Source organism: Mesorhizobium sp. M1428 (genome assembly GCF_040317515.1).
GTDB lineage: Bacteria > Pseudomonadota > Alphaproteobacteria > Rhizobiales > Rhizobiaceae > Mesorhizobium.
This window is the reverse complement of the sequence record NZ_JAMYKT010000032.1, coordinates 1-54,497: the sequence shown is the minus strand read 5'-3', so window position 1 is coordinate 54,497 and position 54,497 is coordinate 1. Positions and strand designations below refer to the sequence as shown.

At 59.6% G+C, this 54,497-nt stretch carries 46 protein-coding genes and 19 pseudogenes; 47 read left to right on the top strand and 18 right to left on the bottom strand.

The features are described from left to right. Window positions 1-40: 40 nt before the first annotated feature. Both tnpB and tnpA read right to left on the bottom strand, forming a co-directional pair. On the bottom strand, window positions 41-196 hold the full coding sequence (gene tnpB, locus NKG60_RS28630; RefSeq protein ID WP_023743220.1) for an IS66 family insertion sequence element accessory protein TnpB: 156 nt from the start codon (window positions 194-196) through the stop codon (window positions 41-43). Beyond that, complete coding sequence (gene tnpA, locus NKG60_RS28625; protein WP_352976209.1) at window positions 193-546, bottom strand: IS66-like element accessory protein TnpA; 354 nt, start codon at window positions 544-546, stop codon at window positions 193-195. Before tnpA ends, tnpB begins: the two co-directional genes overlap by 4 nt. Here tnpA and NKG60_RS32365 point away from each other — a divergent pair. Both NKG60_RS32365 and NKG60_RS32360 read left to right on the top strand, forming a co-directional pair. Beyond that, window positions 462-878 (top strand): annotated as a pseudogene (locus NKG60_RS32365) (hypothetical protein); the annotation flags it as partial. The gene tnpA and the pseudogene NKG60_RS32365 sit on opposite strands and share 85 nt — an antisense overlap. Before the next feature lie 127 nt (window positions 879-1,005). After that, complete coding sequence (locus tag NKG60_RS32360) at window positions 1,006-1,188, top strand: hypothetical protein (RefSeq protein WP_502912343.1); 183 nt, start codon at window positions 1,006-1,008, stop codon at window positions 1,186-1,188. A gap of 181 nt (window positions 1,189-1,369) precedes the next feature. On the opposite strand, the gene ocd is transcribed toward NKG60_RS32360, so the two are convergent. The 3 genes and pseudogenes from ocd to NKG60_RS32355 all read right to left on the bottom strand — a co-directional run bounded on the left by ocd (window position 1,370) and on the right by NKG60_RS32355 (window position 5,158). Further along, a complete protein-coding gene (gene ocd, locus NKG60_RS28620) occupies window positions 1,370-2,383 on the bottom strand; it encodes an ornithine cyclodeaminase (protein WP_352976207.1) in 1,014 nt (337 codons plus the stop codon). Window positions 2,384-2,456: 73 nt separating this feature from the next. Continuing rightward, entirely contained in the window at window positions 2,457-4,151 is a 1,695-nt protein-coding gene (locus tag NKG60_RS28615; RefSeq protein ID WP_352976206.1) for a M20/M25/M40 family metallo-hydrolase, read from the bottom strand. 16 nt (window positions 4,152-4,167) lie between these two features. Then, a pseudogene (locus NKG60_RS32355) lies at window positions 4,168-5,158 on the bottom strand (transporter substrate-binding domain-containing protein). 105 nt (window positions 5,159-5,263) lie between these two features. Here NKG60_RS32355 and NKG60_RS28600 point away from each other — a divergent pair. The 3 genes and pseudogenes from NKG60_RS28600 to NKG60_RS28590 all read left to right on the top strand — a co-directional run. After that, window positions 5,264-5,677, top strand: a complete 414-nt coding sequence (locus NKG60_RS28600; protein ID WP_292665296.1) for an Lrp/AsnC family transcriptional regulator — start codon at window positions 5,264-5,266, stop codon at window positions 5,675-5,677. Window positions 5,678-5,940: 263 nt separating this feature from the next. Then, window positions 5,941-6,567: pseudogene (locus tag NKG60_RS28595) on the top strand (IS30 family transposase); the annotation flags it as partial. A gap of 35 nt (window positions 6,568-6,602) precedes the next feature. Then, window positions 6,603-6,904: pseudogene (locus NKG60_RS28590) on the top strand (integrase core domain-containing protein); the annotation flags it as partial. Between the two features lie 301 nt (window positions 6,905-7,205). On the opposite strand, the pseudogene NKG60_RS28585 reads toward NKG60_RS28590, so the two are convergent. Further along, window positions 7,206-7,565, bottom strand: a pseudogene (locus NKG60_RS28585) (transposase). Window positions 7,566-7,963: 398 nt separating this feature from the next. Between NKG60_RS28585 and NKG60_RS28580 the strand changes: the two are divergent. Together NKG60_RS28580 and NKG60_RS28575 are read left to right on the top strand one after the other, a co-directional pair. Further along, the gene (locus NKG60_RS28580) at window positions 7,964-8,995 is read left to right on the top strand and encodes a class I SAM-dependent methyltransferase (protein WP_352976214.1); all 1,032 of its coding nucleotides are present in this window, start codon (window positions 7,964-7,966) and stop codon (window positions 8,993-8,995) included. A 480-nt stretch (window positions 8,996-9,475) separates the two neighbouring features. After that, the gene (locus NKG60_RS28575; protein WP_352976204.1) at window positions 9,476-10,816 is read left to right on the top strand and encodes a hypothetical protein; all 1,341 of its coding nucleotides are present in this window, start codon (window positions 9,476-9,478) and stop codon (window positions 10,814-10,816) included. Window positions 10,817-11,132: 316 nt separating this feature from the next. Here NKG60_RS28575 and NKG60_RS28570 read toward each other — a convergent pair. Both NKG60_RS28570 and NKG60_RS28565 read right to left on the bottom strand, forming a co-directional pair. Continuing rightward, window positions 11,133-11,396, bottom strand: a pseudogene (locus tag NKG60_RS28570) (transposase); the annotation flags it as partial. A 742-nt stretch (window positions 11,397-12,138) separates the two neighbouring features. After that, window positions 12,139-13,176, bottom strand: a complete 1,038-nt coding sequence (locus NKG60_RS28565; RefSeq protein ID WP_352976202.1) for an IS110 family RNA-guided transposase — start codon at window positions 13,174-13,176, stop codon at window positions 12,139-12,141. Between the two features lie 687 nt (window positions 13,177-13,863). On the opposite strand from NKG60_RS28565, the gene NKG60_RS28560 reads away from it, so the two are divergent. The 4 genes and pseudogenes from NKG60_RS28560 (at window position 13,864) to ctlX (ending at window position 17,328) form a co-directional block, all read left to right on the top strand. Beyond that, window positions 13,864-14,601, top strand: a complete 738-nt coding sequence (locus NKG60_RS28560) for a class I SAM-dependent DNA methyltransferase (protein WP_352976201.1) — start codon at window positions 13,864-13,866, stop codon at window positions 14,599-14,601. Window positions 14,602-14,740: 139 nt separating this feature from the next. Further along, window positions 14,741-15,529, top strand: a complete 789-nt coding sequence (locus tag NKG60_RS28555) for a class I SAM-dependent DNA methyltransferase (protein WP_352976200.1) — start codon at window positions 14,741-14,743, stop codon at window positions 15,527-15,529. A 74-nt stretch (window positions 15,530-15,603) separates the two neighbouring features. Further along, window positions 15,604-16,149, top strand: coding sequence for a GNAT family N-acetyltransferase (locus NKG60_RS28550; protein WP_352976198.1), 546 nt, complete (start codon window positions 15,604-15,606; stop codon window positions 16,147-16,149). Window positions 16,150-16,406: 257 nt separating this feature from the next. Then, window positions 16,407-17,328: pseudogene (gene ctlX, locus NKG60_RS28540) on the top strand (citrulline utilization hydrolase CtlX). 873 nt (window positions 17,329-18,201) lie between these two features. On the opposite strand, the gene NKG60_RS28535 reads toward ctlX, so the two are convergent. After that, window positions 18,202-18,324 (bottom strand): hypothetical protein, encoded by a 123-nt coding sequence (locus tag NKG60_RS28535; protein ID WP_352976195.1) that lies wholly within the window; start codon window positions 18,322-18,324, stop codon window positions 18,202-18,204. A 50-nt stretch (window positions 18,325-18,374) separates the two neighbouring features. Here NKG60_RS28535 and NKG60_RS28530 point away from each other — a divergent pair, with 50 nt between their 5' ends. The 7 genes and pseudogenes from NKG60_RS28530 to NKG60_RS28500 all read left to right on the top strand — a co-directional run bounded on the left by NKG60_RS28530 (window position 18,375) and on the right by NKG60_RS28500 (window position 21,629). Beyond that, window positions 18,375-18,548 carry a hypothetical protein gene (locus NKG60_RS28530; protein WP_352976193.1) on the top strand — a complete coding sequence of 58 codons (174 nt, stop codon included), beginning with the start codon at window positions 18,375-18,377 and terminating at the stop codon, window positions 18,546-18,548. Window positions 18,549-18,594: 46 nt separating this feature from the next. Then, a complete protein-coding gene (locus NKG60_RS28525; protein WP_352976190.1) occupies window positions 18,595-18,807 on the top strand; it encodes a hypothetical protein in 213 nt (70 codons plus the stop codon). 807 nt (window positions 18,808-19,614) lie between these two features. Further along, window positions 19,615-19,725: pseudogene (locus NKG60_RS28520) on the top strand (transposase); the annotation flags it as partial. Between the two features lie 488 nt (window positions 19,726-20,213). Further along, window positions 20,214-20,504: a hypothetical protein gene (locus NKG60_RS28515; RefSeq protein WP_352976188.1), complete on the top strand. Its 291-nt coding sequence runs from the start codon at window positions 20,214-20,216 to the stop codon at window positions 20,502-20,504. A gap of 11 nt (window positions 20,505-20,515) precedes the next feature. Then, on the top strand, window positions 20,516-20,773 hold the full coding sequence (locus NKG60_RS28510) for a hypothetical protein (protein WP_352976185.1): 258 nt from the start codon (window positions 20,516-20,518) through the stop codon (window positions 20,771-20,773). Further along, window positions 20,760-21,004: pseudogene (locus tag NKG60_RS28505) on the top strand (Y4lK-related protein); the annotation flags it as partial. The gene NKG60_RS28510 and the pseudogene NKG60_RS28505, both read left to right, overlap by 14 nt. Window positions 21,005-21,356: 352 nt before the next feature. Further along, window positions 21,357-21,629 (top strand): hypothetical protein, encoded by a 273-nt coding sequence (locus tag NKG60_RS28500; protein WP_352976217.1) that lies wholly within the window; start codon window positions 21,357-21,359, stop codon window positions 21,627-21,629. Between the two features lie 426 nt (window positions 21,630-22,055). Here the strand turns inward: NKG60_RS28500 and NKG60_RS28495 are convergent, their stop codons facing one another. Continuing rightward, complete coding sequence (locus NKG60_RS28495; RefSeq protein ID WP_502912345.1) at window positions 22,056-23,858, bottom strand: ABC transporter ATP-binding protein; 1,803 nt, start codon at window positions 23,856-23,858, stop codon at window positions 22,056-22,058. A 188-nt stretch (window positions 23,859-24,046) separates the two neighbouring features. On the opposite strand from NKG60_RS28495, the pseudogene NKG60_RS28490 reads away from it, so the two are divergent. Together NKG60_RS28490 and NKG60_RS28485 are read left to right on the top strand one after the other, a co-directional pair. Continuing rightward, window positions 24,047-24,276 (top strand): annotated as a pseudogene (locus tag NKG60_RS28490) (hypothetical protein); the annotation flags it as partial. Window positions 24,277-24,623: 347 nt separating this feature from the next. After that, a pseudogene (locus tag NKG60_RS28485) lies at window positions 24,624-24,823 on the top strand (transposase); the annotation flags it as partial. 393 nt (window positions 24,824-25,216) lie between these two features. Here the strand turns inward: NKG60_RS28485 and NKG60_RS28480 are convergent. The 4 genes and pseudogenes from NKG60_RS28480 to NKG60_RS28465 all read right to left on the bottom strand — a co-directional run. Further along, window positions 25,217-26,209 (bottom strand): annotated as a pseudogene (locus NKG60_RS28480) (IS91 family transposase); the annotation flags it as partial. Window positions 26,210-26,504: 295 nt separating this feature from the next. Continuing rightward, window positions 26,505-27,665 (bottom strand): IS110 family RNA-guided transposase, encoded by a 1,161-nt coding sequence (locus NKG60_RS28475; protein ID WP_352976181.1) that lies wholly within the window; start codon window positions 27,663-27,665, stop codon window positions 26,505-26,507. Between the two features lie 75 nt (window positions 27,666-27,740). Then, window positions 27,741-27,956: pseudogene (locus NKG60_RS28470) on the bottom strand (transposase zinc-binding domain-containing protein); the annotation flags it as partial. A gap of 12 nt (window positions 27,957-27,968) precedes the next feature. Next, window positions 27,969-28,829, bottom strand: coding sequence for a tyrosine-type recombinase/integrase (locus NKG60_RS28465; protein ID WP_352976178.1), 861 nt, complete (start codon window positions 28,827-28,829; stop codon window positions 27,969-27,971). Here NKG60_RS28465 and NKG60_RS28460 point away from each other — a divergent pair. Continuing rightward, window positions 28,786-29,616, top strand: coding sequence for a Spy/CpxP family protein refolding chaperone (locus NKG60_RS28460; RefSeq protein ID WP_352976177.1), 831 nt, complete (start codon window positions 28,786-28,788; stop codon window positions 29,614-29,616). The two genes, NKG60_RS28465 and NKG60_RS28460, sit on opposite strands and share 44 nt — an antisense overlap. A 68-nt stretch (window positions 29,617-29,684) precedes the next feature. Then, complete coding sequence (locus NKG60_RS28455) at window positions 29,685-30,107, top strand: response regulator (RefSeq protein ID WP_352976175.1); 423 nt, start codon at window positions 29,685-29,687, stop codon at window positions 30,105-30,107. Window positions 30,108-30,122: 15 nt separating this feature from the next. Here NKG60_RS28455 and NKG60_RS28450 read toward each other — a convergent pair whose 3' ends face one another. Then, window positions 30,123-30,359, bottom strand: coding sequence for a hypothetical protein (locus NKG60_RS28450; RefSeq protein ID WP_352976173.1), 237 nt, complete (start codon window positions 30,357-30,359; stop codon window positions 30,123-30,125). Between the two features lie 569 nt (window positions 30,360-30,928). Between NKG60_RS28450 and nifH the strand changes: the two genes are divergently transcribed. The 21 genes and pseudogenes from nifH to NKG60_RS28345 all read left to right on the top strand — a co-directional run bounded on the left by nifH (window position 30,929) and on the right by NKG60_RS28345 (window position 48,207). Next, a complete protein-coding gene (gene nifH / locus NKG60_RS28440) occupies window positions 30,929-31,822 on the top strand; it encodes a nitrogenase iron protein (protein WP_352976172.1) in 894 nt (297 codons plus the stop codon). Window positions 31,823-31,920: 98 nt separating this feature from the next. Further along, window positions 31,921-33,423 carry a nitrogenase molybdenum-iron protein alpha chain gene (gene nifD, locus NKG60_RS28435; protein ID WP_352976170.1) on the top strand — a complete coding sequence of 501 codons (1,503 nt, stop codon included), beginning with the start codon at window positions 31,921-31,923 and terminating at the stop codon, window positions 33,421-33,423. Between the two features lie 128 nt (window positions 33,424-33,551). Continuing rightward, window positions 33,552-35,093 (top strand): nitrogenase molybdenum-iron protein subunit beta, encoded by a 1,542-nt coding sequence (nifK, locus tag NKG60_RS28430; protein ID WP_352976168.1) that lies wholly within the window; start codon window positions 33,552-33,554, stop codon window positions 35,091-35,093. Between the two features lie 63 nt (window positions 35,094-35,156). After that, on the top strand, window positions 35,157-36,647 hold the full coding sequence (nifE, locus tag NKG60_RS28425) for a nitrogenase iron-molybdenum cofactor biosynthesis protein NifE (protein WP_352976166.1): 1,491 nt from the start codon (window positions 35,157-35,159) through the stop codon (window positions 36,645-36,647). Window positions 36,648-36,656: 9 nt separating this feature from the next. Next, window positions 36,657-38,039 carry a nitrogenase iron-molybdenum cofactor biosynthesis protein NifN gene (gene nifN / locus NKG60_RS28420; RefSeq protein ID WP_352976165.1) on the top strand — a complete coding sequence of 461 codons (1,383 nt, stop codon included), beginning with the start codon at window positions 36,657-36,659 and terminating at the stop codon, window positions 38,037-38,039. Continuing rightward, complete coding sequence (nifX, locus tag NKG60_RS28415; protein ID WP_352976164.1) at window positions 38,005-38,502, top strand: nitrogen fixation protein NifX; 498 nt, start codon at window positions 38,005-38,007, stop codon at window positions 38,500-38,502. Before nifN ends, nifX begins: the two co-directional genes overlap by 35 nt. A gap of 17 nt (window positions 38,503-38,519) precedes the next feature. Further along, window positions 38,520-38,999 carry a NifX-associated nitrogen fixation protein gene (locus NKG60_RS28410; RefSeq protein WP_352976162.1) on the top strand — a complete coding sequence of 160 codons (480 nt, stop codon included), beginning with the start codon at window positions 38,520-38,522 and terminating at the stop codon, window positions 38,997-38,999. A 27-nt stretch (window positions 39,000-39,026) separates the two neighbouring features. After that, complete coding sequence (locus NKG60_RS28405; RefSeq protein ID WP_352976160.1) at window positions 39,027-39,812, top strand: response regulator transcription factor; 786 nt, start codon at window positions 39,027-39,029, stop codon at window positions 39,810-39,812. 104 nt (window positions 39,813-39,916) lie between these two features. Further along, window positions 39,917-40,804, top strand: coding sequence for a universal stress protein (locus NKG60_RS28400; RefSeq protein ID WP_352976158.1), 888 nt, complete (start codon window positions 39,917-39,919; stop codon window positions 40,802-40,804). Between the two features lie 652 nt (window positions 40,805-41,456). Further along, a complete protein-coding gene (locus tag NKG60_RS32350) occupies window positions 41,457-41,717 on the top strand; it encodes a FixH family protein (protein ID WP_502912344.1) in 261 nt (86 codons plus the stop codon). Between the two features lie 439 nt (window positions 41,718-42,156). After that, a pseudogene (locus tag NKG60_RS28390) lies at window positions 42,157-43,276 on the top strand (TlpA disulfide reductase family protein); the annotation flags it as partial. Window positions 43,277-43,657: 381 nt separating this feature from the next. Further along, window positions 43,658-43,930, top strand: a complete 273-nt coding sequence (locus NKG60_RS32345; protein WP_502912346.1) for a hypothetical protein — start codon at window positions 43,658-43,660, stop codon at window positions 43,928-43,930. Further along, window positions 43,864-44,163 (top strand): DUF269 domain-containing protein, encoded by a 300-nt coding sequence (locus NKG60_RS32340; RefSeq protein WP_502912342.1) that lies wholly within the window; start codon window positions 43,864-43,866, stop codon window positions 44,161-44,163. The genes NKG60_RS32345 and NKG60_RS32340 overlap by 67 nt, the downstream gene beginning before the upstream one ends. Then, window positions 44,151-44,354: a CCE_0567 family metalloprotein gene (locus NKG60_RS28380; protein ID WP_352711427.1), complete on the top strand. Its 204-nt coding sequence runs from the start codon at window positions 44,151-44,153 to the stop codon at window positions 44,352-44,354. The genes NKG60_RS32340 and NKG60_RS28380 overlap by 13 nt, the downstream gene beginning before the upstream one ends. Beyond that, window positions 44,351-44,668, top strand: a complete 318-nt coding sequence (gene fdxB / locus NKG60_RS28375; protein WP_352976156.1) for a ferredoxin III, nif-specific — start codon at window positions 44,351-44,353, stop codon at window positions 44,666-44,668. The genes NKG60_RS28380 and fdxB overlap by 4 nt, the downstream gene beginning before the upstream one ends. 65 nt (window positions 44,669-44,733) lie before the next feature. Next, window positions 44,734-44,850, top strand: a pseudogene (locus NKG60_RS28370) (exopolysaccharide production repressor protein); the annotation flags it as partial. A gap of 16 nt (window positions 44,851-44,866) precedes the next feature. After that, entirely contained in the window at window positions 44,867-44,956 is a 90-nt protein-coding gene (locus tag NKG60_RS28365; RefSeq protein WP_352976212.1) for a helix-turn-helix domain-containing protein, read from the top strand. A 459-nt stretch (window positions 44,957-45,415) separates the two neighbouring features. Beyond that, complete coding sequence (locus tag NKG60_RS28360) at window positions 45,416-45,685, top strand: helix-turn-helix domain-containing protein (protein WP_352976153.1); 270 nt, start codon at window positions 45,416-45,418, stop codon at window positions 45,683-45,685. 74 nt (window positions 45,686-45,759) lie between these two features. Next, window positions 45,760-46,554, top strand: a pseudogene (locus NKG60_RS28355) (DUF1403 family protein); the annotation flags it as partial. A gap of 327 nt (window positions 46,555-46,881) precedes the next feature. Further along, complete coding sequence (scpB, locus tag NKG60_RS28350) at window positions 46,882-47,487, top strand: SMC-Scp complex subunit ScpB (protein WP_352976151.1); 606 nt, start codon at window positions 46,882-46,884, stop codon at window positions 47,485-47,487. 519 nt (window positions 47,488-48,006) lie between these two features. Then, on the top strand, window positions 48,007-48,207 hold the full coding sequence (locus NKG60_RS28345; RefSeq protein WP_352976216.1) for a hypothetical protein: 201 nt from the start codon (window positions 48,007-48,009) through the stop codon (window positions 48,205-48,207). Window positions 48,208-48,248: 41 nt separating this feature from the next. Here NKG60_RS28345 and NKG60_RS28340 read toward each other — a convergent pair. Both NKG60_RS28340 and NKG60_RS28335 read right to left on the bottom strand, forming a co-directional pair. Continuing rightward, a pseudogene (locus NKG60_RS28340) lies at window positions 48,249-48,362 on the bottom strand (DUF982 domain-containing protein); the annotation flags it as partial. A gap of 740 nt (window positions 48,363-49,102) precedes the next feature. Next, window positions 49,103-49,347, bottom strand: a pseudogene (locus tag NKG60_RS28335) (hypothetical protein); the annotation flags it as partial. A gap of 835 nt (window positions 49,348-50,182) precedes the next feature. Between NKG60_RS28335 and NKG60_RS28325 the strand changes: the two are divergent. Next, window positions 50,183-50,479: pseudogene (locus tag NKG60_RS28325) on the top strand (transposase domain-containing protein); the annotation flags it as partial. 16 nt (window positions 50,480-50,495) lie between these two features. Here NKG60_RS28325 and NKG60_RS28320 read toward each other — a convergent pair. Then, on the bottom strand, window positions 50,496-50,687 hold the full coding sequence (locus tag NKG60_RS28320; protein ID WP_352976148.1) for a hypothetical protein: 192 nt from the start codon (window positions 50,685-50,687) through the stop codon (window positions 50,496-50,498). 234 nt (window positions 50,688-50,921) lie between these two features. Between NKG60_RS28320 and NKG60_RS28315 the strand changes: the two genes are divergently transcribed. The 3 genes from NKG60_RS28315 to NKG60_RS28305 form a co-directional block, all read left to right on the top strand. Next, window positions 50,922-52,490, top strand: a complete 1,569-nt coding sequence (locus NKG60_RS28315) for a carbamoyltransferase C-terminal domain-containing protein (RefSeq protein ID WP_352976147.1) — start codon at window positions 50,922-50,924, stop codon at window positions 52,488-52,490. Between the two features lie 574 nt (window positions 52,491-53,064). After that, window positions 53,065-54,048, top strand: a complete 984-nt coding sequence (locus NKG60_RS28310) for a D-alanine--D-alanine ligase family protein (RefSeq protein ID WP_352976146.1) — start codon at window positions 53,065-53,067, stop codon at window positions 54,046-54,048. Between the two features lie 166 nt (window positions 54,049-54,214). Next, window positions 54,215-54,497, top strand: a 283-nt coding sequence (locus NKG60_RS28305; RefSeq protein WP_352976144.1) for a helix-turn-helix domain-containing protein, incomplete at its 3' end; no start/stop codon positions are given.

Below are 54,497 nucleotides of genomic sequence, written 5' to 3'. Positions count from 1 at the left end.
TGTGGCGGAGGCAAGCTGGGTTGGCCGGCCCTGACGGGCGTCAGGGCGGCTCCGCCACATAATCTCGCCCGACGCATAAATGCGGATCCCGGCCCAACGTCTCCTGAACCTGCAGAGCGAGGCCTTGCATTCCGCGACGCATATCGGTCCGGCCGACCGCCAACCAGATCCGCACCTGGCTCGGAACCGGGATCATGAAACGCCCAGCGCCTTCACCATCGCTGCCGCCAGTGTTGGCGGCGTGGTCAGCGGAATCCGCAGCCGCACCTTGCCGGCGACCTCCAGCTCGATCACCACTGGGGATGCCGCCGGCCGCGAAACGGCGACAGGCTCATCGGGAGCCACGACAACTTTGGCAAAGCCCGTCTCGCGGGCTCTCACCGTGCGGCGCCACTTATAGATCAGGCTGGTCGCGACATCGTACTGACGCGCTACCGCCGCCACTGTGGCCCCGGGCGCGAATGCCGCGGCCAGTATCCGGCACTGATCCTCTTCACGCCAACGACGACGACGCTCAGGCCCGGTCAATAACGTCACATGGCTCATGCTGTGCTGCTAACTTCGCTCGTAAGGGCGACCTTAAGAGCGCAGCCTCGCTACCGTGCCGTCCTCTCGCAAGGCGGCCTTCGCCGGAGGTCCGTATCAGCCTTGAGGGCGACAGCATGCGCAAGCAACAAGTAGCGCCCCTCTTGACCGGCGCCAAAACAGCGAAATCAATCACCCATAAATGCAACAAGGCACCCGAGGACCAACGTCATCAAACTGTCCGCGACTTACCGGAATTGTTGTCCGGTTTTTGCGAAATGCGCAAAGAGATCCAGACCCGCATGCTCGAGGTCTGCCAGAAGATCGCTGAGGACCACGTCCTCGTCTCGAGGGCGCCGATGGCGCGGCACGGACACCGGCTTCTCCTTCGAGCCGTGTTCCGCGTCAGCATTCCCGCTTCCGACGGCACGGCATTCAATCTCAAAAAGACAGGTCGAGTTTCTGGCAGAGCACTACGGATTGGCTCCTTCGGACTTCGGACGCGAGTTCCGCACCGCAAGCGAACGGTTCCGGATCACCGGCATCGATCCAAAGCGGCCACGCTACCCGATCTCCGCCGAGCGAATTCCCGACCGCAGAGGATTCAAATTTACCGCCGAAAATGTCGCCATGCTCCTCCAAGCTAAGGAGAACAAGCCGTGAAGTTCTCTGATCGTTCCGCAAGTTGGGCCAAAATCGCAGCTTCGGGCCGATTAGGCCTAGTAGCGCGACTTTGCTTTCCGAGCGTTGCCCCTTAAGCGGCTTCGTCAAAGCCCTCGACCATCAGCCGCTCAACGGCGACCGCAAAAAAATGGTGTACTCGCCGGATTCGATTAAACGAAGGCTACACTGCGCGAAGGTGCGCCTCGCAACGCAGCAGCATGCCGTAAAGATCACGCGGCTCGTCGGGGTCGGCCAACAGATCGAGATCGACATAAAGCCCGGTTTCTTCGAGCTTGCTGCGCACATACCGCAGCGCCGAGAAATCCTCGATAGCAAAACCCACGCTATCGAATAGCGTAATGACCCGCTCAGACTGACGTCCTTCACGCTTGCCAGCGATAACTTGCCAGAGTTCGTTCACCGGATAGTCCGCATCTAACTGCTGGATTTCGCCTTCGATGCGGGTTTGCGGCGGATACTCGACGAAGATGTCCGAGCGCAGCAGAATATCCTTGTGGAGCTCGGTCTTGCCGGGGCAGTCGCCGCCGACTGCGTTGATGTGGACACCCGGACCGACCATGTTGTCGGACAGGATCGTCGCGTACTGCTTGTCCGCGGTGACTGTCGTAATGATGTCGGCGCCCTCGACTGCCTCCTGAGACGAACTGCATGCCTTGATCGTGACGCCCTTGCCGGCAAGGTTCCTGGCGCAGCGCTCGGTCGCGCTCGGGTCGATATCGTAGAGGCGAAGTTCGGTCACGCCGACGATTGCCTTGAAGGCAAGCGCCTGGAACTCGCTTTGCGCCCCATTGCCGATGATCGCCATGGTCTTCGAGTTGGGACGGGCCAGATGTTTCGCGGCGATCGCCGACATCGCCGCCGTGCGTAGCGCAGTCAGAAAGGTCATTTCAGAAAGCAGCATCGGGTAGCCGTTGCCGATGTTTTTCGGATGGCCATTGACATATTTGAAGCCGTAGAGCGTTCCGTCGCTCGTCGGCATCAACTCGATCACGCCTTCTTTCGAATGCGACGCCACACGCGGGGTCTTGTCGAACTGTTCCCAGCGGCAAAAGTCCTCTTCGATCACCATGGCGAGCTCAGTGAGAAAGGTTTCGATTCCGACCTTCAGCACCAGCCTCATCATGTGGTCCACGCTGACGAAAGGTACGATGTTCAGATTGAAATGAGCAGTCATTGAATTCGATCCTTTTGGTTTAGCCCCTGCGCTCATGGCCAGGTGAGGCGGCTGCCTCACCTGCCTCGCAGCGTCATTTTCCTTGGCTGTTGTCGGCGAGGAATGTTCTGGCGATTTCGGAGACGAGATCCGGAAGCACCCCGAATGCGTAGGGCTCATGCACGCGTTCGAACTTCTGGTGGAACTCGCGACCCCAGGGACCGACATTGACCGTTGGGAAGCGCTGCGCATTCTCCGGCGGCCGATCGATCAGCCGCGAGATCGGCGTGTTGTCCGAAACGACCTGGTTCCCGCTTGCGGCCAAACCAAGGAAGCTCATGTCGGAGATGCCCTGGAAATGCGGCTTCCAGACCAGGCTGCGTTCGGGATCGTTGCCGAGACCTGCTCGCGCCTTCTCGATCGCCTGATGCAGCGCGCGGTCGTTTAGTTCGTTGAGGCGCAGACGGCTGGAGGGATAGTGGAGCCCGGAAAGGCCGATGACGATTGTGGGGCCGGACAGGCGGGCAATCCCGACCAGCCATTCCGTCAGTTGCCGCGTGAGCACCAGCGGATTGTCAATATGGGAAAGCGCTTTTTCCTGCTGCGCATAGAGCGCGTCGAAGCCTTCGCCGGAAACCTGTCCAGCCAGAGCGCGCAATTCATGGAATGTCAGAAGGCGCGGCCTTGCCGGAGTGGAGCCCGCGCTTCTACCGACGAGCCTGCCATATTCGGCAGACCGGGAGGCGAAACGGTCCACGGCTTCGGTGGCGCCGGACAAGACTTCCTGGCGGAAGCGGTCGAACAGTTCGTCCGCGGTCATCGCATGGTAGAGCCAGTTGAACGCGATCCAGAACCGCTCCGGCGTGGTCACTTCATATCCATCGCGCAGGTCCTTGGCTTCCAAGCAAATCGGCGGCGGCGAAATATCGTTCTCATCGCGATCCGCAAGCGCAGCGTTGCCTTCCAGGCGCGCCAGAATCCCGGTGGCCATGGCCTGCGCGCTGACGCCTTCGAACGGATAGCTGGCATGAGAGCTGCAGCCGATCACCAACGCAAAGGGCAGAAGCTTGCCGATGGTGCCTGCGTAAACGACGCGACCTTCGCTGCCATCACCCTGATCCGAGGTCACGTCCAGATTGATGCCGGCGGCAACCTCGATGTCGAATGCTGCCGCGAGGCTCGGCAAGGCATCTCGAAACGAACGCATGCCGCGGCTTTCACGTTCTTCGTCCGGCGTGGTAACGAGCATCAAATTGCCCTGCCGATCGGGGTCGGCGGCAAAGTCCTCGAGGCAGGCGATCGCAACCGCGAGGCCGCTCTTCATGTCGAGCAAGCCGCGACCGGGCAGGAAGTCGCCGCTCAGCAGATCCTGCAAAGCGCGCTCCTCCTGCTCGGAGCGGTCGTCTCGCCCCGAAAGGTTCTCGATCAATGCGTCCTTCAATTTAAGGCAGTCGCACGCCAGCGGCTTGAGTTCGTGATAATTGTCGGTCGAGACCGTATCGAAATGCCCCGCCATCACGAGCGTGCGCTTGCCCGTGCCGCGAACCAGGGCGACGACATTGCGGGTGAGTGGATCGCCATGGCTGTCGACCAGACGCAGGTCTTCGGGATGCTCGCGGAAGTAGGGAAGCTCGCTCAGAAGTCCCTGCAACTGATCGGCGAACTTGGCTTCGCCCGACGTGCCGGTTTCGCTCCGCCACGACGTAAGGCGCAGCGCAAGTTCCCGAGCAAGCTTGCTGTCGATCCGGGTTCCGGTTCGAGAAACACTCTTTTGTTGTACGTTCGTCATCCAGTTTCTCAGCTTTTCAGTTCGGCAGGTGTTTGCGAAGGAAGGCGCGCGTACGCTCCTCAAACGGGTTGGACAGGACCTGACGGGGATCGCCCTGCTCAACGACAACCGCCGCCATCCATGAACAGGACGTGATCGGGCACTTCGGCGGCGAACCGCATCTCGTGCGTCATGATCAGCATGGTCATGTGTTCGGCGGCGAGCTGCTTCGTGACCTGGTTGACTTCGGGTCGAGGGATCAAACAGGATGACTTCGGCTGCATAGCGGATGTCCTGGCCGCCGATCCACTTTTTCGAGATGCTTCGTACGTACCGTCAGCCATCATATCGTTCAGCGCCTTCTGCATGGCGGCGGCGAGCTCCGGATTGTTTTTTGCGAACTGAGATCCCGATATCGTAGCGGGGAAGGTTGTCGTCCATGACCTGTTCGACCAGCGCGTTGCTCTTGGGGATCGCCACGAACACCGGACGTCATCTGCAACGATGGCATCGTGGGACGATCCTTGTAGTTCCGGATTTCGAATATGTTTTGATCGCGCGCCCATTTCTCGGCAGCCTCGCCCAACGTGACGCCGACCGGCTTGCCCTTTAGCGCGTCGACGGTGACGCCGGCGCCCTTGCGAACGAAGGCAGCAAGGCCGGCCGGAGCGGTAGTAGGGACCGACGAAGTCGATGGCCTTCTTGCGCTTTTCAGTGATGCTCATGGAGCCAATGATGGTTTCATAGCGACCGGTAACGAGACCGGCGATGATGCCGTCCCATGCGGTCGTCACGATGTTCGGATCGGCCTTCAGGCGGCGAGCAATCTCGGAGCCAATATCGACGTCGAAACCGACCACTTTGTTGTTTTTGTCAACGAAGCTGAAGGGTTGAAACGCGCCGCAGAGAGCAACCGACAACTTGCCGGCGTTTTCGATCTTCTGCAGGTCATCCGCCTCGGCAGCGGTGAAGGGCAAGCAGATTGCAGCAGCCACCAGAACAGCGGAAAAAACTCGGTTCAGTTTCATGCGGAATCGTAGAACGTTTACGGGGAACAAAAAAGAACACAAGGTGCTTGATATTCTCAACAGGTGCCGAAATAGTAACTAGAATGACGAAATTGGAAGTAGTCCATGGACGATCTCGATAGGCGGCTGATCGCAGAATTGCGCATCAATGGCAGGGCTTCGGTGCCGCAGCTTGCGCAGCTTCTCGGAGTCGCCCGAGCAACAGCCCAGAAGAGACTGGATCGTCTTATCGCGGGCGGACATATCAAGGGGTTCACGGTTCGTCTGAAGGACGACATCAGCAAGGATCTGATCAAAGCATTTATCCTGATCACGGTAAGCGGCTCACCACGGCCCGCCGTTGCAGCTATCAAGCGGCTCCCCGGGGTGGCGTCGCTTTCCAATACGAATGGCGTTTGGGATGTAATCGCTGAAATCGAGGTTGCCACGATGTCAGAATTGAACGAGCTCATCTCAACCGTTCGGGCGACAGACGGCGTCTCGAAGAGCGAAACCTTTATCTTGCTGGGCCCTGCATGATCTGGCTGGGCCCTGCATGATCTGGAGCCGGACGTTCGTGTGATTCTGACGCAATGACAACCGATAGCAAACCTGAGGATTACTCCTAGTTTCGAGCTTCAAGACCAAAAGTGACCGACGCAGATTTGAATTCGAAGATCTTCTCTGCGGTGGCATGAATCTCCCCGGGATCGACACGACACCGACCATTCTGACGTATTGACCAGAGAACAACTCGGCGGGAAAATTGGACGCCCACATTCGCGGAGACTTCGGTGCCCATTGACACAGGAAGGGTGCTGCGGGTGCCGAGGGCGCGAGTACGAACGCGCGGCAAAGGCTTTGTTTCGCCGGAGATCATGATCAGCCAGCGTCCTGCTGAAGCAGTCGATCGGGCGGAGCCAGGGCACTGGGAAGGGGTGACCTCATCTTGGGCCTCGGCAGCTCGGCGATAGGCACGCTGGTCGAGCGCACAACGCGCTTCACGATGCTGTTGCATCTTCCGCGCCTTGTCGGTCACGGTGACGCGCCGCGCGCGAAGAACGGGCCTGCGCTCGCTGGGCCATGGTGCTGAGGCCGTGCGCGACGCGAGCACGCGCACCATCATCACCTTGCCCGAAGAGGTCCGCCGATCGCTTACCTGGGATCAAGCCGAGATGGCTCAGCATGCACGATTGAAGATCGATGTGGGCGTCCAGGTCTACTTCTGCGATCCGCAAAGCCCGTGGCAGCGCGGCACCAACGAGAACACCAATGGACTGCTGCGTCAGTACTTCCCGAAAGGAACCGATCTGAGCGTGCACAGCACCGACGAGGTCGCCGCCGTGGCCGCCGCTCTCAATGCCAGGTCGCGAAAGACGCTCGGCTGGAGAACGCCAGCCGAGGCCCTTGACGAGTGGCTGATGCAGGTAAACAAAATCCGCGTTGCGCGCGACCGCTTGAATCCGCGCAATACGTCTCGATCAAATACACCGAGCGGCTGGTTGAAGCTGGCATCGAGCCCTCGGTCGGAGCGTCGGTGATTGCTTCGACAACGCGCTGGCCGAGGCGATCAACGGACTCTACAAGGCCGAGGTCATTCACCGGCGCGGGCCGTGGCGCTCCTTCCAGGCGGTCGAGTTCGCAGCGCTGGAATGGGTGGACTGGTTCAACAATCGCCGGCTGCTGGAGCCGATCGGCAACATCCCGCCGGCCGAAGCCGAGGAGCGCTACTACGCCATGCTGGAAGAACAGGCCATGGCAGCGTGATTCTCAAACGAGACGGCCTCCGGCAAACCAGGCGCGGTTCATAAGAGTCGCGATCCACCTCAGCGCGCTTTCGCCACCCGCCATTCTGCGCGACGCCAAGCTAAAAACGCTCTGCATTATGGGCAGATCTAGTAATGGGGAGCTGGCTTGCCGGCATCGGCATTTTTCGGTGAATTGTAGCGCTCATTGTCTCCATAACGGCGCGGTCCTGCGCCTCCGTAGGCTCGGCCACCAATGGCCGGTCACAAACGGAGACGAACATGCGTCGCAATCAGGATCGGCAGGCGCTGGCCCGCGACAATCATACCGCCCCTCGCAGCGCTCGGACCGAAGCTGCAACCCGCTCCACCGCCACATCACCGAACCTGCGCATGACCTCAGCGCCGATTTCAAACCTCCAGTTCCCAACAGGGGGGTCAAATCCTCACTTCGCTTGACAGCAGCCGCAACACCTTCGGCAGTGGCAAAGCTGACATGAGATCCGCCAGCAGGCTCAGAAGGCCTTGGCGCGCATGCCGCCGCCAATCCGAAGGCTGATGGGAATAAGCCCATGCCGCCGCGCAACGCCCACAACCCGTGCGCCAGGCTGAAAACTCTCAGCTACGATCCGGGCCTTTACATCATCAGGCCACCGCCGGTTCCCCCAACAAGGTTGGACAATCTCGCAACGACCAACAAATCATCTGCACCATCCGCCATGCCAGCCTCCATCTGTTTCCGAAGGCCTTCTGGCAGACACGTCACGCGTGATAAACGTGCAAAATCAATGGGTGCAGACGGAGCATACGGCGCTTCACCCTTTGTCGGATGTTCGACGATGTCGGATATGAGACACGGCGTTAACAGAGTTATCGCATTGTTCTGAATGATCTTTCATTTGGCACGACACATGCATCGCCATCCGCAAACTCACTGCAGCGCAGATGCGGCAGTTCTCAAGTAACCAGTGTTCTCCAATGATTTGTCGTTCCGGCACACTGAGCGGCAATCGGAGATACAGCCGCACCGTGCTCTCGGCGGGAAGCGGTGACGACGATAGAGCGTGTAACGGTGAGCGAAATGGGATCGCAGATAGAAGACTTTTTCCTAGAATGCAATAAGGCACCGCGATTGAATGAAATGGCCGAGTTCTTTTCGGCGACCGCTGGGGGACGATCAGGAGTTCCGATCAAGTTTCCGAGCGTTGATACACGCCTTTTCCAGGGGGATGTGTCGCTGGAAAGCTTCGCTAACGTGCATCGCCAGCTTTGGGGCCATTTCAACCCTCATTTTTTTTGCAGTATTCCTTATAGTCTTGAGGAGGAGGTCCGCCTTGGCGATGCATTCTTACGATATGGATGTGCTATTGGGAATGTTGGCAGCCCAGCTCGATTCTATGTACTGGGCGGCGCCGAAGGCACACTCGCTCGAACGGTGGCCACGTTAGGGAAAGGAAAGATTCAGACGCTTTCGTGCAGTCCGAATAAGGAAAACGAGGAGAGCTTCTTTCTTCACGGACGACCCGCGCACGCAACTTTCTTCCTCGGCCCATTCCATCACTTGACCAGGAGCCGAATGGCGGAGACGCCGGAACTCAGTCATTTTTCTGACAGGTTCGATATCATCTTGGAGGATACAACGTTTCAAATGTATTCTTCTAATCGCACGGCGCAGATTGGCTTTGTGAAACGTCATTTGAAAGACGACGGGGTATTTCTCTTCTTAGAAAAATTTTCGCAAGCTGAGTCCGGCGGGTATTTGCGTCGTGAGCTTCAGAAAGATCACGGATATAAAGCGCGTTTCTTCAATCCCGATGATATCAAAAGGAAAAATGAGGTCATTCTCAAACAGATGAACCTCAACGAGACGACGCTTGATGATATGTCAGCAGCATTGGCCGCGTATTTCAAATATGGCTGCGTGACATGGAACTGCGGCAATTTCTACACGCTTGCTGCCAGCAACAGCGCGGACAATTTGCGGCGCCTAATTTCAACGATGGCGCCGCCCTGCATTCCAAATGAATATGTCTACATAGAAGCTCCCGCTTCTCTGCCGGGATTAGCCTTTGATCTATCACCATTCCGAAGCTTGGGAACGTCCACTATATGAGTGAAGCCGTTCAAGGGTCGACGCCTCCTGCCGTGCATCGTTTACGATGGGCGCTTTCTTGCCCAGTACCCTTGCGTCAGCATCGGCGGCTTTGGCGCAGTCGACCGGCGATTGGCTATCGCGTGCGATACCAGCGGATGCCGGTGCCCGCCGGCCGGAATCTGCATCGATGCCAATCTCCAGCGCATAATCCCGTTAACCTTCATTGGGTGGATGAACGGCAGTCCGAACCCTGACAATGGGATCGGGTTTGTTGTGTATGGGCCAATCGCATTGGCCGATGTTGGAGCAGGCGTCCGTGGCCTCCGGTACTTGGCGTCATCATGGTCGAGGCATGGGCAGCCGATAATCATCCGTCGACTACGTAAACCTGATTCAAGAACCACGGGATGAAATGCAATGAAATCGTTGCCTCCAAACTCCGTAGCCGAAGCGTTGGTGTGGCTTATGCCGTACATTTCGCGGTACTCGACACTCCCAATGCGTGCGTATGCGCATGCCGTTTATGACGCAAAACCAGCCGCTGCCGATCCTATCCGAATGCATGCTCTGAAGCAGATGGAAATGCTACTTGCCGATCGCGCCTTACGTTTGGGTTATGGGCATCAACAGATTGAAGAACTCGGCAAACAGCTTCGCAGCCGACCGGTCATTCAGACCGGTCCACATTGTCATCTGATTTTTGAACCCGATGCGTTCTACACACATATCTTTAGTGCCGCGGGCCTTCGCTCACGTAACGACAGCTGGTATGTGTGCTATTCGGCTTCGACTGTAAAATTCACCGAAAGCGCCAAGAAAGGGCCCGGTTGGCTGCGAATAGGTGATCGAACCCTCAATGTATTCGGATTGTCGCGCAGCAAAATGGATCCATTCAGTATCTGCGGCCGTCACGCACAACAGCGGTTTGCACTGACGAGTTCCGAACAGCCGACCGCCGCTAATCAATTGATCGAGCAATTGCAAAAGGCCTTACCAAACGGCGAGTTTCCTTCGGCCGCCGATGCTATCAAGACAGCCAATCAGAGCCTCTGGCGCCGCTTCTGCGTATCGAACTTACAGCTACTGCAAATTGACGATCTGGACGTGGCGGACCTTGTTGCCCAGCATCTTCGCGAGCCGTCCTCATGGCTTTCGTCAACGCTGTTCGGACAAGGCTCTTTTGCGAAAAGCCTGCTTACTCATTTGAGGTCGTTTGATTGCGGCCAATGGGCCGGCTGGGCGAAGATGACAACCGACTTCTTTTGGCATTTGTCAGAAGGGCGCATCTTTCCCCTTCGACTGCACGGTGGCGTGTTTGTGAACGCAGGCGGGACCTTCTCGCTGCGATGCGCACCTGACGCGCTTCTCAAATCCTTGGATGAGCGTGAGATCATACCCAGTCTGTTCCTGTCATTCTTGGTGACGTCAATACTTCCTGGACTGCGGGTGCTCGGCGGCAGTCGCCAGATCGTCTACTATCCAATTATGCGCCATGCCTTCTTGTCTGCCCTCGCCGACTTTCCGTCACCTGCAAATCATAGCCTAGCCGCCTCGGTGAGGTCCGATGAAGAGCCAAGTATGTGGGGGCATCGCACGATCTCGCCTGGGCCTATCGATCCGTTCAGTTTGATCGCGCAGTCTGGTTCGTCCTGTTTTGAGCAGTTGATCGACTGCTATGGCGGGATGCCTTTGAGCGAGGCATGGGGCAGCTTACCAGCATTCAATGGCGATCCCCTATGGCAAATGCTGTGCGAGCGGCTTGCTCTGGCAACAGATCGCCCCATGTGGCTCCTTGGCGATCGGCAGTCAGATCGCCGCGTAACTTCCTGTTTCCTTTAATCAGTCCGCGATTTTCCTTGTCTCAGTCTGAGGGTGCACTCCACAGCTGTCCGCGAATTAGCTAGCGGAATGGGTGTGCGCGAATTTCTGAAACACGCAGCTCGGGAATAGTGATGACGAAACAGTCGATCAGCATGCCGTAAGCTCTGTGCAAAAAAGCGGGCTTTGTGCCCGAACCGTTTATTGGGAACGGCGTGCGCGGATCTCATCATGGCCTGGCTGCAACAGCAGTCCACTCGCGAGAGGCCGGATACATTTATGCAACTGGAATCGTCGGCGGCGATGTCGCGAACCCTTGCACGGACGGCGCGGACCATACATTTTTTGCGGCAACATCCTTCAGGATCGCGTTGTCGAGCATCTGCTCGGCCAGGAGCTTCTTCAGCCGGGCGTTCTCATCTTCCAGAGCCTTCAGGCGACGGGCGTCGGACACGTCCATCCCTCCGAACTTGGCCTTGAACTTGTAGAAGGTCGCTGCCGAGATGCCATGCTTGCGGCAGACATCAACCGTCTTCGCGCCGGCCTCCTGCTCCTTCAGCATCCCAATTATCTGTTCCTCAGTGAACCGCGAGGGTCGCATCGTCCGTCTCCGTGATCGACGTACTCTACCCAAATCTGGAGGAAGTTCAGGGTCTCAGGTCAGGCGCTTTCTCCATCATCTGTTTGAGCAGGCGCCGGAGCTCCTGGTCGCAGGTGAACTGGCTCGAAGGTTTGCCGCGCTGCCGCGCTCATCCGCGGCGATGACGGTGCGGCCCTCGACCAATGGGTCGCCGATGCCGCCGGCACCGAATTGGATGCTCTGGCCAGGGGCATCAGACGCGACATCGACGCCGTCAAAGCGGCCATCACCCATCCCTGAAGCACAAGTCCGGGTCGAAGGTCGCATCAACCGCCTCAAGACACTCAAGCGTCAAATGTACGGACGGGCCGGATACCAACTGTTGCGAAGCCCCTGTTGGCAGCCGCCTTAACGCTCCAAGCGGAGATGGCGGAGGCCGGAAGCACTGACCTGCACCAAAAGTGCGGAAGGATCCCAATTGTCGCGCTTCTCTATTCGGCGTGTTGAGGTCAAGCGCTATCGAGCTTTTCCGTGTCTCCGGCGTTCTGACGTCTTTCGCAGGGCCTTGCTTCTCTCCGGGATCGGCGTTTCGCCCTCCCAGTATGGGGTCAGGAGAATGAGGCGGCACAATCTACACATCGTCCTGGTCGGGGTGCGACCGGCACTAGCGCGACAACGAACTCGCCTCATCCATCGTCCCGCGAAGGACGTCCGTCCGCCAGCAAGCGGAACTCTCTGTCTCTCTCCTTCCCAGCCTTCTGGATCAGATGGCTGACGCCATGGTTTCCCGCGTCCAGTGGAACTCGGTGCCGTCCAGCCACATGCGATGCATGACGACTCCCAGGCGACGTGCGAGCGAGACAATTGCTTTGCGCATCCCGCGCCGCTTGGCGACGTTCATCGCCCAGGCCTTGAGCCACGACCATTTCGTCACGCGAGTCATCAGTGTTTGGGCAGCCTCATAGAGCAATGTTCGCATCATGCTATCCCCGCAGAGGGAGATGCATCCAACGCGCTTGCTTTCGCCGGACTCGTCGAGCTTCGGCGTCAGCCCCAGGATCGGCCCCACCGCCTTCGAGTTTCTGAACCGCTGTGGAATGTCGATCGTCGCGGTATACGCGAGCCCCACCACGGGGCCGACACCGGGAACCGTCATCAAGCGACGGCAGGTCGTCTCATTCCTAGCGATCGTGAGCACATTTTTGTGCAGGCGAGCAAATTCGGCACGCAGCTTCCGCCGGGCGGCCAGCAGCGGCTCCATGATCTCCTTGAGGTCGGGCATGCCTTCGACGAGCTCGCAAATCCGCTCCTCGAACTTCACCGTTCCCACAACACCGACCTTGAGGCCGAAGTTGCGCAGAAGGTCGCGGATGTCGTTCTCGATGGCGATCGCCTTTCCCTGCAGCAGCTTGCGGGCCATCAAGAGTGCCCGCCGCTTCTGGCTCGTGAGCGTCTTCACATGCACCGGGCGGTACAAGTTGACCCGCATCATCTGCGCGATGCCGCGCGCGTCATTGCGATCGGTCTTGTTCGGCTGCGCCTTCAGGAACGCTTTCACATGACGCGTCTCGATGCAGATAACCGGCAACCCGGCGCACGCCAGCCCCTCGAAAAGCCATTGCGACAAGGGCCCGGCCTCGAGACCGACCTGTTCAATGTTCAAGGTAGGATCCTTCAGGACGGCGAGGAGATCGTCGGAGTGGCTGACGACCTTCACCTCGCGACAAATCTTGCCGGTCTCGTCGACAATGCAAACAGAGGTCTCTTTCACCGAGACATCGAGGCCGATAAAGTGCTTCATGCTGCGCTTCCTTTCCTGATGCTTGTGGCTGTTTGGACAGACCACGTTCTATCATCAGCTCGAAGCGCAGCACCTTCTTGCATCACCGTTGAAGAAGGGGCGTAAGCCGAATACCCCATCTACACGGCCGGTGCGAAATGGGTGCGAGGACCATCTGCGGCTTGTTTTGCGGGCCGTACGCTCAGCATGATCCAGACGGCGACAACAGTCCCTTCTTCTTCAGTTCGCCGTTCGCCACGCCAGGTGTAAATCTGCTGCCGCGTCACATTGTGCCGATGACCCACCTCCGTTACCGTTAGCCCCAGAAACCCCAATCGACCTGACAATGTCGAGGTTCTGTTCATCACTCATCGATGCCGCCGCTCCTGCCCAAGAATTGTCACACGCATCGCAAACCTCGCCTAAGACACGTCGCAAGACGTCGTTAAACACGTGTCTTAGGCCATCACGACGATAGCGGCAGGCGGTGACGATCGGACGGTTACTTCGGTTGTGTGGTTGTGTCGGAAACCAGTCAAAACCTTGCAGTAGCGAACAGCAGAATCGGGCACGCAAAGCCACCTTATTGAACCAGAACCACTTTTCGCGTTGGCATAGATGTTGCGCTTCGACTCGTGACGTTCACTCGGACGACTAACGTATGGAAACAAGAGAAGAACTCACGAACCCCAAACAGGAGGCCCCCAAATGACTGACGACTTCATCTACGGCGAGAATTGGGCTTCAATGTATGAAAAATTTACCGTCATGCGAGGTAAGAGTGATGAGGTCGGCGAGACCGTCGCCTTTCTTGAACGATTTTCCAGCGGAGGGAGTGCTCTTGAACTTGGTGTTGGCGACGGACGCGTCGCGGTGCCGTTGAGCGAGCGCGGCGTCAGGGTCGAAGGTATCGACAATTCGGACAGCATGTTGAAACTTCTCGCCAAGCGCACCGATCTGATCAAGTTTTGGAAGGCGGATATTGCGAATTTCAGGTCAGAGCAACGCTACAACCTCGTGTATTGCGTTTGGAACACGTTCACGCTGGCCGTCACGCGCGAAGCGCAAATAGCTTGCCTCCGATCTGCCGTGGAGACGTTAGATGATGGAGGGGTTCTGGTGATAGATGTGGGCGTGCCGCCCTTGGATGGTCTCGTCAGCGGCCAGAAAACTAGTACTCTGCTCGTGGATCATGAGAATACGGTCCTCAATGCGGCCGTCCACGATCCACTAAATCAGACCTTCGTTTCAACCCTCCTCTGGTTTTCTGGTACATCGGTCAGACGTTTACCGCATCGCGTTCGTTACGTTTATCATCAGGAACTCGATACCATGGCCGAATGCGTTGGGCTGGAGCTAGCGGAGCGTTGGGGAGATTGGGCGGGAGGTGCGTTCACCCAAGGGTCCAGACGTCACATCTCAGTTTACCGCCGAACTAGCCTTTAGCCCGCGACTTTCGGGGCCGATCTTGGATGGGTGATCTCCAAAAGGCGTAAGACAAGCCCCGATTCGGATATCGCTTTGTGTTGCTGGGCTATCGCAGCTTCAGAATACATCCTGATAATAATCATTACGGAGATGCATCATGGATAATGTCCGGCGAGAGAGTGATGATGTGTACACGGATTTTGGTGACCATTGGGGTGATGTATATGACGATTGCGCGGATGCGCTAAACAAAACTGTAGAGACCGCGAAGGCCGTGGCATTCTTAGCGGGACTTGTCGGAGGGGGTACAGCGCTAGAACTCGGATGCGGTAACGGACATATCACGTTGCCGCTAGCCAAGGCGGGACCGCAAGTCCACGGTCTCGACAACTCCACTTGCATGCTGTCGTTACTTGAAGAAAAGGATGACCAACAATTAGTAAAAACACATCACGCCGATATGGTGAACTTTGATCTAGACAAACGGTTCGACCTTATTTATTGCGTAAATAATTCATTTACGCATATGCTGTCGGCCGACCGCCAATTGGGGTGCTTACAGTCCGCAATGAACGCCTTGGATGATGGTGGGCATTTCGTCATACACCTGAGTTACCCAAACACTAATGACTTCACAGGTGTTGGCAAATACGGTGATCAACGGACGACTGTTTTTCACGTAGACGAACATCGCACCCTGGTCCGATTTACGCGCCACGATCGGCATAACCAGCTGTTTATTTCGCAAGATCTTTGGATCACCCCAGGGGGTATACGCACTCTGCCCACCAAGCTCAGATACGTATATCCTTCGGAACTGGAACTTCTCACTCGTTTCGTCGGCTTGGAACTGGTTGAGCGTTGGGGTGATTGGGAGCGGCGGCCAGTTGACACCTCATCCTGGAGCCACGTGTCGGTCTATCGAAAACGTAGACCGATCGCCTGAAGGAAGCCTTTGGGGATGAGCGAATAGCGGGCGTGTAAACCCATGGGCTGTTGCCGCATAATCGGAGAACAGAAATGACAAGATATGAGACATCACGATTGATCCTCACACGCCTTTTCTCCGAGCACGAGGACCTACTGTTCAACCTCCATAACGATCCGCTTGTCCAAGAGCTTCTTTATGATAGCAAACCCAAGAGCATAGAGGACGTTCGCGAAATGGTCGATACGTCTCTGGCCCACTGGAACGAACACGGTTTTGGATTTTGGATGGTGTATAAGAAGACCGATGGTTGTCCCTTATTCATTGGCCGCTGCGGTTTGCGTGTCGTTCAAGGCACCGACAATATTGAATTGGTTTATGTGTTCTCGCGGGAAGGAGTGGGGCAGGGCATGGGCCCAGAGGCCGCGCGCTTTGGGATCACTCATGCTTTAGCTAACTCAACCAAAAAAAAGATTGTTGCGTTCATTGCGCATCACAACGAGCGATCTAAGCGAGCAGCCAAAAAGATAGGGTTGCGCTACGTTGACGATCGGTACCGCAACAATGAATTGTTGCAGTACTACGAAATGTCCCGCGAAGAGTATTTTTCGCGGCCGCACCCCAAGTATACAGCATAGATGTCATGCGAGGTGTTATACCGCGATTATTTGCTACGGCAGTTTTGATGTTCTCCCCCTAGATCTATTGTGAATGCCTGAAACGGTCGACAGCGTCGGCTCCGCCAGCGAGGACTTTTCGGCGCTACCCCAGGTACGAGAGCGGCTTTCCGGAGAGGATTTCTGCCAGCGCCTCGACATGATCGATGACCTACATGACCCGCGCCGCCCTCGCGGCCTGCTCCAATGCGTTCGCTAACCCGATCGGAATCTTTCCCATGGCAGCACGTACAGGATTCTCGGTTCAGGCCCCTTCCGCCGTGGTTATGGTCCGTCCGCATCGTTTCACGGTCAATATCGAGACTGCGGCCGACAATCGCTTTCAAATATCGCATGATGATGCTGGCGATCTGTCGCCGCTCGCCTATGCGGAGATCACTCGCGCCGCTGCGCTGCTTCGAGAGCAGGGCATAGTGGTGCATTTGTTCGAGAGCGAAGACAGCGACGCTCCGGATTCAGTGTTTCCGAACAACTGGTTTTCAACCCACGCTGGCGGTTACGTGGCGATCTACCCGATGAAGGCCTTGAGCCGCCGCCGTGAGCGCCGGAGCGATATTATTGACATGCTGAAGAGCCGATATAGGGTGCAGGAGGTGATCGACTATTCTGGCCTTGAGCCGGATGGGCTCTTCTTGGAAGGTACCGGGTCGATGGTGCTCGATCATATTGATCGGGTCGCCTATGCGGTAAGATCTGAGCGCACCGATCCAATCGCACTTGAAAAGTTCTGTGCCCAGTTCAGTTTTGAGCCGATGGTGTTCTCGGCGAAGGACCCCAGCGGGTTCGACATACGTTCTGATGTGCGTCGCGACCGATTTTGCCATGATCGGGCTCGACATGGTCACGGACTTAGAGATACGGCGCGAAATCGTCCATCGGCTCGGACGCACCGGTCGCCGGGTAATAGAGCTCACCAACGCACAGATTGAGAAGTTCGCAGGTAATTCGATTGAGCTCCTGGGCGCGGACGGGCGTATCTTGGCCCTGTCGACGACCGCCCTCTTGGCATTGACGACGGACCAGATCGACATCATCGGCGAGAGCGCGCGGCTGCTGCCGCTAGCAATTCCTACGGTCGAGCTGGCCGGCGGTTCCGTGCGATGCACGATTGCTGGCGTGCACCTCACGCCCCGGGATTAGACGCGGTCCGTCCGCTCCGACCAACCCCGCGCGAACGGCTGGCGCTGCCAGCGCCTGCAACGCTTACGGGCGCAACTGCAACTCCCGCCCATTGGTCGCGAACACGCGATACGCGCGGGCGATTGCGCGCGCCGTGCCGACGCCACCTCCCGACGGCACATCGAGATCGCGCGCATAGATGCGCTCCTAGTCCTGACATAACGCGGCACGAGGGTTCGCGATGAGCGCGCGACGGGTATTCGAGCGGCGATTGAACGAGTCGAGCGTTGCTGGGTTTGGCATCGTTCGACCCAGCGGTGATTGGGCATGGCGACGCATATTTATCGGAACGCCTCGATCATTACACCTACACCGGCCGGATGGCTCAAAACCGATGCCGCTCGCGCCCGATCAGCTCGCGACGATTGTGCGGCAGGCGATCGCTTCGACTCGAGGGGGGAACGCGCCGCTTCTGGCTGACCTTCCCGCATGAGGTGGCGCGCAGCGGCCGCCGAGGTGGCCTCGCCTTAATCGAGATATTTGCCGAGGACGAGCTCGACGGCGTGAAGCCGGCGGAGCTTGGCTTCTCTGCTGGTCGGCAGGGTCGGGTCAACCGGCGCGACCGCCACCTTGGTTCCGCGCGTGGTCCTCGACCTCGTGCTAGCAGTGACGCCGTAGCTCTCCATCCTGCTCCTGGAGGGCATCGTCGAGCCGCAGCTGCGGCCCCACGCCGTGGTGTTGGGTGTTGGCCGCGGATACGGCCGATTACCGAGCGGTTTCCGAGCGCCTGGGAGAGCGGATTCTCGAGCTGTGAACGAGGTCTCTGATAACACGGCGGCGCTCCAGCGCATCCTGCCCGAGCACGAGCGGGAGCGCCGGTTCACGAGCGCCACTTCAGCAGGACGCGGTAAGCGCGACCGACGAGGCGGCATCGATCTTCTTGCGGGGCGCGACACGGCGCTGGCGACCGTGCCCCTCCGCGAGGACGCGGTCATTGAGCATGACGCGCGCTGTCATCGACAGCGACGTAACCGGGCGCGCGACCTTCGCCCGGGCGGACAGCTCACATGTGGACCGCCAACCACCGACCGCTCGAACACCTGGTAGGCGTCGACCTGATCTACCTAAACGAGAGCCGCGGCGCGCTGCTGATGGTCCAGTACGAGATGATGGAGCCCCAGCCGGGGCGGAAGGACCGTCGAGGTCAACGGCTGATCGTTCGGGCGCCTCAAGGAGCCTGAATGGCTTGTCCGGATCGACGACCAATTCCGCGACGACGTCGCGCGGATGAGGCGGTTCGACCGCGACCTGAGCCGACGGGCGACCATCGGCTGCACCCGGGCGACGTTCCTCTTCACACTGGTGAAGCGCAATGCCGCAGTCACGACCTCCGGCATCCTGCTCAGCCTGGGGCACCTACAGGACCTCGCCGAGCGCGGCGAGCTGGAGGGACCGAAGGGCGGGCTCAGAATCAACTACCGCCAGCTCGGCGGCCACTAACTGCGCGGCGAGGGATTCATTTTAGCTGGTGCGCTCAGGCTACGTCGGCACGCGCGGAGCGACGACGGACCATCCGCTTACGCTCATCCGGGCCACGCTCAGCGATGAGCGCGCCGTCGTCCCAGCGCTCCAGTCGGCGGTGCCGCGCGATTAAACGACGGCCGCTTACGGGATCGAGAATCGCAACGCTGAACAGCCAACATGAGGCGCGAAGCGGCATTTAGCGTGAGAGCAAGGTCTCCGCTGGGTCTGGCCGTAAAACCTCAGCGCGCGCGGAAGAAACGAGGAACGTCGTTCCTGTCCTGGCATAACCTTGAGGATGCTCTTGCCGCTTGGGAGGCACAGCAACCGCGGGCCACGGCCGCCGCCCCGCTTCGCGGTTCGGTCGCCACTTCGGACTGTTGTCGTTGTCGGCCTTTTCCGTCGAGCTGCACCTGGTAGCTGACCTCGAGCTTGGCAAAGGAACGGAAGCGAGAAGGCGACGGAGATTTTCAACTGGCCCTTGTGGGACAGTTTGGCGATTTGCCGAGTACCGACGAAGGCGGCGGCCGGTCTTCTGGCAGAAGGTTACGAGTGTTTTGATGAGGTAGATCCCTCCAAAGTGGGCGCAATCGCGAAGCTCGAATACGGCTGGAACTTGCCACGTGCATCGCGAAGCGGTCGCTGCGGAGCGGAGAGGAGAACCCTTTAGGGTTGCGCGCCGGGGCAGGGCCTGCCGTATCGTGTGCAGCATAAGGATTGCGAACTGCCACTTTGGAGCTGCCGGATAACGCGCGGCCTTCGTAGCCCCGGCCGTAGGGGCGCCCCCTGGCGCAGTGGATCACCAAATGGCAGGCCAAATACCCGAAGCTGGTCAACTGGGTGGAAGATAACATCGAGGAGACGCTGAGCTTCTATCGGCTGCCGCTAGCTCACCACGCGTCATGTCCTCGATCATGCGCCGGCGAAGCGGGCTCAACTCGGCCATCTCATTGCTCCTGTTCTCAAGGTTGCGCTTCAACAGCAGCAATCCTTCAAAACAGAAGCGTCATCCGCAAATCGGTGCACCAAATGCCGCGTCAGCGGCTTCGTTCAATCCCACGACTCTTACAAATCTCATCCCGCTCTAGCTGAGACCATCAGCAACTCGTATTGCCCGAGCTGGCGCACTATTTCGGGCCGGTCTGTAAACGGGCGATAATCCCAATTTGGTGTACTGATGACGGCGTTCTGGCCGGCGCGGTCACCCGGATGGGCGGAGACTGGCTGTAGGCAAGGCTCCGTGCCGAAGGCAAAGAGCGGTTTCGCGAAGCGACGCGCCCGTAATTCTGGCAGGCCCATTAGATTCCAAAGGTGGCATCCAGTCAACCAATTCGGTTACATTGATTCGAACGGACACCGAAGATCAACGTCACTTGGCAGGAGCAATGGCAGGACCTTCTTTCGAAGAATGGATTTCTCACCTCGGGTTACTGCAGATCGACGATCCGCAAACTGACAAGCCGGTCCATCGGAAAACCAGCTTCGGCGAACTGGAGTTAAGCGCCGAGATCGAAAAAAAATCAGCACCAGCCTTCGCAACGCTTCGCGACCGAGGGAAAATCCCGCGATCGAAGCTGGCGCCGATGCTCGGGCTCAGCGAACAGGTTTATAATCGCTACGAAACCGCGGTTTTGGGGCTGACTGTGGCCGGCTCTTTCACATCTGCGAACTGCTGAGCATTTCACCGGTGGAGATCCTGTACCCGGTCGCGCCGCATCTTTGGGGTGAAGACCAGGCCGAAGCGGAAACTCGTATGGCGATCGTTGAAAAGCTGGCGAATTTCGACGGGCTCACGCTTCAAGCCATTCTGAGCTTTCTTCACCACCCGAAGACGAAGGAGACTGACGAAGGCGGCAACGGCTATGACGGCGCGGCGCCAGCCGCGCCCTTATTCACTTCTGCTGTTCATGGTAGAAACGGGAGTGATATTCATGGCGGCAAGTAACATGCGGCTCATGAAGGCGAGCGAGGTTCCGGCGTTTGTTGATGCGATCATCAAGGCAGGCTGCGACATCCGCGCCATCGGCCATCACGGACATGTGCTCGGGGACGTCGACCTGTCGCCGGCAGAACAGGACGTTGTCATGCCGAAGGTAAAGAAGATCGAGGAGACTTACGGCGATCGCGATTCCTCATGCTGGAAATCGTTGCCTACCTGCGATCGATCGGCCGGTATCCCGGCTCGCCGGCGACGCACTGGTCGGCTGAAGCCTGCGACACCCTCTCCGTCAATCTGAGAAAGGAGACTCCGGCCACTGCCTATTGCGGGTCAAGGTGCTGGAACAAATTTGACCACTGTATATTCTCTCGACATGAGCGAGACCCGCGGTCATTTGCCTCGATGACGCCGTCCGGCGCGAGCTTGCCGTTGCCAGGGCGAAGCGAAGCAACAGCTGGGAAGTCCAACAGCTGGGGCGACACCATGGATGATCGTGAGACATTGGGGGCAATTCGCTTGTTCAACCGCACCGGCTCGATGTTTGCCGGTGTTACCTGCTCGATGCGCCGATCTGACCCGGCGAACGCTGTTGGGTACACTTAAGTATCCTGTTTCCTACAAAGCTGTTCGCAATCCGGAAATTACACCCGTTCTCATCGGTGGCACCAGTAACGGACGGCTTGTCGACCGCGACGCATCCAAGCCCCCGAAGTGCTACATGGAAAGCGAGCAAGAGGTGCTGGACTGGAGTATTGAGCCGCTATCAGAAAACGATCGCACCGCCTTCACAGGATTCAATCCGCAGAAGGGGCACACGGGGCCGCTCGTCACAAGTCGTTGGACTGTAGCATCATGGATTTAGCCGACGACATTGCATTCGGTGTTCACGATCTAGAGGATTCACTCGCCCTCCGCCTCATCACCAAAGAGGATTTCGAATGTTATGTGCCAGAATCGAACTGCGCGCCATATCTGTCTGTCACGACTCAAGGAAAGGTATCCGGACGAATCTCGCAACGACGTCTATGGAAGTTTCGTTGGCATCTCTTTGGCGACAGCCGGGGGCGGAAGCACGCGATCAGTCGCCTTGCCGGCTATTTTGTTGACAATTGTATCTTGAGGAGGCCAGCGAATTTCGCGAGCCGCTTCTTCGCTTCCGGGCGGGAATGCGACCCGAGGCAAAGACCTTCCTGAAGGCCGGCAGTCGCCACCCGCGCTTGTTCGGTAAGCGCTTACACGCCACGCGCCTCCGGCAACGGGCCTGCGCATCGCACAATCCGGTTGGCGCTCAGGCAAGGCCCTTCACTAGATCCAACGCCTGCCGTTCGAAGAGGTGGCGGTAAATGCCGCCATCGAGACCGATCAGGGTGGCATGATCGCCGTCCTCGATGATGCGGCCACGATCGAAGACGAGCAGCCGATCGAGCGAGCGGACCGTCGACAGCCGGTGTGCGATCACAAGCGTGGTTCGACCTACCATCAACCGATCCACCGCTTTTTGAATGAGCACCTCGGATTCCGAATCGAGGCTCGATGTGGCCTCATCCAGGATAAGGATCGGCGCGTTCGCGAGGAAGGCGCGCGCGATCGCCACGCGCTGGCGCTCCCCGCCGGAGAGCTTCAAACCCCTTTCGCCGACCAATGTCCCATAGCCCTTCGGCAGGGGCGCGATGAATTCGTGCGCACTGGCCAGCCGTGCCGCTTGCTCGATCTCTGCCTGGCTCGCGCCAGGCCGGCCATAGGCAATGTTCTCAGCAAGCGACCTGTGAAACAGGATGGGCTCCTGCTGCACGATCGCGATTTGCGAACGAAGCGACTCTTGGGTCACCTCGGAGACGTCCTGGCCGTCTATCAGGACCCGGCCGCCGCTTAGGTCGTAGAGTCTCTGGATGAGCTTCACGAATGTTGTCTTGCCGGAACCGGAGGGCCCAACCAACCCGACCCTTTCGCCAGCCTCAATCGACAGCGAACATTCGCTATAGAGCGGCAGGGGATGGTTGCCGTAGCGGAAATGGACGTTCTCGAAATCGATGCGACCTTTCGTGATCCGGATCGGCTTGGCCTCGGGACGATCGGCAACATCCAGCTGCTGGTTGTGGACGGCCACGAGTTCTTCCATATCATTGACCGAGCGTTGCACGTTGCGGACGTGCATGCCGGCATCACGCAGATAGCCCTGGAGGACGATGAAGGACGTGAGAACATAGGCTATCTCGCCAGGCGTTGCCCGTCCATGGGACCACAGAAGCAGGGCATATCCGATCACTGCCACCCTGAGAGCAACCAAAGTGACGCCTTGGGTTGAGCCAATGATCGTTCCGCGCACCCAACTCCGGCGCGTGCGGTGCCGCCATTTGGTCATGATATTTGCAAGGCGCTCGTCTTCGCGGGCCTCGGCGCCAAAGCCTTTGACCGCAGCGTTGCAACTAACCGCGTCCGCTAGCGCGCCGCCGAGCCTTGTGTCCCATCTGTTCGCAAGGCTCGCCGCCGGCGCGACATAGCCGAGCGACAGCGAAATCGAAAACGCAAGGTAGATGAGAGAGCCGCAAGCAAAGATCAGACCCATGACCAGCCAGTGCCAGCCGAGCAGCGCCGTCGAACCTACCAAGATGATAAAGGACGGGAACAGCGCGATCAATATGGTGCTGTTTAGGAGCTCAAGCGCCCACATGCCGCGCGTTATCTTGCGCACTGTCGAGCCGGCGAAGCTGTTCGCATGCCAGTCTGTCGAAAAGCGCTGGACGCGATGGAACGCTTCGTTCGCGACATCGGACATCATCTTCAGCTCCAGGTCGTTGAGGCCAATTAAGGCGACGTGGCGCATGGCAATGGCACCGAGTGCTAATGCAATCAGTACAGAGAAGGCTGCAATGGCTGAATCCCAAGCTGGTGCTGCCACAATAGCGTCACGGGAAACAGCGTCGATGAGACGGCCCGAATAGAGCGGCATCAGCACGTCAGCCAGCGCGGAGGCGAGCATCGCGGCCTTGATCATCGCGAGCCGCACTGGCTGCCTGCTCCAGTGGCGGAAAGCAAAATTGAAAACGTCGCGACAAGTGGTGCCGCGCCCATGGATGGGAGAACGTTTCATAGTTTCCAAGCGGGCGCATCAACACGCTCGGTCCCAAGGAAGTTGAATGACAAAACTGGAATTTTCGACATCACCCACCACAACAAGATCGGTGGGCAGCCCCTGCTGCCCCTCAACGGTCAGCATCAAAAGTTGTGCCAACTACAAAAGAAGGCTCAGAATTTCTGCATGTTGCTCAACGCGTGGATCCCGCGGAGAGAACGAAGGATGTCATCCGCGTGTGGCGTGGCTTGAGGGCAGGATTGCGTATCCCGCCTACGAGAGCAAATGGGCATGATCAACCTCGTCCAGACAGGCTTCTTTCCAGAGGGATCGAAGGTCCTCTACGCGCGTCTCAACGGGCGCGCCGATAAATGGTTATCGCTGCACCTTTCGCTGGCTGACGCTCGAGCCCAATTTGAGTCAGGGCCGACGATGACGTGTCGGTAATTCGACAATCCCGACAGCTCAGGTGAGCATTGGTAAAATGTTTCTGGCGTTACCCTCACTTGGCACGGTGTTTGCGGATTACTCGTCGCGAGTTAAAAATTCATTTGCCGTTCAGTGAAGTTCGCGCTCACAGAGGGCACTATGGAACTTCACAGATGGACTGTGTCACTGTGCGTTCCTGCGGAGCCTGCGGCCGCCTAAAGAGCTGCCAGACCCATGTCGCGGCCATAATAGAAGACAAAACCAGGAGAACGGTTGAACGGTTTGCGCTTCATTGATCTTTTGTCGGTTCCTGGGGCTGGTCCTGTGCGGCAACGCTGTGACTGTTTACTTCCGAACGCCATCGAGGCGCTGAACTCACAGCTGCGGCGGGCCGTGCGAACGCGCGGTCACTTTCCCAATGACGACGCCGCAATGAAGCTGCTATATCTGGTTCTCAACCACGCCGCCGAGGAATGGAAACGCGCCCCGCGCGAGTGGTTCGGGCCAGGACACAATTCGCCGTCGTCTTCGGCGAAAGGTTCGTCAGGCAATGACGACAAAGCTTGAATCACGATCAAGCCAGAATGGGAATCTGGAGGCTTCTGTGAGGTCCGCATGCTCAACGGAGCACACCCGCTAGTCTTCGGACCTCATTGCAAGCCGGATTGAACGAAGCCGCGGGACGGTCTGGCACTATGGGGATTGTAGCCTGGAGGAGCGGCCGGGATCGTCGGTGCCAGGCTGGTGAAGGGCATTCACGATGCGGCGACAGCGAAGGATGGTACCGTGGAAGACGGAACCGGGATGGCGCGAGCCGTCGGATAGGCTGCAGTGCTTTCTATCGCGGGGCTGGCTGCTTGCGGCTTTGTGCGGCGGGCCAAGGGTCGAGGTGCCGGCGCGCATGGCGACGGATACCGACCCGGGTGATGTGGACGCACCCGGCGTGATCATGAGGTGTCGTTCCAGAAGGGGCGCGGCGGTGCCTGGCCGCACCGCCAGATGGCGAGCGCGATCATTGGCTCTCCGCAGCAGGGGCAGCGATGCGCCGCCGCAAGGCGCTCGGCGGCGACAGCGGCGCTTTCGGTATCCGATTTGAGCTTGTTCTGCTGCGATCCGGCCAGCAGCCTGTGGCACAGGTCGAGCTTGGCGGCGCGATTACCGTTGGCGAGGAAGCCGTAGTGGCGGATGCGATGGAAACCGTCGGGCAGCGTGTGCAGGAGAAAGCGACGGATGAACTCGTGCGCGTCGAGCGTCATGATCTTCGTCTTGCCGCCGTGGCGGTAGTCCCGCCAGCGGAACGCGACCCGATCGTCGGCCGTTCTGATCAGTCGGGAATTGGCGATGGCGACGCGATGGGTGTAGCGGCCGAGATAGGCCAGCACCTGCTTCGGCCCGCCGAAGGGCGGCTTGGCGTAGACGACCCATTGATAGCGACGAACCTCGGCGAGCAAGCAGACGAAGGCATCAGGCTTTGCCAGGTAGGCGAGATCGCCGAAGAAGCCCAGCCGACCCTCATCATAGGCCGCTCGGAGTTCCTCCAGAAAGAGACGGCGGAACAGGCGCGACAGCACACGCACGGGCAGGAAGAACCCCGGCCGGCAGGCGACCCATCGCCCTCCATCGAGGGAGATGCCCCCGCCCGGGATGATGCAATGGAGGTGGGGATGATAGGTGAGGTTCTGGCCCCAGCTGTGCAGCACCGCGATGAGACCGATCCCAGCGCCGAGATGTCTGGGATCTGCGGCGATGGTGCGCAGCGTCTCGGCGACCGCCTTGAACAGGATCGTGTAGACCGCCGCCTTGTTTTGGAAGGCGATCGCGGCGATCTCGGCGGGCAGCGTGAACACCACGTGGAAGTAAGGAACCGGCAGAAGCTCGTCCTGCCGCGCGGCGAGCCATTCCCGGCAGGCCTTTCCCTGGCACTCACATGGGCGGACTCGGGTCAACCGGATTGTGTACGGCTTACGGCTTCATGGATTATCTCCTGGAGTTGCTACGGATCCGAGGTTGAGCCTGTTTCCAATACGAGCATTTCTGGCTCGGTTGAAACTCACATACGGTCGCCGCCCCAGGGCGGCTGCACCCTTATCCCGCATACGGCGGCTAGGCTCAGGAGGACGTGACCATTCTTAGGGGCGGTTGTTGAGACCATATGCCAGGCCGGTTCGTCCACCTGGATCCGCCGGGGCTGATCAGGCCCCGTCAGATGGCGAAAGAGGTTTGGTTGGCTTCAGATCAGGTCGGCTTTATGATGGCGCCCTCCATCACCACTCCGGCGGTCGCATACTGCCACAGTGCGACCAGCAGTTTACGTGCCAAGGCGACGATTAGCGGCTTACGCAGCCGCCCACCGTTGCGCTCGACCCGCTGTTTGAACCACTGGCTGAGGGCCGAGTCTGGTTGGTGTCGCAGCCACAGCCAGGCCATCTGCACCATCGTTCCTCTCAGCCGCGGATTGCCCGCTTTTGAGACGCCTTGCTCGACAGAACCGCTCTGCCAGGGCGTTGGCGCAAGCCCGGCATAGGCCGCAAGCTGCCTTCGATTGTCGAAATGACGATAAAGACCTTCAGACCAGAGTACGTTGGCGAACTCAGCGCCCACCCCCTTCAGCTGCAGCAGTCTCACCACCGGCGCCGGGTCGTTCGCCTTGGCCCGATCCAACAGCAGATCGTCGCGCGCCGCCTCGACCTTTTGCAACTGCTCCAGGATCAGCTCAAGCCGGTCGAGCTCACGCACAACCTGTGCCTTCAGGTGGAAAGGTAAGGCGCGACCATCACCCGTTTGCAGATCCTTGAGCCTGGCGCGTCGGTCGCGACGCAGCGGCTCATAGTCACCGACGCCCTGGGCGAACAGCAGCCCCTTGATCCGGTTGACGTGCTCCACCCGCTCGGCGATCAGCGTCTTGCGCTCCCGGCAGAGTCGGCGGCGATCCTCTTCCTCGGGGGTCGGCGGCCTGACCATGGAGCAGACCCGCGGCTCGCCACGCTTGTAGGCCAGCAAGGTCCGTACCAGGGTCTCGCCGTCGATCTTATCGGTCTTCGCCCGTCGGCGCCGCCGTGACACCAGGATCGAGGCGGCGTCGACCACGTGGCTCTCGATCGCTTCGCCCTGAAGCACCCCATGTATCCAGAAGCCGTCTAGTCCAGCTTCCTGAATGACAATAATCCGGAAGCGCTCGCCGGTTCGTGCCCGAGCCTTTTCCTGGAGCGTCGCAAACAGCTCCAGGAGTCCCGCAACGTGCCCGCCCCGCAGAGAATGCTTGGACATCTTCTCCCCGCCACCCGGCGACAGTGAAGTGATCAGCCAACTTGATCGAGACAGTTCCATCGAAACAAAGATCGCGCCAAGATCAATGCGGATAGCGGCCGGTTCCGGCCGATTTGCAACCTGTTGCATTGTCGTCTCCAGAATGAGTGGGTTTAGCAACGCCATTCTGCCGACGGCAGGTCGCTATCCACCAGCCCATAGGATCTTGGAGCAATGCCGGTTGCGACAGGAATTGTAGGCCACGCGGATCGCCCCGCAGGACCGGCAGCCCTCGACATGGCCGCCCAGTTCGGCGGTCCGGCACAATTCGATGGCGCTCATCGTTCGGCGCTCGACGCGTCCGAGATGACCGTCATGAGCCTGCCGATACGCCTCGCCATAGCGGCGGAAGATATCCGCCACCTCCAGTCTCGCCGACATGGGCGGAACCGATCAGCCCGGCGGCACGACTTCGATGTTCAGCCGGTCGAGCGGGCTTGTCGTGCGCCGGATGAGGCCGTTCGAGACCTTGGTATAGCGCGCCGTCGAGGACAGATTGTTGTGGCCGAGCAGCACCTGGATGATGCGAATGTCGGTGCCGTTCTCCAGCAAATGCGTGGCGAAGCTGTGCCTGAGCGTGTGGACCGTCACACGCTTGTCGATGCCGGCGGCCGCACGCGCCGAGCGGCAGGCCGAATACAGCACCTGCACGTCGATGGGGCGATTTGCATTCCGGCCCGGAAACAGCCAGCCCTGTGGCTTCGCCAGCCGCCAGTAGACGCGCAGGATGCGCAGAAGCTGCACCGACAGCATCACGGTGCGGTCCTTGCCGCCCTTGCCGTGCTCGACCCGGATGACACCGCGTTCGCTATCGATGTCGCTGACCTTCAGCCCGACGGTCTCCGAAGCGCGAAGGCCGGCAGCATAGGCCGTCGTCAAGGCGGTGCGCGTCTTCAGGCTCGGCACCGCCTCGAGAAAGCGGACAACCTCGTCGGCGCTGAGAACCACCGGGAGCGTGCGTGGAACGCGGGCATAGGCGATCCGCTCAGGGATCTCGGCATGACCCAACGTCACGCCGTAAAAGAACCGCAGTGCGCACACCGTCTGGTTCAGCGCCGGCCACGAGATTCCGGTCGAGACCAGATGCACCTGGAAGGCGCGAACATCCTCCAGGTCAAGCCGGTCCGGGGATCGGCCACAGTAGCGGGAGAACTTCGCTACCGCGTGCACGTAGGATCGTTGCGTGGCCGGCGACAGATTGCGGATCGTCATGTCCTCGATCATGCGCCGGCGAAGCGGGCTCAACTCGGCCATCTCATTGCTCCTGTTCTCAAGGTTGCGCTTCAACAGCAGCAATCCTTCAAAACAGAAGCGTCATCCGCAAATCGGTGCACCAAATGCCGCGTCAGCGGCTTCGTTCAATCATGAATATCAACAGGCCCTAGGGTGGGGAGCCTTCCGCGGCACCCCCGCGCTTCCCCGCCGCAGTATCGCCTGCCGGCTTCACACAACTTCACATTCGCCCGCAACAGCCGAAACATTGCGCTCGTATTCGTCCAGTCGCGGCAAAGATGCCCTCTATCGAAAGGATCAGTTTTCGAATCATCAAAAACCGGCCAGCCTCTCCGGCACCCCGCAGAAGAAGAGCTGGGGCAAGCGCATCGCCATAGGCGGCATTGCGCTAGTGGCGCTTGCCGGCGTCGGCGTCCCTGGCGCGCTCAGCCAGGATTACGGGGGCATGCAGCGCTTCGGCATGGGCGGGGGCGGATCCGCCATGCACATGCAGGCCAACGTCCGCGACGGGATAGGCCTCGTCGAGCGTGAGTTTGGGCGCATGCTCGGGCAGATTGACGCCACACCCGAGCAGGAAGAGAAGCTGGAGGCGATCAGGGACGAGTTCTTCTTCGATATCACCCTGATCGTGTTCGGCTTCCTCTATAACGTGGAGGATTTGGACAAGCTGCCAACCAGCGAGGCGGCGGAGAAGCTGCGGGCCGAGTTCGTCGCGGCCGTCGACAAAGCCTCACGCAAGCTGAAGAAGGCGCTGCTCGACGGCGGCGAGGTGCTGACGCCCGAGCAGCGGGCGAAGCTGGCCGAATAGGATCGTAGCTGGCACCCGCTGGTGAGCTTTGTACCGGCACAGTTTCGAATCAGAGAAGACAAACGAGCATGGCGGACCAGGTTCTCATCGTCGACGACGACAGGCGCCTGTCCGCCATGCTCGCAGAATACCTGACGGGCAACGGCGGCTTTCGTGTGCGAACGGTGAATACGGCGGGCGCGGGCATTGCCGAGATCGCGCGGCTGGCGCCCGCTGCCGTGGTTCTCGACGTCTTGCTGCCCGACATGGACGGCTTCGAGGCGCTCAAGCGCATCCGCGCGAACTCCGACGTGCCGGTTCTGATGCTGACGGCGCGAGGCGGCGAGACCGACCACATCCTGGGGCTGGAAACAGGCGCCGACCAATATGTACAGAGGCCGTGCAGTTCGCGCGAGGTGCTGGCGCGGCTGATGGCGATTCTGCGCCGCCGCAACGGCTGCGTGCCCTCGATCTGCGACGAGATCACTGCCTCCTTGCGCACGAAGGCATAGATGAAGCAATCGAGGTCAAGGCACCATATCGCCAGCGAGATCGAGCCGAACGAGCGCCTGCTCGGCTTCCCGCAGAGGATATTCGAGCTTGCCTTCAACAAACAGTGCCGGACGCGCAGGCGGCAAATCGAACGGGATGAACGCATCGACGTTCTCTGCGCCTGCGGTTACGCTCTCGTATCGGCCCGTTGCTCGCTTCGGAATTTTATGTCGCCCAATTGGCAACAACTCCGTTCGCTTCGAGGCGAGCAAGGAACGACAGCGTTCCTGGCGACCTATCTGGGAACGAAGTCTTTACTAGCGCGAGTGTTAGTCAGGAAATCGTTCTTAGCCCGGTGCCTTATAGATTGTCGCCGACTGTCTGCCCCTGAAAAGGATGGCGGCAGCACTACAACACGGTGAGAGCGCATCATCTTTGGACTATAGACCCCCGGCACCAGATGCGATCCTGTGGCCGGCTGCGCAACCCGGACCAGCTTCGTCGGCCACCCCAGCCGAAGCGCAAAGACCAAGCATGCACTAACGTTCAACATGGATCACCCGATTGGGGCCGGCCAGTTGTCGGGCTCCGGCGAGGTCAATAGCGGTCGCAAGAAACCGAATCCGACAAATTGTCGTCTTTGTCGGGTCCGCTACACACGGCTTGCTTAGCCAATCTCTATTGCCTCGGGCTAAGCAGCTGAAAAGCATCCACAAATTTTCTTCTCCGGCCCAATCAGCCAAGTTGGCACGAGTCTTGAAACCCTTGGTGCGAGGCGGCGAGAGCTGCCAACGGCATTCATGTCGCGGGCACCCCAAATGGAACAGAAAAGGAAAACTACATGTCAGGTCTGCGTCAGATCGCTTTCTACGGCAAGGGGGGGATCGGCAAATCGACGACGTCCCAAAATACGCTCGCCGCCCTTGTCGACCTCGGGCAAAGGATCCTCATCGTCGGCTGCGACCCCAAAGCCGACTCCACCCGCCTGATCCTGAACGCGAAGGCGCAGGATACGGTCCTGCACCTGGCAGCACAAGAAGGTTCGGTGGAAGATCTCGAACTCCAGGACGTGCTAAAGGTCGGCTACAAAGGCATCAAGTGCGTGGAATCCGGCGGCCCCGAGCCGGGTGTCGGCTGCGCCGGCCGAGGCGTCATCACCTCGATTAACTTCCTCGAGGAGAACGGCGCCTATGACGATGTCGACTATGTCTCCTATGACGTGCTCGGGGACGTGGTGTGCGGCGGCTTCGCGATGCCGATCCGCGAGAACAAGGCCCAGGAAATCTACATCGTCATGTCCGGCGAGATGATGGCACTCTATGCCGCCAACAACATCGCCAAGGGCATCCTGAAATATGCCCATTCGGGCGGCGTGCGGCTCGGCGGCCTGATCTGCAACGAGCGCCAAACCGACCGCGAGCTTGACCTGGCCGAAGCGCTGGCTTCCAGGCTGAATTCCAAGCTCATCCACTTCGTGCCGCGTGACAATATCGTCCAGCACGCCGAGCTCAGGAAGATGTCTGTGATCCAGTATGCGCCGGACTCCAAGCAGGCCGGGGAATACAGGGCGCTGGCAGAGAAGATCCATGCCAATTCGGGCCAGGGCACCATCCCGACCCCGATCACCATGGAGGAGCTCGAAGACATGCTGCTCGACTTCGGCATCATGAAGACCGACGAGCAGATGCTTGCCGAGCTTCAGGTCAAGGAAGCGGCGAAGGCGGCCGCACTGTAACGACCGCTACTGACTGGGGGCGCGGCCTGACCTGGCGCGCCTTTCAAAGAACGGCGCCTCGTCGGTGAGGCGTCACCCTGAACCTTGAAAGGGGTCCCATGAGCCTGGAATACGAGAATGACGGCACCCTCCATGCGAAACTTATCGAGGAGGTGCTGTCGCAATATCCTGACAAGGCGGCAAAGCGCCGCAAAAAGCACCTGAGCGTCGCAAAGAGCGGCGACGAGGCTGGCGAGGAAAGCGAGGTTCTTTCCGAATGCGAGGTCAAATCGAACATCAAGTCCATCCCCGGAGTGATGACGATTCGCGGTTGCGCCTATGCGGGCTCGAAAGGCGTGGTGTGGGGTCCAGTCAAGGATATGGTCCATATCTCGCACGGCCCGGTCGGCTGCGGGCAATATTCCTGGTCGCAACGCCGGAACTACTACGTCGGCACGACCGGCATCGACACGTTCGTGACGATGCAGTTCACCTCCGATTTCCAGGAGAAGGACATTGTTTTCGGCGGCGACAAGAAGCTGGAACGGATCATCGACGAGATCGAGGAACTGTTTCCGCTGAACAAGGGCATGAGCGTGCAATCCGAATGCCCGATCGGCCTGATTGGCGACGACACCGAAGCGGTGTCCCGCAACAAGGCCAAGGAGCACGAAAAGACGATCGTGCCGGTGCGCTGCGAGGGCTTCCGCGGCGTCTCGCAATCACTCGGCCACCACATCGCCAACGACGCGATCCGCGACTGGGTGTTCGAGAAGAAGGACGTCGAGTTCGAGGCCGGCCCGTACGATATCAATGTGATCGGCGACTACAATATCGGCGGCGACGCCTGGGCTTCGCGCATCCTGCTCGAGGAGATGGGCCTGCGCGTGGTCGGCAACTGGTCGGGCGACGCTACGCTGGCCGAAATAGAGCGCGCGCCGAAGGCCAAGCTCAATCTCATCCATTGCTACAGGTCGATGAACTACATCTGCCGGCACATGGAGGAAAAGTATGGCATCGACTGGATGGAGTATAATTTCTTCGGCCCCTCCCAGACCGAAGCCTCTCTGCGCAAGATAGCCAAGCATTTCGGGCCGGAAATCGAGGCCAAGGCCGAGGCGGTCATCGCCAAATACCGGCCGTTGGTAGATGCCGTCATCGCCAAGTACCGGCCGCGCCTCGAAGGCAGGACGGTGATGCTCTATGTCGGCGGGCTGCGCCCCCGTCACGTCGTAACGGCATATGAGGATCTGGGCATGGTGATCGTCGGCACTGGCTATGAATTTGGCCATAACGACGACTATCAGCGTACCGGCCATTACGTGAAGAAGGGCACGCTGATCTATGACGACGTGACTGGTTACGAGCTGGAGAAGTTCATCGAGGGGATCCGTCCTGATCTCGTTGGCTCCGGCATCAAAGAAAAGTACCCGGTCCAGAAGATGGGCATACCGTTCCGTCAAATGCATTCCTGGGATTATTCCGGCCCGTATCACGGCTACGACGGCTTCGCCATCTTCGCCCGCGACATGGATCTGGCCATCAACAACCCAGTCTGGAACCTCTACGACGCCCCCTGGAAGAAAAAAGCCGAGCCGTCGGCGGCGATCGCAGCCGAATGAAAACCTGGCCTCCCGGAAGCCGGGAGGCCGTTGAACGCCTGTGGCGCTTTGTCCGCGGGAGACCTGAAACGTTTCGACGCCCCTGTGCCGCCGTATGGCGCCGCCAGTTGGAGAAGAGGTAGCCACCCATGCCGCAGTCGGCTGAAAAAGTTCTCGACCACGCGCCCCTGTTCCGCGAGCCGGAATACAGGCAGATGCTTGCCGAGAAGAGGCTGAATTTCGAATGTCCGCACCCGGACCAGGTCGTTACCGACCAACGCGAATTCACCAAGACGTGGGAATACCGCGAAAAGAACCTCGCTCGCGAAGCGCTTGTCGTGAACCCCGCCAAGGCCTGCCAGCCGCTTGGCGCAGTGTTCGCGGCCGCAGGGTTCGAGCGAACCATGTCCTTCGTCCACGGCAGCCAGGGCTGCGTGGCCTATTACCGCTCGCACCTGTCGCGCCATTTCAAGGAGCCTGCTTCGGCAGTTTCCTCCTCGATGACCGAGGATGCGGCAGTGTTCGGCGGCCTGAAGAACATGGTCGACGGGCTCGCCAACACGTACCAACTCTACGACCCGAAGATGATCGCCGTCTCGACCACTTGTATGGCGGAGGTCATCGGCGACGACCTGCACAGCTTCATCGAGAACGCCAAGGACGAAGGCTCCGTCCCGCGCGACTTCGACGTGCCCTTCGCCCACACGCCAGCCTTCGTCGGCAGCCATGTCGATGGCTACGACGTTACGGTCAAGGGCATTTTGGAGCACTTCTGGAAAGGCGAGGAGCGAACGGAAGCCGAGGGAACCATCAACATCATTCCGGGTTTCGACGGCTTTTGCGTGGGCAACAACCGGGAACTCAAGCGCCTGCTCGATCTGCTGGGCGTGTCATATACCTTCATCCAAGACGCCTCTGACCAGTTCGACACGCCGTCGGACGGCGAATACCGCATGTACGATGGCGGCACGAAGATCGAAGACGTGAGGAAAGCACTCAACGCCGAGGCGACACTTTCGCTACAGCATTACAACACCCGAAAAACACTGGAGTATTGCGAGGGGCTAGGGCAGGCGACGGCCTCGTTTCATTATCCGCTCGGAGTCCAGGCGACCGACGACTTCCTGATGGAGGTCTCCGCGATTTCCGGCAAGCAAATCCCCGAGACAATCCGCCTGGAGCGCGGCCGACTTGTCGACGCCATGGCGGACAGCCAATCCTGGCTGCACGGTAAGAAATACGCCATCTACGGTGATCCGGACTTTGTCTACGCCATGGCCCGCTTCATCATGGAGACGGGCGGCGAGCCGACCCATTGCCTCGCCACCAACGGCACCTCGGCATGGGAAGCGGAGTTGAAGGAACTGCTTGCATCATCGCCCTTCGGCAAGGATGCTCAAGTCTGGGCGGGCAAGGACCTCTGGGCGATGCGCTCGCTGCTCTTCACCGAGCCGGTGGACCTGCTGATCGGCAACTCCTATGGCAAGTATCTGGAGCGCGACACCGGCACGCCGCTGATCCGGCTGACGTTTCCGATCTTCGACCGCCACCATCACCATCGGTTTGCGCTTATGGGCTACCAAGGCGGGTTGCGCGTCCTGACGACGATCCTCGACAGGATCTTCGACAAGCTCGATCGCGAGACAAGCGAGACGGGCGTGACGGACTATTCGTATGACCTCACCCGCTAAGCGTGGCGGCCGGCTCTTCGGTGAGGCCGGTCGTCTTCTCGAGGGACTTTGGAGACCGACGCAATGTCCTCGCTCAGAGCCAAAATCCAGGATGTCTTCAACGAGCCCGCCTGCGAGCAGAACCGCGGCAAGGATGCCAAGGCGCGCAAAAAGGGCTGTTCGAAGCCACTGACCCCGGGGGCGGCGGCCGGCGGCTGTGCCTTCGATGGCGCCAAGATCGTGCTGCAGCCGATCACCGACGTTGCGCATTTGATCCATGCGCCGCTCGCCTGCGAGGGCAATTCCTGGGACAACCGCGGTGCGGCTTCGTCCGGGCCAACGCTGTGGCGCACGAGCTTCACGACCGATCTCACCGAACTCGATGTTGTGATTGGGCAGGGCGAGCGGAAGCTTTTCAAAGCGATCCGCGAGATCAAGGAAGCGTATGGGCCGCCGGCTATCTTCGTCTATCCGACCTGCGTGACGGCGCTGATCGGCGACGATATCGAGGCCGTCTGCAAGCGAGCGGCGGAAAAGTTCGGCCTACCGGTGGTGCCGGTCAATGCGCCGGGCTTCGTCGGCTCCAAGAATCTCGGCAACAAGCTTGCCGGCGAGGCGTTGCTCGAGCATGTCATCGGCACGGCGGAGCCCGACGATGCCGGCCCTTACGACATCAACATTCTTGGCGAATTCAACCTCTCGGGCGAATTCTGGCTGGTGAAGCCGCTGCTGGATCGGCTCGGCATCCGGGTGCGCGCCTGCATTCCGGGCGACGCGCGTTATTTCGACATTGCCTGCGCGCACCGCGCCCGGGCGGCTATGATGGTGTGCTCGACCGCGCTCATCAATCTCGCCCGCAAGATGGAGCAGCGCTGGGACATCCCGTTTTTCGAAGGCTCCTTCTACGGCATCACCGACACCTCGGAAGCGCTCCGACAGATCTCTCAGCTGCTCGTGAAGAAGGGTGCCGATCCGGAGATCCTCGGCCGCACCGAGGCATTGATTGCAGAGGAGGAGGCCATCGCTTGGAAGAAGCTCGCGGCCTACCGGCCGAGGCTCGAAGGCAAGCGCGTGCTGCTCAACACCGGCGGTGTGAAGTCCTGGTCGGTCGTCCATGCGCTGATGGAGATCGGCATCGAGATCGTCGGCACCTCTGTCAAGAAGTCGACCGTCGAAGACAAGGAGCGCATCAAGCAGATCCTCAAGGACGACAACCACATATTCGAGCAGATGGCGCCGCGCGAGCTTTACGCCATGCTCTCAGAACACAAGGCCGATATTATGCTGTCGGGCGGGCGCACGCAGTTCATCGCGCTGAAGGCCAAGACACCCTGGCTCGATATCAACCAGGAGCGCCAACATCCTTACGCCGGCTATGACGGCATGGTGGAACTCGTACGCCAGATCGACCTCGCCATTCATAACCCGATCTGGCGCCAGGTGCGGGAGCCGGCACCATGGGATTGCCAGCCTGCGGTGAGGGAGGAACTGCCGAGCACGAAAAGCGAGACCGCGACCTTGCATGTTGTCCAGGAATTCGCCGGCACGACGGCCGGCGATTTCGGCGAGTGTTGAGGAAAGCCGATGGTCCGCATCGTTCCCCAGACCAAAGCGGCGGCGGTCAATCCGCTGAAGTCATCGCAGCCGCTGGGTGCCGCCTTGGCCTTTCTTGGCGTCGACGGCGCGATGCCGTTGTTCCACGGCAGCCAAGGATGCACCAGCTTTGCGCTCGTGCTGTTCGTGCGGCATTTCAAGGAAGCCATCCCCTTGCAGACGACAGCGATGGACGAGGTGGCCACGATCCTCGGCGGGGCAGACCATCTGGAAGAGGCGATCCTCAACCTCAAGGCGCGCACAAAGCCAACGCTGATCGGGGTCTGCACCACGGCACTGGTGGAAACCTGGGGCGAAGACTGCGCAGGGGATATCGCCAATATCAGGCTGAAGCGCGGGGAAGAACTCGCGGGTACGGAGGTGGTGCTAGCCAACACACCGGATTTCGACGGCGCGATCGAAGAGGGCTGGGCCAAGGCTGTCACCGCGATGATCGAAAGGATTACGCGTCCCGGCGAGCAGGCGCGGCAGTCGAAGAAGATCGTGATCCTGCCTGGCTGGAACCTGACTGTGGCTGATATCGAGCATTTGCGTGAGATGGTTGAGAGCTTTGGACTCAAGCCGGTGATTCTGCCGGACGTCTCCGGCTCGCTCGACGGTACGGTGCCCGACCGCTGGGTCACGACCACCTATGGCGGCACCAGTGTCGAGGATATCCGTGAGCTTGGCACGGCCGGGCAATGCATCGTCATCGGTGCGCATATGCGCCGCCCGGCCGAGCTGCTGCAGAGGTTGACCGGCGTGCCTTACGTGCTGTTCCGGTCGCTGACTGGATTGAAGGACGCCGACCGGTTCGTCTCGCTGCTGTCCGCGGTTTCGGGCGCGGCGGCGCCGGCTGGGGTGCGCCGTCGCCGGGCGCAGTTGCAGGACGCGTTGCTCGACGGACATTTCCACTTTGGAGGCAAGAAAATTGCGATCGCTGCTGAACCAGACCAACTCTACCAACTCGCGAGCTTCTTCATCGGAATGGGCTCCGAAATCGCGGCGGCGGTCACCACGACCGACATGTCGAAAATTTTGGAGGAAGTACCGGCGCAGTCGGTTCAAATCGGCGATCTCGGCGATTTGGAAGCTCTTGGCGCCGGCGCTGATCTTCTCGTCACCCATTCCCACGGCCGCCAGGCGGCGCAGCGCCTCGGCATTCCGCTCATGCGGGTCGGCTTCCCGATCTTCGACCGGCTCGGCAGCCAGCACAAGCTCACAATCCTGTACCAAGGGACCCGCGACCTGATCTTCGAGGTTGCCAACATTTTTGAAGCCAACCGGCACGCGCCGACGCCTGAGGCGCTTGATCCACTCCGTAAGCGAGAAATCCCAGATGAGCTCCGTTCGTCGCCTCTCGCTCGTCACTGACGAGGTTCACGCACCGACGCCGGAACGCCAGGTCGGCGCATTGCGCGTGGCGATCGCCACGCAGGACATGAAGAACCTCAACGCCCATTTCGGTTCGGCCAGGCGCTTTGCTGTCTACGACGTGGGACGCGAGGACTGGAATCTCGTTGAAGCCGTAGCCTTCGATGACGTTTCCGACGAGAGCGGGAAGCATCGAACTGAGGGCGACGACCGCATCACCCCGAAGGTGGAGGCGCTGAAGGGCTGTCATCTCCTATTTTGTCTGGCGATCGGCGGACCTTCGGCAGCAAAGGTTGTTTCGGCAAAAATTCATCCGATCAAAGTGCCGCAGCCCGAAACCATCCAAGAGGTGCTGTTGCGCACGCAGATGATGCTCAGGACGTGTCCTCCCCCTTGGCTGCGCAAGGTGCTGGCGCAGGCAGGTGTCGCCGAACAAAAACCGTTCTTCGAGGACGAGGACTGAAATGAGGAGTGGGCGAAATGTCTGACGCCGTGGTTAGCCCTGCTGTCGCCGAGGACGAGGCGGCCCTTGCCACCCCGTTCGTCAAATGCCTCGTGCGGCTGGTCCGGGCTCATGATTCCCACGGGTCCTGGGAAGGCAAATCGGACGCCGAGCTGCTGGGCGACTTCATCAACACCAGGGAACAGCGCCGTGCGATCCCGATCATCGGCGATCCCGATCCGGACGTGCTGTGGAGGCTTGAGATATTTTACACCGCCGTCGGGCTTGCGATCGAGGAGCGCTCCGGCCTGATGGCATCGCCGATGATGGAGATGAGCCATGAGGGCTTCGGGCGCGTTCTTCTCACGGCCGGGCGGTTGGTCGTTCTGTCGAAGACCCTGCGCGACGTCCACCGGTTCGGCTTCGAGACGTTCTGGAAACTCGCCGCGGCCGGTACCAAACTGGCCGGCGATGCCACCGCAGCCATTGAGGCTCATCCCGAGGTGGCGCGGGCGTGATGGAACCAATTTTCGATCAAGGGGATCATGTCAGGCCTTGAGGACATGCGATGGCCAGCCCTCTCAATGGAGGCGGTCGAGGACGATGTGGTTCTTGGGGTAGCGCTGATGAAGCCACTGGTCCTGATCTGTTCGCAAGATGCGGAGTTGTATCTGTTCCTCAGCCACATTCTGGGAGTGGACGGCTTCACGAGTGAGCCGGCAGGCGGCGTGAAGGAAGCACTTGCATTGGCCGATGAACGGGAGCTCCAGGCGGTAGTGCTGGACTGCGGGCCGGCAAGCGCGACAGGCTCCACAATCTGCGCCCGGTTCAAGGGGGAGCCCCGGACCGGCGGCCTGCCCGTAATTGCGCTGATCGCGCCCGGCGCCGAGAACCAGCACCTCGATCTCTTGAAGGCTGGTATTGACGAGAGCTTTGTGCGGCCCTTCGCGCCGGCCAAGCTGCTTGACTGTCTACGGATGAAACTGGCGCTGCCAAAGCCCGGTTCGAACGGGATTGAAAACGGCGGCTGGATCTCCTGTGGCGACCTTGAGATAAGGCTCGATGCCCACCGCGTTCGGGGTAACGGCCACGAAGTCCACCTTGGGCCGATCGAGTTCAACCTGCTGCGGCTTTTGCTTGAGACTCCCGGCAAGGTCTTCACCAGAGACGAGCTGATCAGCGCGGCCTGGCCGGCCAATATCCATGTCGGTGTACGCACCGTGGATGTCCATATCAGCCGGCTCAGAAGGGCGCTGAAGGCGGCCTCCCCCTCCAGCGTCATTCGTACCGTCAGGTCGGCCGGCTACTCGCTCGAGTGGCCGGACGGCTGAATAGATACGATGTGGTGCCACTCCGCATTTCCGCCGTGCTGAGGGCAAGTCTTGCGGCTTCGAAACGCGCGGCAGGTACGACATATTCAGAAAGAAGCAGTCAAATGGCTTTCAGAAGCGTACTCAGTGTGACCGGAGCTGAGCACTCCGATCAGGATGTCAGAACAGCTGCCAGCTTGTGTGCCGAAGTCGGCGCGTATCTTTCCGTACTGGTGATTTCGCCTCCGCCGCTCGTTATGCCGTCTCCGCTGCTCGGCGATGGCATCCCCGAGTGGCCTAGACAACCCGCACAGGCCATCGCCAGACTGGACAAACGGTTTAGGCAGATCGAGAGATTTTCACAGGACATAGCCAGCCAGGAAAAATCATCCAGGGAAATTCACAAACTGCTGAGAGCCACGTGGCGGTGCTGTGATGTCGATATTACCAACTGCGATCAGGCCAGTGTCGGTGACGCGGTGCGACAGCGGGCGCTCTGCAACGACCTGACAATCATCGGCCCCGCACTTCTCAACGACATTCGTCTCGGACCTCTTGTTATCAACGGCAGCTTGTTCGATACCGGAAAGCCGGTGCTTGTCGTGCCGGAGGGCGCTAAGGCGACTCTGTCGCCACGGCGCGTGCTGGTCGGATGGTATTCGCGAACCGAGGCGTCCCGTGCGGTTCGGGAAGCGCTGGATCTGCTATCCGGTGCTGAGGAAGTTCGTGTCGCACTAGTCGATCCGGAGGCGACCTGCACCGGAAACGGCGCCGAGCCGGGAGCCGACATCGCTGCCTATCTCACTCGGCATGGTGCTCGGGTGTCGGTCGACCGGCTGGCGAGCGCCGGCAAACCGGTGGCCACTGTGCTCGCGCAGCACGCAATCGATACGTCTGCCAACATGATAGTCATGGGCGCTTATGGCAGCCGACGGCTGCGCGAGCGGCTCTTCGGTGGCGTCACAAGATGGATGGTGGGGAAGCCGCCATTGCCGCTGTTTTTGGCTCGCTGACGGGTTCCGAAGCAGCACCGATGCTGTTCGAAACTCTACTCCCTTGGTCACTATCCTGATGCCAAGTCGGAGAAAGGTCGCGGCAAACGCGCAAGTTTCGCGAAGTTCCTCGGAGCCAATCTGCACGCGCCCTCGCCGAGAACCTTCCGGATGTCTCTAACGCGCGCTCGGGGGTTCTGCTCGCCCGAGTTGGTCCGTAATGCGGAGACCAATGGCCGGGCAGAGGTATGGGCAGTCCTCAATGCAGCCAAGATCACGCGCGCAGGTCGGCGTCAGGTCAAAGAGAGTCGTATCAGCGCGGCCGGCCGAGTTCGGACCCGTAGCGGCATCGCATGGGCGCTATCCCGATCTCCTCAACTTTGGCCGGGAGCTGAACAACGCGATGACCGTGCCGTGGCCGAGGCCCTCAACTTCGAGTTGGGACGGTCGGGCTCTCGCCGGAGTCGGCGGGAATTGATGGCATCAATCACGTTGTCATCGCCTGGGATGGTAGCCGGGTTAGCAGCGAGGACGGCCGCGTCTTCAGTGTTTTCAGTCGGTCCTGCCCAACCCGCGTGGCGACCGAGCGGCCTTTGAGGCTGGTCAAATTCCGACAACGCTCACGTTCGCACCAGGCGGTCCCTGTAGCGCCTGAGCACAGGGAACACAGAAAATTTCGGCACAAAGCAGGAACCCCGGAGAGCTCACCGGCCGCACATTCCGGGACTCATCCTGGCCCTTTTTCGCCACGATCATCATCGTCGAGCTGACCATGGCGGTATTGGCGAGCTGCAGCTGGACCGGCTTCGTCGTGAAGAACTCCTATGTCGAAAGCCAGAATTCAATCGCAAAGCGACAAGAGGGCAGGGCACGGGCGACGCTCGGATGGAGCGGCCTCTTGCGATCGCAAATGGCGAGATCCGCTACCGCCTGAGAGACCGAAACGGCAAGACGCTCAAGCCGGTGGCGTGAAGCGGCGAGCCTGGCGATAGCTAACGCAGTGATGATGTCCATCGGCCTCATCCCTCGGCCCGAATGCATGTTGAGTCGTCCGGGCCACGCTTTTCTGCCGACGCGAAGCGGTGATTCGTGTCCAAAAACTGACAGCGGCAGAAAACATGTCGGGTTCAATACAACCGGCCATCTTGGCAGATCGAGGCTTTTGAACGCGAAATCATGCGCTTACTGCGCGTGAAGCGCACTGGCACGGGCTTTGCAAATTGAGTTGCGGCAACACGGAGTGAAGGCTGACTGCATGCAGACGAGCAAGACGAGCGAAGCTCTCCTTTCGTTGAACCTTCTGCCCCGTCTCTAAGGGGAAACAAGCTCGCGTGTGAAGCGCGCAACCTCTGGCAATAGCTTTGGAGAGCAACATGGTATTGCAGATGGAGTCCCCGGCTCCTTCGATTAAAGTGGAGAACTGGCTGCTTGGCGAGCCTCTCACGAACTTCCAGCCCGGCAAAGTTTACATCGTCGAATTTTGGGCAAGCTGGTGCGGACCGTGTGTGGCGGCGATGCCCCATCTCGTGCAGCTGCAGGAGAAATACAAGGACAGCGGACTTGAGGTCATCGGAGTCGCGGCGGATCAAGACGCTCCAACGGCCGTTGAGGCCCGAACCAAGTTGGACGCGTGGTTGACCGAAAAGTGCTCGAATCTGAACTATCGGATCGCGTTCGACTACACAGGCGAAATGAACAAGCTTTGGAGGGAACCCAGCTTTTCCGTCGGGATTCCGACCTCGTTCGTGGTCGACCGAGACGGCCACATCGCCTTTATTGGTCATCCAAGTCAACTCGATGAGCTTTTGCCGGAAGTGCTCAACGGCAGCTGGCGCACCAGCGACAAAGCGAAAGCCGCCGATACGGAGCGGATCGCCACAAGCGAACCCATGGCGCGCGAACACGCGTTGAAGAAGCCGATCGATGACAGATTCTGGGCGGCGGTGAAGTTAGAAGATTGGAAGGCGGCGCTGTGGGCAATCGAAGAGGGCATCGCCTTGATGCCGGACGACATAAATTTCCGCCTGGCTCATGCGCATCTGTTGCATCACAAAATACAAGACATGTGGACGGGCTTGCCCGTGATGCGCCAATTGGTTCGCGACGCGATCGACAAAAACTCCGAGGACTGGATGGTTTCGGCGCTAGACCAACTTTTCCATCCGGCCAATGACCATTCGCGCTTTCCCCCTGCTGAGCGCTTCGCGATGGGCAAGGAGCTGTCCGAACACATCCTGGCGCTGAATCCCCGGCAAGGCGGCCCTAAGTTCCGGTCCTATCCCGCGGTCGCCCGGTACTATCACGAGAACGGCAACAATGATCGCGGGATCGAGTTGGTCGAACTGGCACTGACCTCGCTGGACGGTCCGGAGCCTATCCCGGCCGAATTGAAACAGCAGCATCTGCGGGATTTTGCTGCAGGCCCTCGCCAAGTATAGGGGTGAGAAGGTTTGTTGCGGCGCCCTCTGTGCGGCTCCGCAAAACAATTTCCCGAAGGTGCAAAAGCGCGGTCGCCGAGGAGGAAAAACAAAAAAGGGTAATTGGTCGAAATGGCTTACTGGCCAATTCGTCCATTTCCGTGGCGTGACCGCAGCAAGGAGGGTCTATGCAGCACTTGGTCGATCGTTTGCAGCAGGATCGAGGCTCGAATCTTCATCGCCTCCGGCCGCATTGCGGCGGAAGTGATGTTCGACGCGAATTCGCGTGGAAGACTTCGCAGTCGAGGACGTGTTCAAGGTCGGCCAGAGGGACATCAATTGCGTGGAATCAGCCGCGCCTACCCGGGCGTCGGCTGCGCAAGTGTGCCCGAAGTAGGCGTCCCAGAAAACAGACATCGTGCTTCGAGGAAGAGGACTGAAGTGAGGAGAAGGCGAAATGTCTGATGCCGCGGTCAGCCCGGCTGTCAACGAGGACGAGGCGGCCCTTGCCATGCCTTTTGTCAGATGCCTCGTGCGGCTGATCCGTGCTCATGATGCCTCCAGGTCACGGGAAGGCAAATCGGACGCCGAACTGCTGGGCGACTACATCATCAGCAGAAAACAGCGCCGTGCGATCCCCATCATCGAGGATCCGATCCTGAGGTGCTGTGGAGGCTGGATAGGTTCTACACGGCCGTCGGGCTTAGGATCGAGGAGCGCTCCGGCCTGATGCCATCGCCAACGATGGAGATGAAACCCATAGGAGCTTCGGACGATTGCTTTTCACGGCCGGGCGGTTGGTCATTTCGTCGAGACATCCACCGGTTCGGCTTCGAGACGTTCAGGAAGCTCGCGGAGGCCGGTACGAAACTGGCCGACGATGCGACTGCAGCATCGAAGCCTATCCCGACGTGGCACGGGCGTGAAGAACCGATTTCGAGGAAGGATTTATGTCAAAGCTAGATGAGATGGGGAAGAAAGTCCGAAAGCTTCAGCTGCGCGCGGCAGTTGCCAAGATGAAATTGCGCGACCTTGCAGAGAATCTCCCGGGAAAATGGACGGAGATAGAGGAAGTTGCCGAGGAAACGTCGGCCGTTTTTGCCGAGTTGGATGGTGCCAAGAGAGAGCTCGCTGCAATGAAGAAGTTGCGATGACGAGCACATTCACCACCCGCGACGGCTCCGGATGGGTGCCGGAATATCTCACCGCTATAGACGGCACGACCTGCATCGGCTGCGGCCGCTGTTTCAAAGTCTGCTCGCGCGAGGTCATGCATCTTTACGGCGTCGATGACGCGGGTGAAATTCTGGGCGTCTGCGACGGCGAAGACGACGATTTCGACGGCGAGCTCAATCGCATGATTATGGTCGTCGATCTTGCCGGCCGCTGCATTGGCTGTGGAGCCTGCGCCCGCGTCTGCCCGAAGAACTGCCAGACCCATGTTGCGGCCGACCAGGTCGCAGCATGATCTGAGGAGACAAAACCAGGAGAACGACGTTGCCCTTTAGAATCTTTTGTCACGTCCTGGGGCTGGTGCTGTGCAGCACCGCACTGACTGTCTACTTCGCTTCTCATTCCATCCGCACAGTAGTCGTCACCATGCTGGCTTGTTCGCTGCTCCTTCAGCTGGCGTATTTCGTAAGCGTGCTCTTTCTGATCTGGCGGTCTGGCTGCGATAGCCGAGCTGGCCAAAGGGCTGAGCATTTCGGCAGTTGCAAGGAAGCTGGATATCAGCCGCCAGACTATAATGAGGTGAGGAATGAATCTTCAGATGTGCCCCAGTTCGTTCCGATGGGCGGCATATCGCTGCTGCGTTGCGTTGACAAGGTCAGAGCTGACGTGCTCCCCGTTTTGTCCGCGTTTATAAGTTAGCCGTGTTCACTTTTTGAGGTGCTCCCCGTCTTTGGGTCGCCCCGGGCCGGAACTTCCCGGGGGTAATTGCTCAGGGCGGCACGGCCGCCGATGAGCCTTTCATGGGCGATATCGGCGGCTTATTGCCGATCGCGCTATGGGGTCGGACTGTGTTGTAGTAAGCCATCAGGACCGGGCGAACATCGATGACGATGAGTTGCGGCGTTCGGGGGTTGGCCGGGCTGTACCGGCGAAAATCGAAGGCCAATCTGGCGGCTGAGCTAAAAGCAGGGGTCCTGTTGGACTCAGTGATGACGACTAGCCAAAGTTCAAGTGCGAAGCCGTCGAGGCGATACACAGCGCCGTGGACGGCATGTACCGGGCCGGAACGATCGACAAGGCGACGCTGCGCAGCTTCGACGACAGTTGCCTAGTGGTGCCGCAAGAATTCGCGCCGGACGAGATCAAGGCGCTGCGTGAGAAGAGCCATGTCAGCGAGCCGGTGTTCGCGCGCCATCTGAACACGTCGGAATCGACGGTGCAGAAGTGGGAGACTGGCGCCAAGCGGCCGAGCGGGATGGCGCTGAAACTGCTGTCCGTGGTGCAGAAGCACGGACTGGAGGTGCTGCGCTAGGCGTTTTGCCGCTACGTGCGATAAGGCAACATTACCGGACATAACAAGCGCCGCATTGGATCAGGCTGTCGACGATGATTCTGCGTCCTAAACCCTCTCCGCGCCACGACGCCACGCTTGTTGGTGCCCCTTCGATCGCGCCGATGGCAACGGTGCCGGCCTGGCTACGTCGGGCGGTTACCGATGCGCAAAGCGTTGCGGGAAAAGGCGTTGAGGACGTCGCGCTCGCCGCCGGCGCCACCATCGGCGCGCTCGATGCGGTGGTCCGCCGGCAGGAGCGATGGGCCGGCGCCTGGCGGCAGCGGCTGGCGCTTTCGGCGGCTGCGGCAACTGCGAAGCAGGCCGGCCGCGTCGAGGATGAAAGCTCGCTGCGCGATGCCGTGGTGCTCACGCGGCCGGGCGACAACGTCGGGCCCGCTGGCCGCATGCTTTCGGCTTGGTGCCGACTGGTGGCATGGCCCGCAGAGGCGCTTCTGACGAAGAAAAGTCTCGCCGCGATGTTGGAGGAATTCGGTTTTTTCGCCCGCGACGGCGCGGCGGTCAGCGATCTGGCCGACGCGCTGCGGCGGCTCGCCACGACCGAAGGCGCGGTCGGGATGCTGACCGGCGCCTACGCGGCCGTCGAGGGCCACGGCCTGCCGCGCGCCATGGGACCCTGGCTTGCCGACGCGCTACTCGCCCAAAAGCTGGGCTGGCAGTATGCCGTCCCGCTACTGGGCACCGAGGCGTTCTTGGGCATGAGCGCTCGCCCCCGTCGATCGGCAACGAGCTCTCCGGTGACGGGCATTGAGACAGAAACCGAGCGTGCGAAAGCTCTGCTTGCTGCCCAGGCGCGTGCGGCGCTGCGCGCCATCGATCTCTCGGCGGGGCTCGAACGCCGCGCCGATCGGTCGCTTGCCGTTGCCCCAAACCTCAGGGCCAAGGGCGGCATCGCGCGGCGACAAAAGCACCGGGATGAGCGATCGCGGCCTGCGCCGCCTGTTCGACCGGCTGGTCGAGCTCGGCGCTGTCCCCGAACTCTCTGGTCGTGCGACCTTCCGCATCTACGGGCTGTGAGAGCGACGGCGGAGAGTGCGGCCAGACGACGGAAACGGGCACAAGGAGGCGAAGATCGACCAGACGACGGTCGGTCAGGCGACCGCCTGTTTGACCGCGAGTTGGATCACCTGCCCCCGGAGGTTCGCTGGCGAGAATGGATGCATCGGGTCGAGGCAACGATTTTTGCGGCCAGCGAACCGGTTGGCCGCGAGACGCTGGCCCGCATCGTCGGCAAAAGCTGCAGCATCGACCTTTTGATTGACGACATCCGCGAGGAGCTGCGTGGTCGGCCCTACGATCTGGTCGCGGTCGCCGGCGGTTTTCGGCACCTGACCCGACCGGCCTATGCCGACGCCATCCGCAGTGCATTTGGCACAGCCGTCGGCGGGAGCGGGCGTGGCGTAGACCTGACGCAGTCGGACGTGCTGGTGCTGATGTGCATCGCTTACTCCCAGCCGATTACGCGTGGAGAACTGTCGTCCTTCTGTGGCAAGGAGATTTCGCGCGACCTGATTGGTCATCTGCGTGGGGCTGGCCTGATCGCCTCAGGCCCACGTAGCCCGACGGCTGGGGTGCCGTATACCTACGTCACGACGAAAGAATTCCTGCTGGAGTTCGGGCTCGACACACTGCGCGATCTCCCCGACATCGAAGCGCTCGAGGACGCAGGCCTGCTGTCGAAGGAGAAGCTGCTCGCGGGCGACATCATGCCGGACTTTTCCGGCGGAGAGGGAGAGGAAGCAAGCAGCGTCGGTGATGAATAGAATCTCCTCGCCATGGGTCGGCCGGACTCTATCCGTGCAGGATCGCAAGAACACGACGGCGCTTCCTTCTGATCCCGCGGGCGGCGGCGCGAATAAGCCTGGAGCAGAGCCGCAAGGTTAGCGCCGGTCGGGGTTGCCCGCACAGCCCTCATCGATCCCCGCCGTTGGCCCACGCAATCCGCGAACTACGCGATCAACCGGTCATGGCCGCCTGCAGTCAGGACCAATCGACGCCGCCGGCAACAACATCGTCCTCATTTGCCATCAACCAGCTGACAGGCTTGTCGGCGAGCCATTCGAAGCAGCGGATACGCGAGGATGGACAGGATCGTGAGCGTCTTCCCCAATGAGACGCCTAAAATGACAGGCGCGACTTCAGGCCGCCGAGGGGGCCGTCGCCGCCTACGAGCATATCGTCGGCGAAAGCTGAAAGCCTACGAGCGTCAGATCGAGAATCCCGGCCAGGGCGTCAGCCGGCAGGCGGCCGATCTCCAGATGGCGGCCCTCGGCTAGCCCTCGATGGGATCGCCCGACCTTCTCGCCATCGTGCAGGTTGAGGGCATCGCGTTGAAAGACCCTAAACAACGCGATGCCCTCTGCGACAGCGAAAGCATTCGCGCTGCAACCGGGTCTCCGCTGCTCCATTCAGGGTTCCATAAAGGCCCGCTCAGGCTGCCCCTGCTGATCTCGCCTGCGGTGACCGAGGGTGCGGAGGGATAAACGTGCCTAGATACCGGCGAGCAGTGTGCCTTCCTCTCTTCGGCGGCGGCAATGAACGCCTTGCGGATATCCTCAGGTGTCATCTCGCCGGCCAGACAGGACTTACAAGCGCGCACTGCTTGGTTCCACATGGGGCCGCGATTGTTCCACTCCATGACTTCCCGAGTTGCACCCTCAACATTGTTCTAGCTATGCCGGACACCCGGCTGGCCAGTCGAGATGGTGACCGGAGGGTTGAACCAATGAAGAGCCATTAGGGCTCTTGAGGTCGAAGAGGACGAACTGTCCGTGAAGCGTGGCACGGTCCATGATGATCTCGACCAACTCACAGTCGGTCTCTTTAAGGTGGGGGGCTGCTTTACGAACCGCCGCTACGGTTCCGTTAATGGAAACGGTACTACCGCGGATGTGTTTGATAGCCGCGTCCACCAATTACTTGGCGGTCCCCCCTGGGTTTGTCTTTCGTTTGAGCATTCATACGGCGACCTCCCGCTTGGGGAAAACCAGGGGGCATTCTGTGGATCACCACGGGAAAAACGCGGGCAAGGGGATCGGATGCGGTTGTCAAGAAACTGCTGTCTGACGATGCGATTGTCGCGTCCCAGCCCATTCCTTCCACTCGCGGTCCCAAAGATGCGGATTGAACCTTGTGAGAGGTCTGCGACCTAAAGCCGCGAGTGTCGCTGGCGGTGTGATGCTGACTGGCGCCTTGCTTGCATTCCTCGAGTGCGGTCTGGGGCGCCCGCGACAGATATTGTGCTTCGACGCCATCGCGCGGGATTTGAAGCGACCACCATCGGTCGCTGCTCCCGCGCCGCTGGTCGGCAGGAAGGCGCATTTGGGGTCAGATAACGTTGAAACATTTTGTCGGAACCGACGCGGGAGATTTCACCCCTCACGCGCCATTCTCTAGATCGCGAACAAACGCGAGAACCGCCTCGACTTCGCCGTCGGCGACAAGTTCGGCCGCCATGCGATGTCCATAATCGGCGATCGGTTCGTTGCGATACTAATAGATGGCCTTGTCAACATCGTTGGTGAGTTCCGTCGCTGCCGAAACCTTCACCATCTTGGGCATCCTGCCCAGCGGCGCTCCGACGAGGGATTGCGCAAGGTATTTCGATGGACACCTGTCAGCTTTCACGCCCACCCGACATGATCCTTTTTTGAAAGTTTCAGAAACAGATCGACCCAGAATCGGTATTCCGGATCGTCAGGGTTGCCAAGCTTCTAAGGCGCAGTGAGCAACCAACGTCGCAACGTCCTTCCCATGCTTTTCGGTCGCTGCTTCTATCGCCTCGTCGTCAGTTAACCCATGCCATCCCTCAACGACGCTGCCGCAATTTCCCATATCGATACCTCGATCTGCTCGACAAATATTATACCTGATCTGGCCCTTCCGGTGGAAGAACCGGAGCGCGCGCAGAAGGCCGCGCGAAGCCATCTCGACCGGGCGAACTGGATGATGACGCCCGGTTACAAGGAATTGTTCGCCGGATAAGGGCGAACGGGCGGCGCGCCTCGACCCTTCCTCTGGAAGACAATCCCAACCACATCATCGCCGCCGTCAAACGTGGGCATCAACCGTTGGAATCAATACACTAGCCGCAACCTAAACTTCATCCATCATGCAATCCGATGTTTCGGAAGGATCAACGTGATTTATGTGAATCCTATGTTATCCTTTTACAAGATATGTTAATACCATTTAACATAAGCCGTCATCATTGGCTGCTATATCGACAGTTGTGTCTGCTATGCTGCGGTATGCTTTGGCAGCAAACGATGACCAACTGCAGATGGATAGACGTTCCGGAGCCGGTTTGTCGTCCAGGATCTTTCAGGGATTGCCCCCGATTTATAAGTTTCCTGGGCAAGTCTAACCAATGCAGTTTCATGGGTACGATCCACGTGCCATCCGATATCCTCTGTTGTTAAATTGCCCAGCGGCTTCGCAATGAGTCAGGCCGATGACATCCGCTATGGTCTTGCCCATTGGGAAGGGCTCACTCGCTTCCTCGGCGACGGCCGGCTTGAGCTCGACACCAACCCAGTCGAAAACGCCATCCGACCACTGCGCTGGCCATGAGCTCGGAGCCGAAAACTGGGCGCTGCTCTCATCCGTTGTGGCCACCTGCAAAGGCTCAACGACGTCAATCCCGTTGCCTACCTCGACGAAACCCTCGATGCCATCATCAACGGCTATCCGCAGAGCCAGATCGAGGAACTCATGCCTTGGCGATTCCGGAAACCGTCAAGCCCAAATCCATAGGCGATCGGCGAGGCCCTTACTGCGCAACGGTGCGCATGCCTAAAGTTACGCAAGTCACGGCGTGTACCGTTTCATCAGTCGGTCGCCGACGCACTTGGTTCATAATTTGCATGTCCGAGAGCGTTTCGTCAGGCAGCGGCAGCAAGCCTTCTTCACCATCGCAGGTGGGCAACGCCTCAACAAGCGAACCATCCACGGCGTCTTTCAACTACTGCGCCTCGCAGCCTGTGTCCGGTTGAAGACGGTCAGTGTTCGGAGCCTGACACACTGAGGCGCAAGTATTGCGCCGTTGCGGCCGCGAACACATGATTTTTGCGCCTCTTGCTCGCACAACTTTTTCGTTGGCACGCCGTTTGCACGGTTCACGGTGAAGCACGTTGAGGACGTTGAGGACTTTCCCGCAATCCACCGCTGATAGCGTTCATTCGAGGAGTTGTCATATATGAGGATAATGTCGTTCAAACCTGGCCATGATGGCGCGATTGCAGCACTGGATGCAACAGCAGCAGAGCTCATCTATTCATATGAGGCTGAGAAGGATAGTTTTCCGAGATATTCGACCATTACCCCGATAACGGTCCTCGACGCCGCTGGCCGCCTGGACGCCCTTCCGGATGTGATTGCCGTCGGTGGGTGGGAGAACATAGGGCGCTCCGTCGCGGCAGGCTACTACGGTATAGCTCAGGGGTCGGACGTTGTGGGCGAGAAGACTATCTTCGGCAGAAAGGTGCATTTCTATTCCTCGACGCACGAGCGCTCCCATCTCTGGGGCTCCTACGGCATGTCGCCGTTCCCCGTCGGAATGCCCTGTTATGCGTTAATCTGGGAAGGGGACCTCGGCGATTTCTATGAGATCGATGAGCGTCTGCAGGTTGTGCATTTGGGAAAAGTGATGGCTCGCCCTGGCAGCAAGTATGCTTTCCTCTACGCGCTGGCCGATCCGAAATTCACCTTGCCCAAATTGCAGTTGCGCTACGAAGACGCCGGCAAGCTAATGGCGCTTTGCGCCTATGGGCAGACCGGAGAGGCCGACCGGGACGAGCAGGCGCTGATGGACTTCTTGCTTCCACGCGACATTGTTCTGTACTCGTTGGGCAAAGAGGATTTGTGCGATTCGCCTTACTACAACATTGGCGTAACACACCAGAAGTTCACCAACCTCGCCAAGCGTTTTTCGGACGCCATCTTCGATTCGTTCCACACTTTCGCGAAGAAGAACCTGACAAAGGGTTACCCGCTGCTGATTTCAGGCGGGTGTGGATTGAACTGCGAGTGGAATCGCCGCTGGCTCGAAACGAATCTTTTTTCCGACGTTTTCATTCCGCCATGCTCAAACGATACAGGCTCCGCGATCGGGACCGCAGTCGACGCTATGCGGCATTTTACAGGCAAGGCCAAGATCAAATGGAACGTCTATTCAGGCCAGCCTTTCACACTTGACGAATTTGACCGGACCGGGCTCGAGGTCCATCCACTCGACTACGGCCAGGTAGCCTCGGCGTTGCTCGATGACAAGGTGATCGGCTGGGTACAGGGAAACTGCGAAATCGGGCCACGGGCGCTCGGCAACCGGTCAATTCTCGCGGCACCTTTCTCAAAGGCAACCCACGAGCGCTTAAACCGCATCAAGAACCGGGAGGGTTTCCGCCCAATCGCGCCGGTTTGCCTAGAGCAGGACGTCGCGCTCCACTTCGACTTGGCACGCCCGTCGCCCTACATGCTTTTCTTCCAGAAGGTTCTCGATAGCCGGTTGGAGGCTGTCACGCATGTTGACGGCACAGCGCGGGCCCAGACAGTTTCGCGGGACCAGAACAAACGCCTCTTTCAGCTGCTTACCGCGTTCAAGGCGAAAAGCGGGGTCGGTGTTCTTTGCAACACATCGCTAAACTTCAACGGTGCCGGCTTCATCAATCGTGCAAGCGACTTGCTCGCTTATGCCCGGGCCACAGGTCTCGACGGATTCGTTATCAACGATGCGTTCTATCTCCTTAAGGGGCCGCCTGTTGCGTAATTCGCTGGTCGACCGCTTGTCCGGCATGCCGAAGTGGTATCGTTTCGAGAAGCTGCTGACACCGTGTGCGATGGCGGGCCGGTCGGGCTCGAGATGCGCATCACTGGATCACGGTTCGGGCCTCAGAGCCCACCGCATACAAGTACGCGAGAGCATCTCTCGCGCCCGGCAGGCTCCCCTCGATATCGACGTCCCGTTCCCGTGTCCCGAGGGGCCAGCGGAGTTACCTCCCAGGGCAAACGAGGCTAGTCTTAGGCTAGAATGGGATGCAAAAAGGCTGTTGACAAAACCATTCCCATACAAGTGCCAAGAAACAACCGTCGTCAGTCGATGTCCGTCTTGCAGTGTTCAGCAGTATCCGGTTGAAGACGTCCCTGTTCGGAACCCGACACACGGTGGAGAGTATACCGCCGGCGCGGCGCGAAATATATGGCTTGTTCCTCTTCTCTCACGACCCCTTAAGCGGCACGCCGATTGCACGGGACACGGTGGAGGATCCGTTACGCCCCGTAGCGGCCGTCCAGTGTCGGGCCGAGGAGCGCGAACTCCTCCGAAAGAATGAGGGAGTAAGCTCATGCGAATAGCTGTTGTGTGGAACGATGATCATACGGGCGTGATCAACCGGTTCGGTCAGCCTTGTCCGACGGAATACGGCCGCGAGAGGGTCAAAAGCGTAGCGGCGGCACTGCAAGAGGGCGGCCACGAGACCCTGCTGTGCCAGGGCGATAAAGAACTGCTCGCGACGCTCGAGCGATTCATGCCGCCCGAGCCCGAAGCCCGCCCCTCGGGATTCGTTTTCAACATGGCGTACGGAATTCAGGGCGAGTGCCGTCTTACCCACGTTCCGGCCATGCTCGAAATGGCTGGTGTTCCATACACCGGCTCTGGCCCGCTCGGGCATGCATTGGCGCTCGACAAGGTTATCGCCAAGAGGCTCATCTGCGATCTCGGCGTGCCGACGCCGAACTTTCGCGTAATACATCGCGGCACCGAGAGCACCGGCGACCTGCGATTCCCAATGGTGGTGAAGCCGCGTCACGAATCCGACAGTTGCGGAGTGCAGGTCGTACATGAGCCTGCTCAGTTGAGGCAGGCCGTAGAAGTGGTCGTCACACAGCATGCGCAGGAGGCGCTTGTGGAAGAATACATCGAGGGGCGAGAAATCACCATCGCGCTGCTAGGAAACGGAGAACTCGAGGTGTTGCCTCTGGTGGAGCAGGATTTCGGCAACCACGAAACGCGTATTCTGGCTGGGGATGCGATTGCATCTACGAAGAGTATTTGCCCGGCGCACATCGGCGACAAGCTTGCGACGAGGCTTCGGGATATTTCGGTTGCGACCTTCCGTGCCTGCCACTGCCGGGATTACGCCCGTGTCGATCTCCGGATCGACCGCTCCGGCCAGCCCTTTGTCCTGGAGATCAACACTGTGCCGGGACTCGGTATGCGCAGCCCTTATGTCCTGGCCGCGAAGACCGCCGGACACACCTTCTCGAGCTTGGTCAACCGCATCCTCGATGTCGCCTATACGCGGTATTTCGGTATCGCATCCACCTAACCGCAGATCGTTGCAGATCTTGGAGAGTTTTGTGGCCGTTAAACGCCCCGATGGCCGGCGCTTTCAGGGTTGCGGGAGGCATTCCCAAATCCGAGGATCGCTGCTATAATCAAATTTCGGGAGTTATTTTCTCGAAATGTGATCATCTCACCCAATGCGAGATATTATGAGCTCAACAGTCAATTCGGATGGTCCATTGGATCGCGCATTTGCAATTCTTGATTTCGTGGCTACGCAACTAAAAGCAGTTACTGCGGCGGACATTGCCAAGAATCTGGACCTGCCCTTGCCAACGGCTCACAGATTGATCAGCAATCTCGAGTCGCGCGGACTACTCCAGCGCGCGGTGGGCACAAAACAATTCGTTGTCGGAAACAACCTGGTCGTGCTTGCGGGTAAGACGATTGGCTCAGCCTTTCGAACGGCACGACGCCACGCAGTTCTTCAGA

What these genes read in the sequence shown, in the direction of transcription:
- scpB (WP_352976151.1), top strand. Translation starts at nt 46,882, where the DNA reads ATGCATCGGGTCGAGGCAACGATTTTTGCGGCCAGCGAACCGGTTGGC.
- NKG60_RS28410 (WP_352976162.1), top strand. Translation starts at nt 38,520, where the DNA reads ATGTCTGACGCCGTGGTTAGCCCTGCTGTCGCCGAGGACGAGGCGGCC.
- NKG60_RS28530 (WP_352976193.1), top strand. Translation starts at nt 18,375, where the DNA reads ATGTGGACCGCCAACCACCGACCGCTCGAACACCTGGTAGGCGTCGAC.
- NKG60_RS32345 (WP_502912346.1), top strand. Translation starts at nt 43,658, where the DNA reads ATGTCTGATGCCGCGGTCAGCCCGGCTGTCAACGAGGACGAGGCGGCC.
- nifH (WP_352976172.1), top strand. Translation starts at nt 30,929, where the DNA reads ATGTCAGGTCTGCGTCAGATCGCTTTCTACGGCAAGGGGGGGATCGGC.
- NKG60_RS28535 (WP_352976195.1), bottom strand. Translation starts at nt 18,324, where the DNA reads ATGACAGCGCGCGTCATGCTCAATGACCGCGTCCTCGCGGAGGGGCAC.
- NKG60_RS28560 (WP_352976201.1), top strand. Translation starts at nt 13,864, where the DNA reads ATGACTGACGACTTCATCTACGGCGAGAATTGGGCTTCAATGTATGAA.
- NKG60_RS28315 (WP_352976147.1), top strand. Translation starts at nt 50,922, where the DNA reads ATGAGGATAATGTCGTTCAAACCTGGCCATGATGGCGCGATTGCAGCA.
- NKG60_RS28400 (WP_352976158.1), top strand. Translation starts at nt 39,917, where the DNA reads ATGGCTTTCAGAAGCGTACTCAGTGTGACCGGAGCTGAGCACTCCGAT.
- ocd (WP_352976207.1), bottom strand. Translation starts at nt 2,383, where the DNA reads ATGACTGCTCATTTCAATCTGAACATCGTACCTTTCGTCAGCGTGGAC.
- NKG60_RS28455 (WP_352976175.1), top strand. Translation starts at nt 29,685, where the DNA reads ATGGCGGACCAGGTTCTCATCGTCGACGACGACAGGCGCCTGTCCGCC.
- nifK (WP_352976168.1), top strand. Translation starts at nt 33,552, where the DNA reads ATGCCGCAGTCGGCTGAAAAAGTTCTCGACCACGCGCCCCTGTTCCGC.
- nifD (WP_352976170.1), top strand. Translation starts at nt 31,921, where the DNA reads ATGAGCCTGGAATACGAGAATGACGGCACCCTCCATGCGAAACTTATC.
- nifE (WP_352976166.1), top strand. Translation starts at nt 35,157, where the DNA reads ATGTCCTCGCTCAGAGCCAAAATCCAGGATGTCTTCAACGAGCCCGCC.
- NKG60_RS28495 (WP_502912345.1), bottom strand. Translation starts at nt 23,858, where the DNA reads ATGAAACGTTCTCCCATCCATGGGCGCGGCACCACTTGTCGCGACGTT.
- NKG60_RS28465 (WP_352976178.1), bottom strand. Translation starts at nt 28,829, where the DNA reads ATGGCCGAGTTGAGCCCGCTTCGCCGGCGCATGATCGAGGACATGACG.
- nifX (WP_352976164.1), top strand. Translation starts at nt 38,005, where the DNA reads ATGAGCTCCGTTCGTCGCCTCTCGCTCGTCACTGACGAGGTTCACGCA.
- tnpB (WP_023743220.1), bottom strand. Translation starts at nt 196, where the DNA reads ATGATCCCGGTTCCGAGCCAGGTGCGGATCTGGTTGGCGGTCGGCCGG.
- NKG60_RS28380 (WP_352711427.1), top strand. Translation starts at nt 44,151, where the DNA reads ATGTCAAAGCTAGATGAGATGGGGAAGAAAGTCCGAAAGCTTCAGCTG.
- NKG60_RS28555 (WP_352976200.1), top strand. Translation starts at nt 14,741, where the DNA reads ATGGATAATGTCCGGCGAGAGAGTGATGATGTGTACACGGATTTTGGT.
- NKG60_RS28345 (WP_352976216.1), top strand. Translation starts at nt 48,007, where the DNA reads ATGGGATCGCCCGACCTTCTCGCCATCGTGCAGGTTGAGGGCATCGCG.
- tnpA (WP_352976209.1), bottom strand. Translation starts at nt 546, where the DNA reads ATGAGCCATGTGACGTTATTGACCGGGCCTGAGCGTCGTCGTCGTTGG.
- NKG60_RS28460 (WP_352976177.1), top strand. Translation starts at nt 28,786, where the DNA reads ATGTCCTCGATCATGCGCCGGCGAAGCGGGCTCAACTCGGCCATCTCA.
- NKG60_RS28580 (WP_352976214.1), top strand. Translation starts at nt 7,964, where the DNA reads ATGGGATCGCAGATAGAAGACTTTTTCCTAGAATGCAATAAGGCACCG.
- NKG60_RS28550 (WP_352976198.1), top strand. Translation starts at nt 15,604, where the DNA reads ATGACAAGATATGAGACATCACGATTGATCCTCACACGCCTTTTCTCC.
- NKG60_RS28310 (WP_352976146.1), top strand. Translation starts at nt 53,065, where the DNA reads ATGCGAATAGCTGTTGTGTGGAACGATGATCATACGGGCGTGATCAAC.
- fdxB (WP_352976156.1), top strand. Translation starts at nt 44,351, where the DNA reads ATGACGAGCACATTCACCACCCGCGACGGCTCCGGATGGGTGCCGGAA.
- nifN (WP_352976165.1), top strand. Translation starts at nt 36,657, where the DNA reads ATGGTCCGCATCGTTCCCCAGACCAAAGCGGCGGCGGTCAATCCGCTG.
- NKG60_RS28405 (WP_352976160.1), top strand. Translation starts at nt 39,027, where the DNA reads ATGTCAGGCCTTGAGGACATGCGATGGCCAGCCCTCTCAATGGAGGCG.
- NKG60_RS28575 (WP_352976204.1), top strand. Translation starts at nt 9,476, where the DNA reads ATGCGTGCGTATGCGCATGCCGTTTATGACGCAAAACCAGCCGCTGCC.
- NKG60_RS28565 (WP_352976202.1), bottom strand. Translation starts at nt 13,176, where the DNA reads ATGAAGCACTTTATCGGCCTCGATGTCTCGGTGAAAGAGACCTCTGTT.
- NKG60_RS28525 (WP_352976190.1), top strand. Translation starts at nt 18,595, where the DNA reads ATGAGGCGGTTCGACCGCGACCTGAGCCGACGGGCGACCATCGGCTGC.
- NKG60_RS28615 (WP_352976206.1), bottom strand. Translation starts at nt 4,151, where the DNA reads ATGACGAACGTACAACAAAAGAGTGTTTCTCGAACCGGAACCCGGATC.
- NKG60_RS28515 (WP_352976188.1), top strand. Translation starts at nt 20,214, where the DNA reads ATGGCAGGACCTTCTTTCGAAGAATGGATTTCTCACCTCGGGTTACTG.
- NKG60_RS28600 (WP_292665296.1), top strand. Translation starts at nt 5,264, where the DNA reads ATGGACGATCTCGATAGGCGGCTGATCGCAGAATTGCGCATCAATGGC.
- NKG60_RS28475 (WP_352976181.1), bottom strand. Translation starts at nt 27,665, where the DNA reads ATGCAACAGGTTGCAAATCGGCCGGAACCGGCCGCTATCCGCATTGAT.